The sequence below is a fragment of the Stenotrophomonas sp. STEN038 genome (genome assembly GCF_056759895.1).
In genome coordinates, this window is sequence record NZ_JBRRDW010000032.1 from 1 (window position 1) to 55,192 (window position 55,192).

General features: G+C 63.6%; 43 protein-coding genes. 29 read left to right on the forward strand and 14 right to left on the reverse strand.

All coding sequences use genetic code 11. The features are described 5' to 3' along the window. Positions 1-193: 193 nt before the first annotated feature. The 6 genes from ACVOLS_RS13725 (at position 194) to ACVOLS_RS13750 (ending at position 6,331) form a co-directional block, all read left to right on the forward strand. Positions 194-1,390, forward strand: coding sequence for a DUF418 domain-containing protein (locus ACVOLS_RS13725; protein ID WP_481546051.1), 1,197 nt, complete (start codon positions 194-196; stop codon positions 1,388-1,390). 26 nt (positions 1,391-1,416) lie between these two features. Then, the gene (locus tag ACVOLS_RS13730) at positions 1,417-2,667 is read left to right on the forward strand and encodes an NAD(P)/FAD-dependent oxidoreductase (RefSeq protein ID WP_481546052.1); all 1,251 of its coding nucleotides are present in this window, start codon (positions 1,417-1,419) and stop codon (positions 2,665-2,667) included. After that, positions 2,664-4,016: a glutathione-disulfide reductase gene (gene gorA / locus ACVOLS_RS13735; RefSeq protein WP_481546053.1), complete on the forward strand. Its 1,353-nt coding sequence runs from the start codon at positions 2,664-2,666 to the stop codon at positions 4,014-4,016. The genes ACVOLS_RS13730 and gorA overlap by 4 nt, the downstream gene beginning before the upstream one ends. Positions 4,017-4,347: 331 nt before the next feature. Further along, positions 4,348-5,304, forward strand: coding sequence for a DMT family transporter (locus tag ACVOLS_RS13740; RefSeq protein WP_481546054.1), 957 nt, complete (start codon positions 4,348-4,350; stop codon positions 5,302-5,304). Next, positions 5,199-5,645, forward strand: coding sequence for an MGMT family protein (locus tag ACVOLS_RS13745; RefSeq protein ID WP_481546055.1), 447 nt, complete (start codon positions 5,199-5,201; stop codon positions 5,643-5,645). Before ACVOLS_RS13740 ends, ACVOLS_RS13745 begins: the two co-directional genes overlap by 106 nt. A 41-nt stretch (positions 5,646-5,686) precedes the next feature. Next, positions 5,687-6,331, forward strand: a complete 645-nt coding sequence (locus tag ACVOLS_RS13750) for a rhomboid family intramembrane serine protease (RefSeq protein WP_282272667.1) — start codon at positions 5,687-5,689, stop codon at positions 6,329-6,331. Positions 6,332-6,601: 270 nt separating this feature from the next. Here the strand turns inward: ACVOLS_RS13750 and ACVOLS_RS13755 are convergent, their stop codons facing one another. Continuing rightward, positions 6,602-8,611, reverse strand: a complete 2,010-nt coding sequence (locus ACVOLS_RS13755; protein ID WP_481546056.1) for a M13 family metallopeptidase — start codon at positions 8,609-8,611, stop codon at positions 6,602-6,604. A 282-nt stretch (positions 8,612-8,893) separates the two neighbouring features. Next, positions 8,894-10,993: a M13 family metallopeptidase gene (locus ACVOLS_RS13760; protein WP_481546085.1), complete on the reverse strand. Its 2,100-nt coding sequence runs from the start codon at positions 10,991-10,993 to the stop codon at positions 8,894-8,896. 169 nt (positions 10,994-11,162) lie between these two features. Between ACVOLS_RS13760 and ACVOLS_RS13765 the strand changes: the two genes are divergently transcribed. After that, positions 11,163-12,770, forward strand: a complete 1,608-nt coding sequence (locus ACVOLS_RS13765) for a phytoene desaturase family protein (protein WP_481546057.1) — start codon at positions 11,163-11,165, stop codon at positions 12,768-12,770. Positions 12,771-12,797: 27 nt separating this feature from the next. On the opposite strand, the gene ACVOLS_RS13770 is transcribed toward ACVOLS_RS13765, so the two are convergent. The 3 genes from ACVOLS_RS13770 to ACVOLS_RS13780 form a co-directional block, all read right to left on the reverse strand. Continuing rightward, positions 12,798-13,619 (reverse strand): sel1 repeat family protein, encoded by an 822-nt coding sequence (locus ACVOLS_RS13770; protein ID WP_481546058.1) that lies wholly within the window; start codon positions 13,617-13,619, stop codon positions 12,798-12,800. Between the two features lie 153 nt (positions 13,620-13,772). Beyond that, a complete protein-coding gene (locus ACVOLS_RS13775) occupies positions 13,773-15,776 on the reverse strand; it encodes an alpha/beta hydrolase family protein (protein WP_481546059.1) in 2,004 nt (667 codons plus the stop codon). A gap of 91 nt (positions 15,777-15,867) precedes the next feature. Beyond that, positions 15,868-18,690: a TonB-dependent receptor plug domain-containing protein gene (locus ACVOLS_RS13780; RefSeq protein ID WP_481546060.1), complete on the reverse strand. Its 2,823-nt coding sequence runs from the start codon at positions 18,688-18,690 to the stop codon at positions 15,868-15,870. A 259-nt stretch (positions 18,691-18,949) separates the two neighbouring features. On the opposite strand from ACVOLS_RS13780, the gene apbC reads away from it, so the two are divergent. Then, positions 18,950-19,801: an iron-sulfur cluster carrier protein ApbC gene (gene apbC / locus ACVOLS_RS13785; RefSeq protein WP_481546086.1), complete on the forward strand. Its 852-nt coding sequence runs from the start codon at positions 18,950-18,952 to the stop codon at positions 19,799-19,801. A 175-nt stretch (positions 19,802-19,976) separates the two neighbouring features. Next, on the forward strand, positions 19,977-20,549 hold the full coding sequence (gene dcd / locus ACVOLS_RS13790) for a dCTP deaminase (protein WP_481531679.1): 573 nt from the start codon (positions 19,977-19,979) through the stop codon (positions 20,547-20,549). A 71-nt stretch (positions 20,550-20,620) separates the two neighbouring features. Here the strand turns inward: dcd and ACVOLS_RS13795 are convergent, their stop codons facing one another. Genes ACVOLS_RS13795 through ACVOLS_RS13805 form a run of 3 tightly spaced genes read right to left on the reverse strand, consistent with a single transcriptional unit; the run spans position 20,621 to position 21,898 of the window. After that, a complete protein-coding gene (locus ACVOLS_RS13795; RefSeq protein ID WP_170183049.1) occupies positions 20,621-20,788 on the reverse strand; it encodes a LiaI-LiaF-like domain-containing protein in 168 nt (55 codons plus the stop codon). Between the two features lie 31 nt (positions 20,789-20,819). After that, complete coding sequence (locus ACVOLS_RS13800) at positions 20,820-21,242, reverse strand: HIT family protein (protein ID WP_481537628.1); 423 nt, start codon at positions 21,240-21,242, stop codon at positions 20,820-20,822. Continuing rightward, a complete protein-coding gene (locus tag ACVOLS_RS13805; protein WP_481546061.1) occupies positions 21,239-21,898 on the reverse strand; it encodes a dienelactone hydrolase family protein in 660 nt (219 codons plus the stop codon). Before ACVOLS_RS13805 ends, ACVOLS_RS13800 begins: the two co-directional genes overlap by 4 nt. A 320-nt stretch (positions 21,899-22,218) precedes the next feature. Here ACVOLS_RS13805 and rimO point away from each other — a divergent pair, with 320 nt between their 5' ends. Together rimO and ACVOLS_RS13815 are read left to right on the forward strand one after the other, a co-directional pair. Beyond that, positions 22,219-23,580 (forward strand): 30S ribosomal protein S12 methylthiotransferase RimO, encoded by a 1,362-nt coding sequence (gene rimO, locus ACVOLS_RS13810; protein ID WP_481546062.1) that lies wholly within the window; start codon positions 22,219-22,221, stop codon positions 23,578-23,580. Further along, complete coding sequence (locus ACVOLS_RS13815) at positions 23,577-24,416, forward strand: DUF3025 domain-containing protein (RefSeq protein ID WP_481546063.1); 840 nt, start codon at positions 23,577-23,579, stop codon at positions 24,414-24,416. The genes rimO and ACVOLS_RS13815 overlap by 4 nt, the downstream gene beginning before the upstream one ends. Here the strand turns inward: ACVOLS_RS13815 and greB are convergent. Then, the gene (gene greB / locus ACVOLS_RS13820; protein WP_282266597.1) at positions 24,403-24,903 is read right to left on the reverse strand and encodes a transcription elongation factor GreB; all 501 of its coding nucleotides are present in this window, start codon (positions 24,901-24,903) and stop codon (positions 24,403-24,405) included. The genes ACVOLS_RS13815 and greB overlap by 14 nt on opposite strands. A 103-nt stretch (positions 24,904-25,006) precedes the next feature. Between greB and ACVOLS_RS13825 the strand changes: the two genes are divergently transcribed. Then, complete coding sequence (locus tag ACVOLS_RS13825; protein WP_481546064.1) at positions 25,007-26,455, forward strand: rhomboid family intramembrane serine protease; 1,449 nt, start codon at positions 25,007-25,009, stop codon at positions 26,453-26,455. Between the two features lie 20 nt (positions 26,456-26,475). Here the strand turns inward: ACVOLS_RS13825 and ACVOLS_RS13830 are convergent, their stop codons facing one another. Continuing rightward, on the reverse strand, positions 26,476-27,741 hold the full coding sequence (locus ACVOLS_RS13830; RefSeq protein ID WP_481546065.1) for a tetratricopeptide repeat protein: 1,266 nt from the start codon (positions 27,739-27,741) through the stop codon (positions 26,476-26,478). Between the two features lie 78 nt (positions 27,742-27,819). After that, a complete protein-coding gene (locus ACVOLS_RS13835; RefSeq protein ID WP_481546066.1) occupies positions 27,820-29,325 on the reverse strand; it encodes a helicase HerA-like domain-containing protein in 1,506 nt (501 codons plus the stop codon). 123 nt (positions 29,326-29,448) lie between these two features. Between ACVOLS_RS13835 and ACVOLS_RS13840 the strand changes: the two genes are divergently transcribed. After that, positions 29,449-31,026: a transglycosylase SLT domain-containing protein gene (locus ACVOLS_RS13840; RefSeq protein ID WP_481546067.1), complete on the forward strand. Its 1,578-nt coding sequence runs from the start codon at positions 29,449-29,451 to the stop codon at positions 31,024-31,026. Positions 31,027-31,174: 148 nt separating this feature from the next. On the opposite strand, the gene asd is transcribed toward ACVOLS_RS13840, so the two are convergent. Together asd and ACVOLS_RS13850 are read right to left on the reverse strand one after the other, a co-directional pair. Next, positions 31,175-32,017, reverse strand: a complete 843-nt coding sequence (asd, locus tag ACVOLS_RS13845; RefSeq protein ID WP_481546068.1) for an archaetidylserine decarboxylase — start codon at positions 32,015-32,017, stop codon at positions 31,175-31,177. Beyond that, positions 32,014-32,661, reverse strand: coding sequence for an SCO family protein (locus tag ACVOLS_RS13850; protein ID WP_481537440.1), 648 nt, complete (start codon positions 32,659-32,661; stop codon positions 32,014-32,016). The genes asd and ACVOLS_RS13850 overlap by 4 nt, the downstream gene beginning before the upstream one ends. Positions 32,662-32,876: 215 nt before the next feature. Between ACVOLS_RS13850 and prmB the strand changes: the two genes are divergently transcribed. The 13 genes from prmB to ACVOLS_RS13915 all read left to right on the forward strand — a co-directional run bounded on the left by prmB (position 32,877) and on the right by ACVOLS_RS13915 (position 51,230). Beyond that, entirely contained in the window at positions 32,877-33,806 is a 930-nt protein-coding gene (gene prmB / locus ACVOLS_RS13855) for a 50S ribosomal protein L3 N(5)-glutamine methyltransferase (RefSeq protein WP_481546069.1), read from the forward strand. A 74-nt stretch (positions 33,807-33,880) separates the two neighbouring features. After that, positions 33,881-34,978: a chorismate synthase gene (aroC, locus tag ACVOLS_RS13860; protein WP_481546070.1), complete on the forward strand. Its 1,098-nt coding sequence runs from the start codon at positions 33,881-33,883 to the stop codon at positions 34,976-34,978. Next, positions 34,971-36,023, forward strand: a complete 1,053-nt coding sequence (locus ACVOLS_RS13865; protein ID WP_481546071.1) for a 2-hydroxyacid dehydrogenase — start codon at positions 34,971-34,973, stop codon at positions 36,021-36,023. The genes aroC and ACVOLS_RS13865 overlap by 8 nt, the downstream gene beginning before the upstream one ends. A gap of 82 nt (positions 36,024-36,105) precedes the next feature. Further along, positions 36,106-37,131: an aspartate-semialdehyde dehydrogenase gene (locus ACVOLS_RS13870; protein ID WP_481546072.1), complete on the forward strand. Its 1,026-nt coding sequence runs from the start codon at positions 36,106-36,108 to the stop codon at positions 37,129-37,131. A gap of 116 nt (positions 37,132-37,247) precedes the next feature. After that, positions 37,248-39,107, forward strand: a complete 1,860-nt coding sequence (locus tag ACVOLS_RS13875) for a type IV pilus assembly protein FimV (protein WP_481546073.1) — start codon at positions 37,248-37,250, stop codon at positions 39,105-39,107. Positions 39,108-39,119: 12 nt separating this feature from the next. Further along, positions 39,120-39,479, forward strand: a complete 360-nt coding sequence (locus ACVOLS_RS13880; RefSeq protein WP_481546074.1) for a VOC family protein — start codon at positions 39,120-39,122, stop codon at positions 39,477-39,479. 45 nt (positions 39,480-39,524) lie between these two features. Further along, complete coding sequence (gene truA, locus ACVOLS_RS13885; RefSeq protein ID WP_481546087.1) at positions 39,525-40,298, forward strand: tRNA pseudouridine(38-40) synthase TruA; 774 nt, start codon at positions 39,525-39,527, stop codon at positions 40,296-40,298. Next, positions 40,295-40,954: a phosphoribosylanthranilate isomerase gene (locus ACVOLS_RS13890; RefSeq protein ID WP_481546075.1), complete on the forward strand. Its 660-nt coding sequence runs from the start codon at positions 40,295-40,297 to the stop codon at positions 40,952-40,954. Before truA ends, ACVOLS_RS13890 begins: the two co-directional genes overlap by 4 nt. Before the next feature lie 212 nt (positions 40,955-41,166). Then, on the forward strand, positions 41,167-41,856 hold the full coding sequence (locus tag ACVOLS_RS13895; RefSeq protein ID WP_481546076.1) for a hypothetical protein: 690 nt from the start codon (positions 41,167-41,169) through the stop codon (positions 41,854-41,856). Next, on the forward strand, positions 41,856-43,856 hold the full coding sequence (locus tag ACVOLS_RS13900; protein ID WP_481546077.1) for a flotillin family protein: 2,001 nt from the start codon (positions 41,856-41,858) through the stop codon (positions 43,854-43,856). The genes ACVOLS_RS13895 and ACVOLS_RS13900 overlap by 1 nt, the downstream gene beginning before the upstream one ends. 140 nt (positions 43,857-43,996) lie before the next feature. Further along, positions 43,997-49,354, forward strand: a complete 5,358-nt coding sequence (locus ACVOLS_RS13905; protein WP_481546078.1) for a DNA repair ATPase — start codon at positions 43,997-43,999, stop codon at positions 49,352-49,354. Continuing rightward, positions 49,347-50,069, forward strand: coding sequence for a hypothetical protein (locus ACVOLS_RS13910; protein ID WP_481546079.1), 723 nt, complete (start codon positions 49,347-49,349; stop codon positions 50,067-50,069). Before ACVOLS_RS13905 ends, ACVOLS_RS13910 begins: the two co-directional genes overlap by 8 nt. A 63-nt stretch (positions 50,070-50,132) precedes the next feature. After that, positions 50,133-51,230: a toxic anion resistance protein gene (locus ACVOLS_RS13915; RefSeq protein ID WP_481546080.1), complete on the forward strand. Its 1,098-nt coding sequence runs from the start codon at positions 50,133-50,135 to the stop codon at positions 51,228-51,230. A 172-nt stretch (positions 51,231-51,402) separates the two neighbouring features. Here the strand turns inward: ACVOLS_RS13915 and ACVOLS_RS13920 are convergent, their stop codons facing one another. Next, positions 51,403-52,293, reverse strand: coding sequence for a LysR family transcriptional regulator (locus tag ACVOLS_RS13920; protein ID WP_481546081.1), 891 nt, complete (start codon positions 52,291-52,293; stop codon positions 51,403-51,405). A 94-nt stretch (positions 52,294-52,387) separates the two neighbouring features. Here ACVOLS_RS13920 and trpB point away from each other — a divergent pair, with 94 nt between their 5' ends. Genes trpB through trpA form a run of 3 tightly spaced genes read left to right on the forward strand, consistent with a single transcriptional unit; the run spans position 52,388 to position 55,075 of the window. After that, on the forward strand, positions 52,388-53,605 hold the full coding sequence (gene trpB / locus ACVOLS_RS13925; protein ID WP_481546082.1) for a tryptophan synthase subunit beta: 1,218 nt from the start codon (positions 52,388-52,390) through the stop codon (positions 53,603-53,605). A 23-nt stretch (positions 53,606-53,628) separates the two neighbouring features. Further along, the gene (locus tag ACVOLS_RS13930) at positions 53,629-54,273 is read left to right on the forward strand and encodes a hypothetical protein (RefSeq protein WP_481546083.1); all 645 of its coding nucleotides are present in this window, start codon (positions 53,629-53,631) and stop codon (positions 54,271-54,273) included. Between the two features lies 1 nt (position 54,274). Further along, positions 54,275-55,075 (forward strand): tryptophan synthase subunit alpha, encoded by an 801-nt coding sequence (trpA, locus tag ACVOLS_RS13935; protein ID WP_481546084.1) that lies wholly within the window; start codon positions 54,275-54,277, stop codon positions 55,073-55,075. Positions 55,076-55,192: the final 117 nt, after the last annotated feature.

The window sequence follows — 55,192 nt, forward strand, 5'->3', positions numbered from 1 at the left end:
TGTCGCTGTTCCCCTTCCCCCCGCCGCCCCCCCCCCCGGCCCCCGCCGCCACCACAGTCGCCGGCCTTGCCCCCCCCGCGGCGGGCGCGCGGCCCCCCACTACAGGTCGCTGGGCAAGCCCTGCCGAGCATGGCTCGGCACTACATTGGTTTGCGTGCTCTAATCGCGCACTTGTCGCCGAGGGACGTCGCCGTTGTCTACTTCTGCTTTCCAGCCTGTGGCAGTGAATGAACGCATTGCCAGCTTGGATGTGCTGCGCGGTTTTGCCCTGTTCGGCATTCTGCTGATGAACATGGAGGCCTTCAGCGGGCCGATGGACCTGTCGTTCACCGGTATCGATCCGCATTGGCTGGGCCGGGATTACTGGGCCGATGCTTTTGTCTACATCTTCGTGCAAGGCAAGTTCTTCACCTTGTTCTCGTTGCTGTTCGGTGCCGGCTTCGCAGTGATGGCGCAGCGGGCTGCCATTGCGGGCCGTGACTTCACCCGTTTCTACCTGCGCCGCAGCCTGGGCTTGCTGATCATCGGCGTGCTGCATGCGCTGCTGTTGTGGTCCGGTGACATTCTGGTCGCCTACGCGCTGCTGTCTTTGGTATTGCTGGCCTTCCGAGAGGCGCCGCGCAGCTGGTTGCCCGCGCTGGGGACGATGGCCTATCTGGGCGCAGCTGTACTGATGTTGATGCTGGGCGCCTTGATGCAGTTCGTACCGGCCGATGCTGCCAGCGCGCAGGCCTCAGCCGCTGCAAACGCAATCGAAGCACAGCGGCAGGCGTACGGGCATGGCAGCTACCTGCAGGCGGTCGCGCAACGTCTGCGTGACGTCTTCGCTTCCCTGGGGGCGTTGCTGGTTGTCGGCCCGCAGGTGCTCGGTATGTTCCTGATCGGCGCATGGTTCGCGCGCAGTGGCGCCATCGCCGAGCCAGGCCGTTATCCGCGGTTGTGGGCCGGCTTGCGCTGGTTGCTGCTGCCGATTGGCCTGGCGGTGATGTTGCTGGGCGTTTGGGTGCTGCCGTACAACGCTCCGGGGCAATTCACCATGCGCAGCGTGGGCGCCTACGCGTTGACTGCAGTCGCCGGTTTGCTGATGTGCCTGGGCTACCTCGCGTGGGGCGTGCGCTGGAGTCGGCATCTGCAATGGCTGGCGCCGGCTGGCCGCATGGCCTTGAGTAACTACCTGGGGCAGTCGCTGGTCTGCACCCTGGTTTTCTACGGCTATGGTTTGGGTTGGTTCGAACAGATGGGGCGTGCGTCGCAGCTGCTGTTTGCCGTGGGCCTGTTCGCGGTGCAGGTACTGCTCAGCCAGCTATGGCTGCGGCGTTTCCAGTACGGCCCGGTGGAGTGGCTGTGGCGGGCGTTCACATACTTGCAATTGCCACCACTGCGGCGCTGATGCATTCGCGGCACTAACATAGCCGGGTGAATTGCCCCGAAGACGATGTTCTTGTTGTTGGCGCCGGTGCCACCGGCCTGGCCACCGCGTTGGCGCTTTCCGAAGCGGGACGGCAGGTGCGGGTGATTGACGCCGGCAAACTCGGCGGCGCGACGTCACACGGCAACTGCGGCACCGTCACCCCCAGTCACGCACCGCCGCTGGCGGCGCCGGGTGTGCCGATGCGCGCATTGCGTTGGATGCTGTCGCCGCAGGCGCCGCTGTACATTCCGCCGCGTTTTGATCCTGCTCTTTGGCATTGGCTGCTGAAGTTCGCTGCGCGTTGCAATCGACAGGACTGCCTGCGCAGCGCGCAAGGGCGTGCCGCATTGTTGAACGACTCTCGTCAACGTCTGGCCGATTGGGTGCAGCGCTACCAGCTGGATTGCGAGTTCGCCGAAAAGGGCTTGGATAATGTGTTCCGTGAGCAACGCAACTTCGACACCCACGCGGCCGAATGCGGCGCTTTGGCAGACCTTGGTATCGCCACCGAGATCATCGATGGCAGCGATTATGTTCGTGCTGAGCCCGCCTTCAATGATGGCGTGGTCGGTGCGATCCGTTTCCCGGGCGATGCCAGTCTGCGCCCGGACCGCTACACCGCCGAGCTGGGGCGGGTGCTGCGTGCGCGCGGCGTGCTGATCGAAGAATACTGTGCGGTGGAATCATTCGAACCGCACGGGCAGGGCGTGCGCGTGCAGACCAATCGGGGTACCCGCAATGCCGCTGAACTGGTATTGGCGACCGGTGCGTGGTCACCACGGCTGGCCGCCAAGTTGGGGCTGCGCATCCCGATCCAGGCAGGCAAGGGCTACTCCCTCACTGGCAGCTGCCCGATGCAGGTGCCGAGTCGGCCGGTGGTGCTGAAGGATCGCTCGGTATTTGTCATCGCCTGGGCGGAGCAGATGCGTCTGGGTGGCACGATGGAATTTTCCGGACAGGACCGGCGTTTGAATGCAACCCGTCTGCAGGCACTGGAGCAGGCGGCGCGGCAGTATCTGCGCCAGCCAATCGGCGAGGTCATCCATGAGCGCTGGTATGGCTGGCGGCCGATGACCTGGGATGACATGCCGATACTGGGGCGCTCACCCTTGCATGCTCACGTCTGGCTAGCGGCGGGTCATGGCATGCTCGGCATCAGTATGAGCAGTGGGAGCGGACAACTGATGGCTGATTTGATAACCGGGCAAGCGCCTGCAATCGATCCTGCGCCGTATCGCGTGGAGCGTTTCCAATGAGTGCGCGCAACTACGACGTGGTGGTGCTGGGTGGCGGTTCGGGCGGTTTGGCTGCCGCTTTCCGCGCCGCATCGTATGGGGCCAAGGTGGCAATGCTGGAACCAGCGCCGTTGGGGGGCACCTGCGTCAACGTGGGTTGCGTGCCGAAGAAGGCGATGTGGCTGGCCGCGGATCTGGCCGAGCGCATCGGGCTGGCACGGCGTATCGGTTTCGATGTGCCTGCTGAGCCGGTGTTGGCATGGTCGACCCTGTTGGATCGGCGCCAGCAGTACATCGCCAATATCCACGCCAGCTATCAGAAGCGGTTGGATGAAACCGGCGTTGTGCGGATCAGCAATCGCGGGCATCTGATCGATGCGCATACGGTGCAGTGCGAGGACGGCACCCAGTTCCACGCCGAGCACATCGTCATCGCCACTGGCGCGCATCCGCTCAAACCCGAGTTGCCGGGGGCAGAGTTGGGTGGTGTATCGGATGATTTCTTTGCGCTGCAGGCACGGCCGGATCGGGTCGCCTTGATAGGCGGCGGTTATATCGCGGTGGAACTTGCCGGCGTACTGCGCGCCCTGGGGAGCGAGGTTGCCTTGCTGGTACGCGGCCAGCGCCTGCTGGATAAGTTCGATGCGGAAGTGTCGGACCAGCTGGCAGAAAACCTGCGCCTGCAGGGCGTGGAGCTGCACTTCGGCTGCAAGGTGGAGGCACTGCAGCGGCAGCAGCAACAGATCCTCGCGCAGCTGCACAACGGCCCGGAACAGGCCGTGTTCGATACGGTGCTTTTTGCCACCGGGCGCGGCCCGAATACACGCGGGCTGGGCTTGGAGCAGGCTGGCGTGAAGCTGGGTGAGAAGGGGCAGATCGAAGTTGATGATTACCAGAACACCTCGGTGCCGGGCATCTATGCGGTTGGCGACGTTACTGGCCGGGTGACCCTGACGCCGGTCGCGATTGCCGCCGCGCGCAGGCTGATGGATCGCGTGCTGGGCGGGCATCAGGAGGCCAGGCTCGATTACGAGAACGTCCCCAGTGTTGTGTTCGCGCATCCGCCGCTGGGCAGTGTCGGCCTGAGCGAGGAAGTGGCCTGCAAGCGGTTTGGCAAGGTGAGCACGTATTACAGCCGCTTCCGGCCGATGCTGCAGGCGCTGGGGCAGGGTGAGGTACGCAGCCTGTTCAAGATGGTTTGTGCTGGTGAGGATGAAAAGGTGGTTGGCATCCATCTGCTGGGCGAGGGCGCCGACGAAATCCTGCAGGGATTTGCTGTGGCGGTGAAGGCTGGTGTGACGCGCAGGCAGATGGAGGAGACGGTGGCCATCCATCCAACCTCGGCTGAGGAAGTGGTTCTGATGCGTTGAGGTTGGTGGGCAGCAACAACAGCGCAAAGGCACCCCTCCTCGATCCTCCCCTGCGCTGCGCGCAAGGGAGGAGGCTGGTCCTGTAGTTGCGGGCAATGCGTTTGCTCCCTCCCTTTGCCGTAGGCAAGGGGGTGAAGAAGGCCTGCTTGCGCGCCACTGGCGCGCGGCCTGATGAACGACCGAAGGCCAGGCCTTCGGGCCGGGCGGGTTGGGGAGGGGTGAAGTTGATCTTGCTTCTACTCCGGTGAAAACCCTGGTCCTACCCAGCAGCCACGCCCAGATCCCGCAGCGCCCATAATAGAAAGCCATCTCCCCCGGATGCCGTAATACCGTGACTGCTTCAAGCGCGCGCGAGCCCACCGTGGCTGCGCCAACATTGCCCACCAACTCGCGCCGCCTGTTGATCAGCGGTCTACTACTGGCGGCCACCGGTGCGATCGCAGCATCGGGCAAGGCGGTGATCGTCAAGCTCGCCTACCGGCATGGCGCCGATGCCACCGCCTTGCTTGCACTGCGGATGATGATCGCGTTTCCGTTCTTCATCGCCATGGGCATGTGGGCGGCACGGCACGCGCAGCCGCTGTCGGTCGGTGATCGTTGGCGGGTGTTGCTGCTCGGCTTCAGTGGCTACTACCTGTCGAGCTATCTGGATTTCCTCGGTCTGCAGTACATCAGCGCTACGCTGGAGCGATTGATCCTGTATCTCAGCCCCACGCTGTTGGTGCTGATCGCGCTGGTGGTGCTCAAGCAACGGCCCACGCGCATCCAGGTGGCGGCTTTGCTGGTCAGTTATCTCGGCGTGTTGCTGGCCTTCGGCCATGACATCCAGCTTGAAGGCCGGCGTACCCTGATCGGCTCGGCCCTGGTGTTCGCCAGTGCGCTGAGCTATGCGGTGTACCTGTTCGGCAGTGGCCAGGCCGTGGCGCGGATTGGCGCGGTGCGCCTGACTGCCTACGCCAGCATGGTGGCCTGCGTGCTGTGCATCGGTCAGTACCTGCTGTTCCAGCCTTGGGATGCGTTGTGGAAGTACGCGCCGCCGGTGTATTGGCTGTCGCTGCTCAACGGCACGGTGTGCACCGTCCTGCCGGTGTTGGCGATCATGATCGGGGTCAAGCGGATTGGTTCCTCGCTGGCCGCGCAGGTGAGTATGCTGGGGCCGGTTTCCACGATTGTGCTCAGCGTATGGCTGCTCGACGAACCGATGGGCATTTGGCAAAGCGCCGGGACGGTGCTGGTGCTGTTCGGCGTGCTGCTGGTGGGCAGCGGCGTGGCGAAGAAGAAGCGATGAGTGCTGAGGCCAGTGCCGCCGCCGGCCATGCGCGCATCCTTGAGGCGATTCGCACCATCCCACGCGGACAGGTGATGGGCTATGGCGAAGTGGCGGCCAAGGCCGGATTGCCCGGTCGTGCACGGCTGGTCGCACGTCTGCTGGGCAACAATGAGGACCCGGAGCTGCCTTGGTACCGGGTGCTGCGCTCTGACGGACGCATCGCCATGCCCGAGGGTTCACGCGGTTGGCGCGAGCAGAGCCAGCGGTTGCGGGCCGAAGGCGTGGTGGTGGAGAACGGCAGGGTGAAGCGGCCCAAACCGCCGCGCAGCCTGGACGAGGCGATCTGGGGCCCGGGCTAGCCGCTGCGGCTATGATGTAGCCAGTTTCCCCGGATGCCACCATGTTCCCGCGCCTACCCAAGATCACCCAGACGTTGCTGATCGCCAACGTCGTCCTGTTCCTGCTGCAGCAGCTTCCGCAGACGGCGGGTATCTTCACCCAGTTGATGCTGTGGCCTTTGGGTTCGCAGCAGGTCTTCAGCGATTCGCCGGGTTTCGAGCCGTGGCAGCTGCTGAGCTACGGCTTCCTGCATGGCAGCTTCGGTCATCTGTTCTTCAACATGCTGGCGCTTTTCATGTTTGGTGCGCCGTTGGAGGCGACCTGGGGCGAGAAGCGCTTCCTGACCTATTACATGGTCTGTGTGGTCGGTGCCGGCCTCTGCCAGCTGCTGGTGGCTGCCTTTGCAGGTGAGTACAACCCGGTGCTGGGTGCCTCTGGCGGCGTGTTCGGCCTGCTGCTGGCCTACGGCATGTTGTTCCCGAACCAGCGGGTGGTGCTGTTGTTCCCGCCGATCCCGATGAAGGCGCGTACCTTTGTCATCGTGTTCGGTGCGATTGAACTGCTGCTGGGTTTCACCGGCTGGCAGCCGGGCGTGGCTCACTTCGCCCATCTCGGCGGCATGTTGTTTGGCTGGTTGCTGATCCGCTACTGGCGCGGGCAGCCGCCGTTCAACAAGCGTGGCCCGCATCTGCGCCGCGTCAAATAACAAGACCGTAGTGCCGAGCAGTGCTCGTCAGAGGCTTTACCTGCGCAAAGCAGCCCTCACCCCAACCCCTCTCCCGCGAGCGGGAGAGGGGCTCAAGCAGTAGTGCCGAGCCATGCTCGGCAGAGGCACTACCGATAAAGCCCAAAGATGTAGTGCCGAGCCATGCTCGGCAACGGTGCATCACCGGTAAAGCCTCAGCCGAGCGTGGCTCGGCTCTACAAAAACAAAAAAAAAGCCGCGGAATCCGCGGCTTTCTTCTTCAGCAAGGCATCAACGCCAGATCCTGATCTGCTCGGCGTCGGTGCGCTGCATCGGCTGGCCCGGCTTGCAGCTGAAGCTGGCACCAAATGCCGGCAGGTTGGACAGCGGTGCATTGCTGCGCCAGCGACCCGGTGCGCGCACGTCGGTACGCAGGCGCTGGACGGCTTCGTTCGGCGAGAGCTGCTGTGCCCACAGGCTGGTCCAGCCCTTGAAGAAGTCCTGCTTGTCGGCCGGCTTGGCGTCGGCCTGGGCGGCAGTGAAAGCCTCCAGTGCGATTTCCATGCCCGACAGGTCCGCCATGTTCTCGTCGCGGGTCAGCTCGCCGTTGACCTTGGCATCCTTGACGCCCGGGAACGGGTAAGCGCTGTACTGCGCGGCGACACGGTTGCCGAGCAGGGTCCAGACGCTCTTGTCGGCAGGCGTCCACCAGCTGCGCAGCTCGCCCTTGGCGTCGATCATGGCGCCCTTGACGTCGATGGCACGGCTGACTTCATGCGCGACCAGGCCACCGAAGGCGCCGAACTTCTCGGCATTGCTGGCGTTGCCGGCAAAGATCGGGCCCTGCAGCGCTGCAGCAGTCACGATCAGGCGGTTCTGGGCGATGTCATAGGCGATCGACGGCTGCTGCGGCAGCACGTCCCAGCGACGGTCGGCGTTGCCCTTGCCGATGCGCTTCATTTCCTGGGCGTGGCGCCAGGTGGAAGCGATCAGGATGTTGCCGCCGAAGCTGCCGCGACCCATCGGCTGCACGGTGTAGTCCAGATCGCGCAGCGGGGTGCCGATCTCGATCTTCATCGCGGCCAGCTTGGCTTCGGCTTCGGTCTTGGCCTCGGCACTGAGCCAGCTGCTGCGCTTGACCGCTGCGATCTGTGCTTCGCGGATCTGGTCGACCATCACACCGGCCTGGCGGCGGGTGTCGCGGTTGAGATAGGTGTTGGCGTATTCGTGGCCCAGCATCGGGCCGGCGGCCACGTTGATGGCATCGAGCACGGCGTCCGGGCGCGATGGCGCGATGATCTGGCCACGCAGCACGCGGCCGCGGAATTCGAACTCGGCGTCGCGGTAGGCCTTGGACAGGTACGGCGCCATCGAATCACCCACGCGCCAACGCAGGTACGCCTTCCACTGGTTGGCTGGCAGGCGGCTGACCATGCCATTGAGCTGCTGGAACAGCGCCGGGTCGGCCAGCGACACCAGATCGTCGTTCACGCCCTGCGCCTTCAAGAAGGCATCCAGCTGCAGGTTGCGGTAGCGGCTGTTGAGGTCCTTGGTGGAGACCGGCGCGTAGTTGTTGAACGGGTTGTTGATGTCGGCGACCGAGTGCGCGCTGCGTGCCAGTTCGGTTTCCAGCTGGATGACCAGCGCCGATTCGGCATCAAGCTGCGCCGCCGGGGTGCCGGTCAGCGCCAGGATCTGCTTCACATAGCCGCGGTAGCGGCCCATCAGTGCGACGGTGTCGGCATCGGTGCGGGTGTAGAACGCCGGGTCCGGCAGGCCGGTGCCGCCCTGCATGAAGTAACCGATGTGGCGGTCCAGCGCCTTCAGGTCCACGTCCGGGGCGAAGTTGAAGGCCACCGGGATGCCGACCTGATGCAGTGCGGCGATCGAGGCCGGGATGTCCTTGGCCTTCTTGATGGCGTTGATGCGGGTCAGTAGCGGTGCGATCGGCTTGGAGCCGTCGGCTTCGACCGCGGCTTCATCCAGGCCGCTGGCCCAGAAGTCGCCGAGCAGCTTCTGCACATTGCCCTGCGGTGCGGTCATCGCGCCATCCAGCAATTGGCGCTGCTGGGTGCGGGTGTTGTCCGCCAAGGTGCCGAGGGCGCTGATCGCGCCGGTCTGCGGCACCGGGTTGGCCTTGAGCCAGTTGCCGTTGGTGGTTTCGTAGAAGTCCGTACAGGCCGCGCTCACTGCCGGTGCCCGAGCCGCAGGTTTTTTGCGGGCGGCCTGCGCATCGTTGGCGGACAGCATGGTCACCAGGGAGAAGGTCAGGGCCAGGGTAAGTGGGCGAACGTTGGGCATGTGGTGCATATCCGCAGAAGGACAAAGTGGGCGGAGTTTAACAAGCTGGCGGCGGATTGGTGCCGGGGCAGGGCACGGAATTGGGTACTGCATCAAAGCTGGTGCTTGTAGGAGCGGCGTTAGCCGCGAAGCCACGGCAGATGATGCGGCTGGCATTGACTGGATTGCGTTGACTCGTGGCGCTTTGGGTTTGGTCGGCTTCGCGGCTTACGCCGCTCCGACAAAAAAAGAAGAAGGCCCGGCAATGCCGGGCCTTCTTCGGGTCTCACTGCAGGGCAGCGATTACCAGATCACAACCTGCTTGTCGCCAGCACGGACCATCGGCGAACCGGCCTTGCACTGGAACGCCGCGGCGAAGGTCGGCAGGTTCGACGGCGCACCCATGGCACGGAACTGTGCCGGGGCGTGCGAGTCGGTGGCCAGGCGGACCTTGGCGTTCTCGGCGGTGTACTTGGTGCGCCACACGGTGGCCCAGTTGAAGAAGAAGCGCTGGTCGCGGCTGAAGCCATCAACCTTTGCGTCTTCCTTGCCGGCCGAAGCCTTCTGCAGGGCGTCGTATGCCGTGGCCAGGCCGCCCAGGTCGGCGATGTTCTCGCCCAGGGTCAGCGTGCCATTGACCTGCTGGTCGCCCACCTTGTACTCATTGAACTGCTTGACCAGCTTGCCGGTCAGGCCTTCAAAGCCCTTGGCGTCAGCCGGCGTCCACCAGTTCTCGAAGTTGCCGGTCGGGCCGAAGCGGCTGCCTTGGTCGTCGTAACCGTGGGTCATTTCGTGGCCGATCACGGCACCGATACCACCGTAGTTCAGCGCGTCGTCGGCGTTCACGTCGAAGAACGGCGGCTGCAGGATGGCGGCCGGGAACACGATCTCGTTCTGCAGCGGGTTGTAGTAGGCGTTGACGGTCTGCGGGGTCATGCCCCACTCGGTCTTGTCCACCGGCTGGCCGATCTTGGCCAATGCCCACTTGTAATTGAAGGCATTGGCAGCGCGGACGTTGCCCAGATAGTCATCGTGGGTGGTGCTCAGGCCGCTCCAGTCACGCCACTTGTCCGGGTATCCGATCTTCGGGGTGAAGGTCTCCCACTTGGCGATGGCCTTGGCCTTGGTTTCGTCGCTCATCCAGGTCAGGTTCTGGATGCGGTCCTTCAGCGCGCTGGCCAGGTTCTTGACCAATTCTTCCATCTTGGCCTTGGACTCAGGCGAGAAGGCGACCTTGACGTACATCTGGCCGAAAGCATCGCCGGCATCGTTTTCAATGGTGCCCAGGACCTGCTTCCAGCGCGGCTTGATTTCCTTCTGGCCGTTCAGTTCCTTGCCGTAGAACGCGTAGTTCTCCTGCACGAACTCGTTGCTCAGGTACGGTGCTGCGCCGTCCACGGTGTGGAAGCGCAGGTAGGCACGCCAGGCTGCCGGATCGGTGTCGGCCAGCATCTTGCTCACTTCCGCGTGGAAGGCGGGCATCGCCAGCGAGAATTTCTCCGGTGCGGCAACACCCTGCGCCTGGAAGAACGCGGTCCAGCTGAAGTTCGGGGTCAGCTTGTCGGCATCGGCCACGCTGACCGGGTTGTAATACAGCGAGACGTCGCGCGACAGTTCGACGCTGGACTTGGAGGCCTTGGCCAGGCGGGTTTCAAACTTGACCACTTCCTCGGCCTGCTTGGCGGCGTCGGCTGCGGCCACGCCGCTCAGCTCCAGCACCTTGGCCACGTGGGCCTTGTAGGCGTTGAGCTTGTCGGCCTTGCTGGCGTCGGTGTAATAGGTGGTGTCCGGCAGGCCCAGGCCGCCCTGGCTGGCGTAGGCCATGTTCATGGACGAATTCTTGAAGTCCGCTTCCGGGCCGAAGCCGAACAGGAAGTTCTCGCCCTTGGCAGCGGTGCTGCGCAGGTAGTTGGCCAGTGCGGCGGTGTCCTGCAGGCCGTCAATCGCAGCCAGGTCGGCCTTCAGCGGGGTGATGCCCAGGCTGTTGATCTTGGCTTCGTCCATGCCGGCGGCCCAGAAGTCGCCAACAATTTTCTCGATGCCGGTGGCGTTCTTCATCGCCGCGGCCTGCTCGGCCAGCTGGTGCTGCACGGCCACCGAACGCTCGTCGAGGATGGTGAAGGCGCCCCAGCTGGTGCGGTCAGCCGGAATTTCGTTGGCGTTGAGCCATTTTTCGTTCACGTAGCCGTTGAAATCGGTACAAGCGTCCTTGCTGGCATCGAGGTCGGCAGCGGTGAAGGCGTTGTAAGCCGGCAGCTTGGACTCGTCCAGCTTCAGCTCATTGGCGGCGGCCGGGGCAGCGGCGGTGGCTGCTGGCGGGGACTGCTCTTCCTGCTTGGGGCAACCGGTCAGCACGGCGGCGACGGCCAGCGACAGCAGGAGAATCTGGGGTTTGCGAACGATCACGGGAAAGGCCTCCGGGCCGGTTTCAAAGCATGAGTGGGGCCACGGAGTCCGGGGCCGAAGCAGGAAGATACGCCTGAAACCGATGAGGAAGGGGTGTAGAAGGTAATGGGTCGTCGCAGGCGTATTCCTATGGGCGGCGGCTACTAGCCGATGCTATACAGCAGCAATGACCAAGAACTTGAGCAAGCACTGGGACGCGATCCTGATCGGCGGCGGCCATAACGGACTGGTATGCGCAACCTATCTGGCCAAGGCCGGCAAGCGCGTCTTGGTACTGGAACGGCGTGCGGTGGTGGGAGGTGCCGCGGTCACCGAGGAGTTCCATCCCGGGTTCCGCAACTCGGTGGCCTCTTATACGGTGTCGCTGTTGCAACCCAAGGTGATCGCCGAGCTTGAGCTGGAGCGACACGGCCTGCGGGTGGTCTCGCGCAAGCTCAACAACTTCCTGCCGCTGGGCGACGGTGAGTATCTGTTGGCCGGGGCTGGGCGCACCGCCGGGCAGGTGGCGCGCTTTTCCACGCGCGATGCGGCACGCTTGCCCGAGTACGAACAGCGGCTGGAGATTTTCGCCGACGTGCTGCGTGCGCAGGCACTGCAGGCACCGCCCAATATCAGCGGTACCAGTTGGCTGCGTGCGCTGCCCGAGCTGTGGAAGGCCGGTCAATTGGGCAGACAGCTGCAGCGCTTGGATCCCGGGTTACAACAGGAATTGATGGATCTATTCACCATCTCCGCTGCCGAATACCTGGATCGTTGGTTTGAGAGCGCACCGATCAAAGCCTTGTTTGGCTTTGATGGCATCGTCGGCAACTACGCCAGCCCCTATGCGCCGGGCACTGCCTACGTGTTGTTGCATCACGTGTTTGGTGAGAGCAACGGCGTCAAAGGTGCCTGGGGGCATGCGATTGGTGGCATGGGTGCGATCACACAGGCAATGGCGCGCGCGGCGGTCGAAGCCGGCGTTGAAATTCGTACCGATGCAGCAGTAAACAAAGTACTGGTCGAGCAGGGACGCGCGATAGGTGTGGTGCTGGCGAATAGCGAGGTGCTACGTGGCAAGGCCATCGTTGCCAACGTCAATCCGAAGCTGCTCTACGAGCGTCTACTCGATCCTGCCGATGTACCGGCGGCGACGTTGGAGCGCATGGCCAACTGGCGCTGCGGCTCCGGAACGTTCCGCATGAATGTGGCGTTGTCGCAGCTGCCTGAGTTCAGCGTGCTGCCGGGGCAGGGTGATCACCTGACCGCCGGCATCATCATCGCGCCGAGCCTGGACTACATGGACCGCGCCTATCTGGATGCACGCCAATATGGTTGGTCGCGCGAACCGATAGTCGAGATGCTGATACCCAGTACGCTGGATGACTCGCTGGCGCCGCCCGGACAGCATGTGGCCAGCCTGTTCTGCCAGCACGTTGCCCCACAATTACCAGATGGGCGCAGCTGGGACGATCATCGCGAAGAAGTCGCGGATCTGATGATCGCCACCGTCGATAAGCACGCGCCGGGTTTCGCTGCTTCAGTACTTGGCCGACAGATCATGAGCCCGCTGGATCTGGAGCGGACCTTCGGCTTGATCGGTGGCGATATTTTCCACGGCGCGTTGAGCTTGAACCAGTTGTTCAGTGCGCGGCCGATGCTGGGGCAGGCGGGTTACAAGGGAGCGCTGCCGGGGCTCTATCTGTGCGGCTCGGGGACCCATCCGGGCGGCGGGGTTACCGGGGCACCTGGGCATAATGCAGCGAAGGTGATCATGGGGGACCTTGAACACTGAAACGGTCGAGGTCCCCGTTATCTCAAGTCAGGGCTTGGTGCTGCTGCCTTCAACCTGCGGCATCTCGTCACCAGCGATGGGCTCCGGTACATCCCGGAGTGGTTCGACGGCTGATATGCGCGTGGATTGCGGAGCTTCTGAAGCCTGCTCGACAGTGCCCACGTTTACCGTCGCAATGCGGGGTTTCATCCACACCGAATCCTGCCATGCCTGGTACTTGCTCGGGTCCCAGTAGCGTTCGTCATAGAACTTCGATCCATCTATCTCGGTGCTGCCGGTGGCGGTGGGGATGATGATGCGCACGTTGCCGGTAAAGCCGGTCCTGCTGCCGGTCAGGCTCCTGCGCTCCCTTCGGAGCTTGCTGGCAATACGCGGCAGAGCTGCGGCATCACCGTAGCGGGCATAGACGTCCTGGCCCAGGTTCAACGCGCGCGCGCGTTCCTCCTCTGGAAGCTCTGCCCAGTACCGTTCTCGCAGACCGGCGAAGCCCTCGTAGCCGCGTTCAGCTGCAAGGTCCATCCAGGCATATGCCAAGGCGCGGTCGCGGACAGTGCCCATGCCGGTCCACAGCATTTCGGCGACCATGCCTTGTGATGGCTTGTCACCGTAAAAGGCAGCGTTCTGGAAGAAACGGAAAGCTTTCTCGAGGTCACCTGCCTTGTGCTTCTCAAGGCCAAGCAGGCGGAAGCGAAGATCGGGATGTCCGTTGAGGAACCCCGCGGTGATCATCAGTTGATCTTTTGTTGGATCGTCTGGTTGCGTGTCCACTACCTGGTTGGCTGCAATCACGGGCCAAGTGCTGGATAGCGCCAGCAAAAGCAAGGTCCGGGCGAAGGTATGTTGGCGCATCATGTGTGTCCTTGTGCTGTCCGTGCCATGGCGACATGGTCAACGAAGAAGGGTTTGCCTAGAAATGGTCGAAAGTCATTGGCATAGCAGCGGGGGAGATCCCCCGCTGCTCCCTTGCAAAGACGAGCTTCGGATGAGGATGTGACTTCGAGGTTACTTTGCGCTGGTTGGCTCGCCGACGTTGACCTTCCCGTCCCCGATATGGCGTTGGAAGAAGCCAAGCATTTCCGTATAGAGATTCACGCGGGCATCCTCGCCGTAGAAGCCATGCATTTCGCCTGACTGGATGATCATGCCTTCGGGCTTGTTGCCTGCCGCGATCAGGGCTCTGTTCATCAACTCTGTCTGTTCCGGAGGAGTGCGCACGTCACGTGCGCCGGCAGCGAGATAAACGGGAATCTTCACCTCGCCGGCCCGACGAGCAGGCGAGCTTTCGGCCCAGAGCTTCGAGTCAGTGCCATGCGTGCGTCGCAGGAAGCGCTGGCCGGATTCACGCTCAGGGATGTCGCCTTTCTTGAACATCATGTCGATGTCGTAGACACCCACGTAGCCGAACGTGCACTTGAAGAGGCCCGGCTCCCTGATTGGTGCCATCAGTGAGGAATAGCCACCGAAACTGCCACCGTAGATGCAGATGCGGTCCTTGTTGGCGTATCCGTTGTTGATGACCCAGTGTGTAGCGTCGAGGATGTCGTTCTGGATCCCCTGGCTCCATTGCTGGTGGCCTGCATCCTGGAATGCCCTGCCGTAGCCGCCGGAGCCGCGGTAGTTGATCTGCAAAGTGGCGTAGCCACGACTTGCAAACAGCTGCGCTTCCGGATTGAAGCCCCAATTGTCGCGTGGCCCGATTGGACCGCCATGCGGATTGACGATCAAAGGCAGGTTTTTTCCATCGCTGCCATGCGGGAGCGTCAAGTACGCATGGATGAGCTTTCCGTCGCGGGAGGTGAACGAGAATGGCTTGACCGAGGCAAGCTGGGCAGACGCCAGCTGTGGTCGCTGTTTCATGAGAAAACGTGCCTTACCGGAGTCGCGATCGAACAGGTAGAGCTCTGAGGGATTTGTGTCACTGTAGACATTGACAATGATCTTCTTGCCATCGGCGGTGGCATTGGAAAAATCCACCATCTGCCCCTCGAAAGCGTTGGCCAGAGATGCGTAGAGCTCGGCATCCGGGTGCTCCTCATTGAGGAGGGAGACTTTGGGTGCACCAGCCTCGGTGACTACGCCGATGAGTGTCGTATCGTCCGTTGACCAGATCATGTCGGAGACTTCCGCAACCGGATCCTGATGAAGAACCGTGAAGTCTCCCGTAGTGGGGTTCAGTGTTCCCACTGCCGCCGGTAAACGCCCATCATCCCGGCTTGCATAGATCGTGCCATCCGGGGTGGAACGCAGGATGTCCAGGTGGTTACCATCCGATTTGGATGCATTGACCAAGGTCCAGTTGCCCGCATCACGGCGGTAGAGCTCGGTGCGCTCGTCGTACTCGCCGTCTTCACCCTTGCTGGTGGAACAGATCGCGAACTGTGGTTCTTTGGCGGCATCCAGCGTGATGTTGCAGTTCTCTTTCGGTGCGCGCGCCATGCTGGTGCGGCGCCCGCTCAGTGTGTCCATGCGCACGACTTCTGTGCCGACGCCTTCGGAGGAACGCGGGCTTGTCACCTGCATGATGACGTTCTGGTCGTCATTTTTCAGCGTGTCGAGCAGGCTGAAACGCTCCGAACCAACGGTCTTTCCGCGTTGCGTGGCATCACGGGTGCCGTAGAAGATAAGCGGTCTGGGCTGCGAACCGTCTGCATTCACGGCAAACCATTCGCCGGTTGAGAAGGGGGCTGCGTAGCCGCCCATCTTCTTCACGGCGTTGAACATCAGGCGTTCGGGGCTGGTCCAATAGAAACTGCCAACGCTTTTCTGGTCGGGGAGCTGATTTACCTTCACGATCTTGAGGTCGGAAGTTCTCAATACGGTGAGCACGTCCTGTTCACCACGATCCACGGTTATGGCGATGTAACGGCCATCCGGGGAAATCTTGGCCGTGCCGTAGGCGGAGTGCGAGACGAAGTCGCGTATGGACGGGACGGCGGCCGTTGGCGCCGCGGAGGCTGCCGGAACGGAAAGCGCAAGCAGGATGGCTGCTGCCAGGCATGATTTCATCGGGGATTTCCTTGTCAGATATCGAAACACTGGGTCATCAACAGAATGGCCCGGGAGTACCCGGGCCATTCTGCTTGGATCACACGCTCAATCAACGGAACCGGTACTGGAACTCAACAGCGATCTCGCGTCCCACTGCGTCATAGGCGCGCCAGAAGTACGGATAGGTGTTGAAGCCATCGTCCTTCGGGTGGTGGTTGTCAAAGATGTTGTTGACGTACAGGTTGACCTGCGCCTTCTCGGTGATCTTCTTGCCGATGCTGCCGTTCCAGATGAAGTACGGAGCGATGCGGCCGGTTTCCTGCCAGTTCGGCAAGCTGCCGTAGCGGACCATGAAGAGTGCGGCCTGCCAGTCGTCCCGCTGCCACGTACCGGTTGCGCGGATGCGGCTGCGGAAGTCGAAGTTGCCCAGGTCGTCGCGGTAGTCCAGCACCGGGTCGTTCTTGAACTGGGCGGACGTCTGGCCGAGGGTGTGCGACCAGCCAAGCTGGACACGGAAGTCGCCCAGGCGGTCGGTATCCAGCCTGTAGTCCAGGGTGGCGTCGATGCCCTTGGTGCCGAGGACCGCGCGGTTGATTGGACCGCGACGGATCTCCGTGATCTGGCCGTCGTTCGGGGTGCCCGGGGCGCTGAGGCGGGAAACGCGCGAGAGCATGTCGTTGCAGAAGGCCGAGCCTGGTGCGCCCAGCGTGAACGGCTGGCCGTTGCGGGTCTTGCCGGTGATGCAGCCGGCTTCACCTTCCAGAATGTACGCGGAGGTGATGTCCGAGACCACGTCTTCCAGTTCGATGTGGTAGTAGTCAGCGCTGACCGAAAGGCCGTCGATGATGTCCCACACGAAACCGGCCGTCCAGGACTTGCCTGTTTCTTCGCTCAGGTCCTTGGTGCCTTGGCGCACGCCGAAGGCGGTGTAGTTGGTAGTGATGTCCGAGCTGGTGCACTGCGCTGCGACGCGGCCGCTTTCAAGGCAACGACGCACGTCGAGGACTGAGCTGAATGAACCGCTGCGCTCGGCGAATACATAGTGCATGTCCGGGGCGCGGAAGCTGGTGGCGTAGGAACCGCGCACGAGCAGGTTCGAGAACGGACGCCATTCGAGGCCGGCGTTCCAGGTGCGGGCGTCATCCACCGAAGTCACGTCGTCGTACTTGTCGAGGCGGCCTGCGAGGCTGGCCTTGAGGCTGTCGAAGATCGGGATGGACAGTTCAACGCCGGTCGCATAACGGTCACGCTTGCCACCGCCACCGGTGCCGGTGCGGTTGTAGGGGCGGTCAGCACCAGTGTAGTCCGGCAGGATGCGCTTATCTTCGTTCAGCTTGTACTCCTGCTGGGATGCTTCCACGATGGCCGCGAAGCCAAGCGGGCCGGCTGGTAGCTCGAACAGGTCGCCCGAGACCACGAAGTTGCCTTGGTTCACATAGGACTTGGCGTCGGTCTTCAGGGTCGTGCTCATCGACGCGAACTGTTCCGGCGTCAACGCGCTGTAGTAATGAGCTTCATTCAGATCGTAGACCGCGTAGCCGCTACGTGTGCCTAGGCGTGGGCCGAGGAACCAGTCATTGACCTTCGAGGCGACCAAACGCGGAGATTCGACCTTGATGCGGTACTCGGCACGGGACACGGTCGCATCCCAGTCGAAGCGGTCGGCAAAGCTGCCCTTGAAGCCAACTGCAAGATCATAGGACTTTTCGTCATTCTTGCTCATCAGGTTGTTCAGGCCGCCGGCTTCCATCGGCGTGAAAATGCGCTGCGCGTCGACGATGGTGCCAAGACCTTGGTCGTACCAGAGGCCGCCGACGGTGGGACCGCCCCAGAACTGGGTGCCGCCAGTGTACTTGGCGCGCGACCAGTAGGTCTGGAGGCTTGCCCATGCTTGCACGCCGCTATCGAAGTCGAACGTGCCATACAGGTACGCCGAGATGTCGTTGTTGCCATTGCTGATCGTCTGGTAGCCAACATCCTTGTAGCTGCCGCAAGCCTGGCCAAGGTTGGTGATCGTGCCGGCTGCGTTGGCTGAGCGATAGTTGTGGCGCACCCACTCATCGCCCATCTGCTCGCAGGCGCCAGGCGGCGGTGCGATGTAGCTGTTCGCGCTCTTTGTGCGGTCACGAACACGCATGGTCCCGGTGGGCTGGATGCCGACGAAGTCCGGCGGCAACGGGTTGTCCAGCAGCGAGTCCATGAAGTCACGCTGATACGCGTGCAGTGGCTCGGAATTAAAATATTCAACTGCGTAGGTGAGGCTCCACTTGTCGCCGGTCTTGCCGCCGATCCACTGCAAGTCGGCGCGATCACGGCCGCCGTCGGTGGTTGTGGAACCCTTGACCTTAAACAGATCGCCTTCGAAATTGGTCTTCAGGACGATATTGACCACACCTGCGACAGCGTCGGAACCATAGATGGCAGATGCGCCGCCGGCCAACAGTTCAATACGTTCGACGGCTGCAGCTGGGATATTGCCGAAATTGGCGAAGTTGCTCTGGCCGTTGTACGGCAATGGATAGTCAGCAGCACGACGACCATTGATCAGCAGCAAGGTGCGGCCCGGGCCGAGGCCACGGAGATTGATGACGCTGGCGTTCGGTGTGAAGCCACCCTGGAAGATTTCGTTCTGGGTGGAGCCGCTGGCCTGGGTCAGTGTGTTCAAAGCGTCGAAAACGGTGGTGAAGCCTTCGCGCTCGATCTGGGCGGAAGTGATGACAGTTACGGGTGCCGGACCCTCGACTTCAGCGCGCTTGATGCGCGAGCCGGTGACGGTGACCTTGTCCAGGTTGGTCGCGTTCTTGTTGGTCACCTCGTGACCAGGCTGAGGCTCGGCTTCCTGAGCATGAGCCTGCGCGGTAATGGTCAGTGCCATCGCGGACACCAGTGCGAAGCTCAACGGATGACGGATGAGCGGACTACGAATCGCCATGCATTTCCCCTAAAACGAATGAGGTATCCCTTTCACAACCATGCTGACGAAAGGGCTATTTGTTCCGGTGCTAAAAGTTTCATTTGCCGGTAACTCCAAGTTAACACAAGGTTAACCTTAAAGGTCAAGTGTTCAGCCTATGCTCATGAGTACATAAATCAGCAAAGTTTGTTGTTGGAGTCGGCAAATGCCGGACAGATGGTGGCTCTGCGCATCGCGCTATAGTTCGCGCCGAACCAATGAAGTAGAGGCTGTAGTGATCCGGTCGATTCCGCTGGGCAGTGCCCACAAGGTGCAAAAGGGGCTTTCCCCCCATCCGCGCATCCGCAATGTCATTGCGGTCGGTTCGGGCAAGGGCGGGGTGGGTAAATCCACCACGGCGGTCAACCTGGCGCTGGCGCTGAAAGCGCTGGGCGCCAAGGTCGGCGTACTCGACGCCGATATCTACGGCCCCAGCGTGCCGGCCATGCTTGGCCTGAGCGGGCGGCCGGAGAGCCCGGACAACAAGTCCATCGAGCCGCTGCGGGCTTTCGGGGTCGAGGCGATGTCGATCGGTTTCCTGATCGAGCCGGACTCCCCGATGATCTGGCGCGGTCCGATGGCCACTTCCGCGCTGACCCAGCTGTTCAACGACACGCTGTGGGGCGACCTGGATTTCCTGCTGATCGATCTGCCGCCGGGCACCGGCGACATCCAGTTGACGCTGTCGCAGAAGATCCCGGTGGCCGGCGCGGTGATCGTCACCACGCCGCAGGACATCGCCACGCTGGATGCGCGCAAGGCATTGAATATGTTCGAAAAGGTCGAGGTTCCTGTGCTCGGCATCGTCGAGAACATGGCTGTCCATACCTGCAGCAACTGTGGCCACGTCGAGCATCTGTTCGGCGAGGGCGGCGGCCAGCGCATGGCCGAGCAGTACGGAGTGCCGTTGCTGGGCTCGCTGCCGTTGGACATCGGCATTCGTGAGCAGGGCGATGTGGGTGCGCCGATCGTGGTTGCGCAGCCCGATTCGGCCGCGGCCAATGCCTATATGGCCGCGGCGCAGCGGATGGCGGTGGAATTGGCCAAGCGCCCGCGCGCCAGCATTCCTATCCTGTCCTCTTTGATCTGAGGCCGCTGCCTGGTCGGCAGCAGAGAAGGCCCGTTATGCGGGCCTTTCTCATATAGATTGAATGTACAGAAGTTGCTGGCAGGCGATTGCTTGCCGGCCCTTGGCCGGCTCTAGGCTAGAATCGACCACCCCCGGCCGCAGGCATGCTGCGGCACAACGTGAACAGGATCACTGAATGAGCATCAAGAGCGACCGTTGGATCCGCCAAATGTCCGAACAGCACGGCATGATCGCGCCGTACGAAGCCGGCCAGGTCAAGCAGGTGGATGGACAGCGCATCGTCAGCTACGGCACCTCGAGCTATGGCTACGACGTACGTTGCTCGCGTGAGTTCAAGGTGTTCACCAACATCAACTCGACCATCGTCGACCCCAAGCACTTTGACCCGAAGAGCTTTGTCGACATCGAGGCCGATGAGTGCATCATCCCGCCGAATTCGTTCGCGCTGGCACGCACGGTGGAGTTCTTCCGCATCCCGCGCGACACCCTGGTGGTGTGCCTGGGCAAGAGCACCTATGCGCGCTGCGGCATCATCGTCAACGTCACCCCCTTGGAGCCGGAGTGGGAAGGCCATGTGACGCTGGAGTTCTCCAACACCACGCCGTTGCCGGCACGCATCTATGCCAACGAAGGTGTGGCACAGATGCTGTTCTTCCAGGCCGACAAGGACGACGTCTGCGAGACCTCGTACAAGGATCGCGGCGGAAAGTACCAAGGCCAGACCGGCGTTACCCTGCCGCGCACCTGAGTGCGGCCTGGGCTGAAATGAAAAAGGCGCCGTCAGGCGCCTTTTTGTTTATGCAGGATCCGGCGGGCGGCTTATTTGCCGCGCCCAAACAACATGCCGATGCCGACGGCCACCAGGATGGCTGGCCACCAGGTGGCGAGCATGGTGCCGATGTTGCCGTTGATCCAGCCGAGGTTCTTGGCCAGGAAGAACAGGCCAACGATGATCAGGATCAGGGCGGCGATCAGATTGGAGCGCATCGGCTTGCGGAGTCCGTAAGGGGGAAGGTGCTTATCGTAGCCGCTGGCGCCAGATTTCGACACGTTGGGCCAGTACCTCCGGGTCAAAGCGCTGTGCCTTGCCGCTGCCCCAGACCGGGCCAGGCCAGGCAGCGTCGTTCTCGTTGCGGCCAATCAGGTGTACATGCAGCTGGCGCACGATGTTGCCCAGCGCGCCGATGTTGATCTTGCTGACATTGGGCTTGTGCTTCAGGTGCTGGGATATCTGGTTGATCTCGGCAAGTAACAGGCGCTGCTGGGCACCGTCCAGATCGATCCACTCGCTGGCGTTCGGTACGCGCGGGACCAGTACGACCCAGGGGAAGCGGTCGTCGTTCATCAGGCGGATCTGCGACAGGGGGCCATCGGCAATCAATACACTGTCGGCGGCAAGGCGGGTATCAAGTACGAAATCGGACGTCACAACTTCGGTCATCGCAGGTTCTCGCTGAAGAAGGCCAAGGTGCGTTCGCGCGCCAGGTCGGCGCTGGCTGGGTGGTAGTGCATGCCGACCTCGCGGTTGAAGGCGTGATCGGCTGGATAGACATATACAGGCAAGTCGGGTTGCTTTTCACGGTGCGCTGCAACGGCGGCGGCCGGGATCGAGGCGTCCTGGTCGCCAAAGTGGAAGATCGCCGGGGCTTTGAACGCTGTATCCAGGAACGGCACGTTGCGTGCGCCGTAGTAGCTGGCCGACGGCAAGCGCAGCCGTTGCGCAGCCAACATGGCGATGGTGCCGCCCCAGCAATAGCCGACCGTGCCGACCTTGCCATAGGGCGCCAGCACAGCAGCGGCGGCTTCAACCACGGTTACCGCGCGGTCCACGCCCAATTCGTCGACCAAAGCCTTGCCGCGGCTGACGCCTGCGGCGTCATAGTCCAGCTGCAGGTCCGGTTCGATCAGGTCGAAGAAGGAGGGCGCCAGCACCGCATAGCCCTCGGCGGCGTACTGCTCGGCGACATGGCGGATGTGCGCATTGGCGCCGAAGATTTCCTGAATTACCACCAGGCCGGCGCGCGGAGTGCCCGGGGGCAGGGCCTGCCAGGCGCGGACGGGGCCGAGTGGGGTGGGGAGGGTGATCCAGTTGGGCATGGGGGAGGCTCCGGATTGATACGTCGAAAGGCGGTGTTCCTTCTCCCGCCTGCGGGAGAAGGTGCCCCGCAGGGGCGGATGAGGGGAGCTTTAATAGCCTTTAGGTTTCCTTGCCAAGAGCTTCCCCTCACCCCAACCCCTCTCCCGCAAGCGGGAGAGGGGCTCAAGCGGGTTTGTCGGCTAGGAATTCCCGCGATGAGACTGATTATCAGCTCTCTCACGTATTAAGCCAGCCGCAGGGCGAGGCCGCACAGGCCCGGTATACTGCCCGGCTTTCCGGCCTCGCTGCCATTCCGGCCCGGCCCCAGGATTTCCAGATCATGTCCCAGCTGAACCCCAAAGTCGGCTTCGTCAGCCTTGGCTGCCCGAAAGCCCTAGTCGATTCCGAGCGCATCCTCACCCAGCTGCGGGTGGAGGGCTACAGCATCGTGCCGTCCTACGACTCGGCCGATGTGGTGGTGGTCAATACCTGCGGCTTCATCGACTCGGCCGTGGCCGAATCGCTGGATGCGATCGGCGAGGCGATGAACGAGAACGGCAAGGTCATCGTCACCGGTTGCCTGGGCAAGAAGGGCGACATGATCCGCGAGCATTACCCGGACGTGCTGTCGGTGTCCGGTCCGCAGGACTACACCACGGTGATGGAAGCGGTGCATGCCGCACTGCCGCCCAAGCACGATCCGTTCGTCGACCTGGTGCCGGACTACGGCATCAAGCTGACTCCGCGTCACTACGCTTACCTGAAGATTTCCGAAGGCTGCAACCACCGTTGCAGCTTCTGCATCATCCCCTCGATGCGTGGCGACCTGGTGTCGCGCCCGGTCGATGAGGTGCTGCGCGAGGCCGAGCGCCTGGTCAAGGGCGGCGTGCGCGAGTTGCTGGTGGTGTCCCAGGACACCTCGGCATACGGCGTGGACCGCAAGTACGCGCCGGGTACCTGGCGCGGCAAGGAATACGCCACGCGCATGAAGGCGCTGTGCGAAGGCCTGTCCGAGCTCGATGCCTGGACCCGCCTGCACTACGTCTATCCGTACCCGCACGTCGACGACGTGGTGCCGTTGATGGCCGAGGGCAAGATCCTGCCGTACCTGGACATCCCGTTCCAGCACGCCAGCCCGCGCATCCTCAAGTTGATGAAGCGCCCGGGTGCGGTAGACAAAACCCTGGAGCGGGTGTTGCGCTGGCGCGAGATCGCGCCGGACATCACCGTGCGTTCCACTTTCATCGTCGGCTTCCCGGGCGAGACCGATGCCGAGTTCGAGCAGTTGCTCGATTTCCTTGATACCGCCCAGCTCGATCGCGTCGGCGCCTTCGCCTACTCGCCGGTGGATGGTGCAACCGCGAACGCATTGCCGGACCAGGTGCCGGAAGAAGTGAAGCAGGAGCGTCTGGCCCGTTTCATGGAAAAGCAGGCCGCCATTTCCGCCGCCCGGCTTGAAAGCAAGATCGGCAGCGTGCAGCAGTGCCTGGTTGATGGCATTGAAGACGGGATCGCCGTCGCCCGCTCCAAGGCCGATGCGCCGGAGATCGACGGTCTGGTGCATATCCAGAATGCTGTTGAGGCCAAGCTGCGCGTCGGTGACTTCGTCAACGTCGAGATCACCGACAGCGACGAGCATGATCTGTTCGGCGACGCCCTGATCGAAACCAGGGCGGCACCGTTCGACCTCAAGGTGCTGTGACCACCAAAGCGGCCGCAAACGATGCCGGCGTGAGCCGGCGTCGTTTTGTAGCGCCATTGCGCGGGCAGGTTGAATCGCAGTGCTTTGATCATCCGCTGTTCGCGGACTTCCGTGATTTCGAGGCGTTGATGCGAGCTGCCGATTGGCCGGGCATCGATGCACTCACTGTGCAGTTGCCCGTGCAAGACAAGCGCTTTGTCGCCCAAGACGAGGCGTTGCTGGCTGATGGCCTGCACTACGAGCAGCGTATTGCACAGGGCCGTATCGCCACCCGCGAGCAGAACTGGCATGACCTGTTCAACGCGATGGTGTGGGCACGTCACTTCGCTATCAAACGCGCGCTCAACGCGCAGCAGTGCCGGCATATCGCAGTGATGGGGGCAAGCCAGCGCAATCGCGCGCAGGCTGCATTGACCCAGTTCGATGAAGCCGGGCTGATCGTGCGTGTTCGCGATGCGGGCGTGCTGGCGGCATGGGATCGGCATGACTGGTCAACGCTGTTCAATCCGGATGGATGGCGCGCAGGCGATATCGCGGTCTGCGCGGTGATTGGCCATGCGCTGATGGAGCAGGCGTTGCTGCCCGAACGCCTTCTCGTCGGAAAGTGCCTGGTGGTCGTTGGCAATGACGACGTGGCCTGCGTGGCCGCAGTGGCTGCAGCAATCGAAGACGCCAGCTTGCTTGCGGACCCCGCCGAGCTGCGTCCACTACCGCTGGCCGGCATCCCCGGTTGGCATGCGTCCCAAGATGCGGCTTTTTACCAATTGACCGATTACTTCCGTCCGTTACGCGAAGGTCGCGCCTATCCGGTGCCGCTCAGGCTCAGCCGTAGTTGACGTCGATGATCGCGAATCGGGTCAGGCCGCTCGGCAGCTCCACGGCAAACTCATCGTCGATACGCTTTTTCAGCAATGCCCGCGCCAACGGCGAATCGATGCTGATCCAACCAGCCGGTGCATCGGTCTCATCGGGGCCGACGATCCGGTAGATGACGGTCTGCCCGGAATCGACATTCTCCAGCTCCACCGTCGCGCCGAAGAACACGGCCTCCGGATCGCTGGGCGTGGTGTCGACCACACGCAGGGCTTCCAGCCGCTTGCTGAGGTAGCGCACGCGGCGGTCGATCTCGCCCAGCTGCTTCTTGCGGTAGGTGTACTCGGCGTTCTCCGAGCGATCACCTTCGGCGGCGGCGGCCGCCAGCGCCTTGACCACTTCCGGCCGACGTTGCCGCCACAATTCATCCAGCTCGGCCTTGAGCCGGGCATGGCCCTGGGCGGTGATCAGGGCGGTGCTTTTTTCTGCAGGAGGACGCCAGCGGCTCATTGCGGTCATGCGTTGCGTGGATGCCGGCATGGTAGCCGGGCTTGCTTGCGCAAGGCCAATCCATGGCTGAAGCTCTGCGTTCTCTGACAAGGAAGTCCGGCCGATGTTGATCCTGCCGCTGCACAAACCGCTCAACCTGAGCACGCTGCCCTTGGTAACCGTGCTGCTGGTGCTGATCAATGTCTACGTATTCTTCGCCTGGCAGGCTGGTGATGAGCAGAAGGTGCAGGCGGCGCAGGACTGGTACCAGCAGTCCGGGCTGGCCGAGTACGAGCTGCCCGCCTACGAGAAGCATCTGCGTTTGACTGCGCACGGTGATGCCTTGGCCGAACTGGAATCAATTCCTGCAGAGCAGCGGGGGCGCTACGTTGGCATGGCGACCTTGAGTGATGTCGCGTTCCAGCAGGCGCTGGAGGATGGTGGCCTCTTCGAGTCGGAAGACCAGCGGGCCACCTGGGCACCGCTGCGGCGCGAGTACCAGACGCAGCTGGATCAGGTATTCACCCTGCGCCATATCCTGCGCAGCTCGGAATGGTCGCCGCGGCGATTGCTGTCGGCTGCGTTCCTGCACGGCAGCGTGATGCACCTGCTGGGTAATATGCTGTTCCTGGTGGTGTTGGGCTTGCTGCTGGAAGGTGCGCTCGGCGGCTGGCGCTTTCTGGGCCTGTATCTGTTGGGGGCGGTGGGCTCCAGCGTCGCCAGCGTGTTATGGCGCTGGGGCGAAGTCGGCGGTGGGCTCGGCGCATCCGGTGCGATCGCAGCGGTGATGGGGGCGTTCTGCGTGGTTTGGGGGATGCGTCCAGTGCGCTTCTTCTACTGGTTCGGGGTGATCTTCGACTACGTGCGTGCGCCGGCCATCTGGCTGTTGCCGCTGTGGTTGGGATGGGAAGTGTTCAACCTGCTGACCAATGATGAAGCTGGCATTGGTTTCGACGCGCACGCCGGTGGTCTGATCTGCGGTGCGCTGCTGGGTGGCGTGCTGGTGTTGACCCGGCAGACCCGCGAAGACTATATGGCTGACGACACCGAAGTGTCGGTCAGCGATCAGCGCTGGGAGCAGGCCCAGCACTACATGGGTCGTCTTGAAAATGCGGCTGCCGAGCGCGTACTGAGTGCGTTGGCGGCCGAACAACCACACCGACTGGATATTGCACTGGCGCGCTATCGGGTGGCTGCCAATGCCGGCAAGATCGCCGAGATGCGGGCGCGCGCTGCCGACGTATTGCGGCTGGATGCGGATGATGCGTCCGCTCTCGCTGCACAGCGCGGCATCGTGAAGCAGCTGCTGGCCGATGGCGGGGTTGCCGAGCTTGCGCAGCCTGCGTTCGAGCGCTGCCTCAAGGCCGGCTGGCTGCTGGAGGCTGAAGCCGTGTGGGAGCAGGCCATCCAATTGTCCGGTGAGATGCAGGCGCAGGGCTGGCTGCGGCTGGCGTTGCGGCATGGCGAGGCCCATGCGCATGCACAGCGCCGACGCTTGCTGGAGCTGCTGCAGCAGCGCTTTTCGGCCACGCCACAAGCTGGCAAGGCTCGGTTCCTGTTGGAGAACGACTAAGCGTCCTGCCGCAGTCGCTTTCAGGCCGGGCTGACCTGCAATGCGGTCTTGGCGGCCTCGAGCTTGCGGCGTTGCTCATCGTCTTCGCAGCGTTGCAGCGCCTCTTCGATCAGTTGCAGTGCTTCAGCGTCGCGGTTGTAGCGTTCGCCCAGCAACAAGGCGGCCTGCAAGGCCCACTGTGGTGCTTCAGGTGCGCGCGGCCATGCCTTGAACATCGCGCGCAAGGTATCCATCTGCAGTTGCAGCTGGCCGCTGAGGCGGGCGCGTTCGGCCAGATGCGCTGCCTGCTGCGGTTCGGCCGGGATGAAATCCGGATCGACCTCAAGCATGTCGCGCAGCACGTTCATCGCCTCGCGCTCCTGCTTCTCGATCAGCAGGCGGCTGATGTACTGGCGGGCATGTTCGCGCAAAGCATCCGATGCGCCTTTGCGGCGAAGCAGGCGCTGGTACAGCTCGTGTACCGGCAGGCTGACTGCGCGCGAGCGTACCGAGCCACGTAGCACATCCAGCGCGGCATCCGGTTGCCCTTCGCGGATGAAGTGTTCGGCTTCATCGAGCAGTTTCTGGTCCGGGTCATGCCGTGTAAAGGCGTCATGCGTACCCTCCGGCTCGAAGCCCAGCGCATCGTGGTATTGGTAGACCAGATAGCCGAGCAGATGGAAGGCGCTGAACAAGCCCCAGATGCTGAAGAAACTGAGTACGAGTTCGCCAATGATGGGCGGCATGAAGCCGTGCAGCCATTGACCAGCGGTCAATGCGCTGGCCTGGATGACGAACAGCAGCAGGAAGGCCGCTAGGTAGGGCCAGCCGATGCGGAGGGCGATGGTGATCGAAGTGACTGGATTGGCAGCGTGGCGCAGGCTGCCATCCATGGCCAGCGAGATCACGCAGCCGGGTTGCAGCAAGACGACCGCGCCGAGTGTCAGCAGGCCGATCACGGGCCCGGTGAAGATCGCCACCGTCACCACGAAGATACCCATCAATATCATCAACCCCAATAGCCGGATGACGGTGCCATCGCTGCTATTGAGGGTGTTCTCCGGCGAGGCCATGCGTCCGTTTGCGGTTTCGCGCAGGATCTCGAAGGCATAGCGGTAGATCGCCACCCAGGTGACGATGCCAAGCAGCCAAACAATGGCTGGCAGCCAGGTCAGCAAGGTGCATAGGGTGAGTGCGATCAGCGAGTACAGTGCCGGGCCACGCACAGGATAGAGCGTGATCGCAGGCAGTCGTTGCCAGAACGGTTGTAGGCGTTGCGCATTCGCGCCACGCTTGCGGTCTTCCATGACATTCCCCCGTGAGTCAGGGGCTGATTGTGGCTGCTGCGACAGCGGGCCGGCAATGGGCCGGCCCGGTTGAGACACTCAGCGCTTGCCGCCGAAGATGCTGCCCAGGATGCCGCGTACGATCTGGTTGCCCAGCTTGGTGCCGACGGTACGGGTGGTCTGCTTGGCCATGGTTTCGATCATGCCCTGGCGGCGCTTGGTGCCGAAGATGGCGTCCTTGATGCTCTGGCCGAATCCACCTTCCTGTTCTTCGTCCTGTTGGCGGGTGCGCGCGGCCGGGGCCTGCGCCTGCTCGACGGCTTTCTCCGCGCGCTGCGCCAGCAGCTCGGCAGCGGATTCGCGGTTGACGGCGGTGTCATAACGGGTGCCGACCGGGCTGCCGGCACGCACCTGTGTACGCTCGGCATCGGTGATCGAGCCCATCCGGCAGCGTGGTGGCGCGATCAGGGTCTTCTGCACTGGCGAGGGAATGCCCTTGTCCTGCAGGGTGGAGACCAGTGCTTCACCGGTGCCCAGTTGCGACAAGGTGGCGACCACGTCGAGCTTGGGGTTCTGCACGAAGGTCTCGGCCGCGGTCTTGACTGCCTTCTGGTCGCGCGGGGTGAAGGCGCGCAGCGCGTGCTGTACGCGGTTGCCGAGCTGGCCGAGGATGTTGCCAGGCACGTCATCCGGGAACTGCGAACAGAAATACACGCCCACGCCCTTGGAGCGGATCAATCGCACCACTTGCTCGATGCGCTGCACCAGTGCCGGCGGTGCATCGTCGAACAACAGGTGGGCTTCGTCGAAGATGAAGACCAGCTTGGGTTTCTCCAGGTCGCCCACTTCCGGCAGCTGCTCGAACAGCTCGGACAGCAGCCACAGCAGGAAGGTGGAGTACAGGCGCGGCTTGAGGATCAGCTGCGCGGCGGCAAGAATGCCGACCACGCCGCGGCCATCGTGGTTGACCCGCATGATGTCGGCCAGCTCCAGCGCCGGCTCGCCGAAAAAGGCTTCGCCGCCGTCCTGCGACAGGCGTAGCAGCGAGCGTTGGATCGCGGCTACCGACTGCGCGCTGACCAGGCCGTATTCAGTGGAGATGTCCTTGCGTTCCTCGGCGACCAGGCCGAGCAGGGCGCGCAGGTCGTCCAGATCCAGTAGCAGCAGACCACGGTCATCAGCCAGCTTGAACACGATGTCGAGCACGCCGGACTGGGTGTCGTTGAGCTCCAGGATCCGCGAGAGCAGGGTAGGGCCCATTTCGCTGACCGTGGTGCGCACTGGATGGCCGAGCTTGCCGTAGAGGTCCCAGAACACCACCGGGCTGGCAGCCGGGGCAAAGCCATCGACGCCGATCTCGGCGGCGCGCTGGGCCAGCTTTTCGCTGCCTTCGCCAGCAACCGCAAGGCCGGCCACATCGCCCTTCACATCGGCCATGAATACCGGCACGCCCAACCGCGAGAACCCCTCGGCCAGCGTCATCAAGGTCACCGTCTTGCCGGTACCGGTGGCACCAGCCACAAGGCCGTGACGGTTGCCGAAGCGCGGGAGCAGGGTGACGGCGATGTCGTCGGTGACGCCTTTGCCGAGCAGGATCGGGTCCATGGAGGCACTCATTGGTGAATGAAGGAAGGATTCTAACGGCCGACTGTATCGCCGCGGTGGCAATGTTGCCCCCGGGTCTGTCTGCCAGCTACCCTGCCTCACCTTTGTCATGCAGTGCTGCTGATGCCCGTATCCCTGTTTTCTGCTCGTGCCTGGTCGATGTTGGTTGCGACTTCGCTGTTGACCGTGGTTCCGGCCGCCCAGGCGATCTCCGCCCGTGACAAGGTCAAGGTTGATGCCATCGAGGCGCGGATGACGGCGGCCGAGAAGCGCTACAGCGATGCCTTGGTGCTGGTTGCCAATGCCGACCCCAAGGGCACCACCGAGGGTGACGCCGCACTGGAAGACATGGAGGACGTGATCAGTGCCTGCATCGCGCAGAAGGGCTGCCAGGTCAGCAATCTGTTGGCCACCTACAAACGCCTGCTCAAGCAGCGGGCCGATGCCAGCGGCGAGGCGCAGGAGGAGGACGGTGGCCCGCTGGAGGCCGATCCGGACCATATCGCGCCGCTGGTGGCCGATGTGCCTGAAGCTGCCCGCGCGGCGGCCCTGCTCAACGATCACCGGCATGCCTTCGACGACATGGTCGAGTACAACCCGGCGATCCACGCCGGCATCCGTCGCTGGCTTACCGATATGCGGCCCTCGCTGCTGACCAGCTACGAGAACTACATGAACCTGCGTGGTGTCATGTGGCCGGAGTGGGAGAAGGATGGCCTGCCCGAGGCATTGCTGTTCGGCATCATGGCCAAGGAATCCAATGGTCGCGTGCATGCCTCCTCGCGCGTCGGCGCGGCTGGGCTGATGCAGTTCATGCCGGCAACCGGCCGCCGTTTCGGGCTGGGCCCGGATGGCACCGGCTTCGACACCCGCTTTGATCCGCGCAGCGCTGCCAGTGCCAGTGCCGATTACATGAACGAGCGCATGCGTGGGCTTAACAAGAACATCGAGTACGCCTTGGCGGCCTATAACGGCGGCGAAGGCCGTGCTGCGCGCATTTACCGCGAAACCGGCGGGCAGAGCTTCTGGACCGATACCTCGTACAACCAGTTTCCGGGTGAGACCAAGGACTACGTGCCGATGGTGATCGCGGCGGCGTGGATCTTCCTGCACCCGCAGCAGTACGGCGTCGAGTTCCCCAAACTCAACGCACAGCCGGCGACGATCCGCCTGGCCAAGTCGACCACCATTTACGAGCTGACGATCTGCCTGGGCAGCACCGGCACGCGTGACGGTTACATGCGCGCGCTGCGCAACCTCAATCCGCGCTACGAGGCGGATGGCTGGATTCCGGGCGGAACCACCATCAACGTCACCACTCGCATTGCCGGTTTGTACAACCGCTATTGCGTCAGTGGCCCGCGTGCAGATCTGGCGCGTGCCTTGATCACTGCCGATTTGAACGCGGCGATCAAGCGCCCATCGGCAGCAACGGTTACCGGCAGTGTGGCGGTAGGTGATGTACAGGCGATGCAGGCAGCGCAGGCTGCTGCACCTGTCGTGGCACCGGCGCCGCGCCCGGCCGCACCGGCACGGCGGGTAGCACGCAGCTACAAGGTTGCCCGCGGTGACACCTTGGGTGCCATCGCCAACCGCTTCCAGTGCGAAGTGCCAGCGTTGGCTCGCGCCAATGGCCTGCGCGCACCGGCCTATGCCCTCAAGCCAGGGCAAACCTTGAAGCTGGAAGGCTGCGGTCGTTGAACCAACAAGGGCGCCGAAAGGCGCCCTTGTTGTATGTGCTGGCTCTGCTTTTGTGGGAGCGGCGTGAGCCGCGAAGCAGATGGATCACCAGATTGCGGGAGCGCCGCTCCTACAAAATGACGCCGCTTCCGCCGCGACTGCGAGGTTGTCAGCGCAGCTTCGCCAGCGCCTGGCCCAGCTGCACCGGGCTCTCGGCGGTCAGCGATGGATCAAAATCCGCCACGCCCGGCGGCAACAGCACGATCACGGTTGAGCCGTAATTGAAGCGCGCCATCTCGGCGAAGCGTTCCAGGGTGATGCCCTTGCCACGCCAGTCCTTGCGGGTGATGCGGTCGCCGTAGGCGGGGATCTCCTCGCCACTCCACACGGTCTCGACACCGCTGACCAGCAGCGCGCCGACCATCACTTGCACCATCGGCCCGAAATCGGTGTCGAAATGGCAGACCAGGCGTTCGTTGCGGGCAAACAGACGCGGTACATTGGCCACCGCATCGGTGCCGACGCTGAACAGTCGGCCGGGCACGTGCACGGTCTCGCGCAGGGTGCCGGTCCACGGCATGTGCACGCGGTGGTAGTCGCGCGGCGACAGGTAGACGGTGGCATACAGGCCGTTGTTGAACGGCACCGCGTCGGCGGCGTCGCCCAGCAGCTCGGCGGCGGTGAATGATTGGCCCTTGGCCTGGAAGATGCGGCCATCTTCGATCGGGCCAAGTTGGCTGATGCGGCCGTCGGCCGGCATGATCAGGGTGCGCGGATCGGCCGCGGCCACGCGTGCGCCGGGCTTCAGCGCACGGGTGAAGAAGGCGTTGAAGCTGGGGTAGCTGCGCGGGTCGGGATTGGCCGCTTCGCCCAGATTGACGTTGAACTTGCTCGACACCGTGTCGATCAGCCAGCGCGAGATGCGCGGGTTCTGCGAATAGGCCAGCGAACGGGCCATCGAAGACAGCAGGCGGTGCGGCAATACGTAGGTGAGGCTTGTAACCAGACTCATGGTGCGGTTTTCTCGGTGAGCTTCTTCAGGTCGCTGGCAATCGCCTGCGGGTTGAACGGGGGGCGCATCAGGCCGGCCAGCCGGCCCTGCGGATCGAGCACGGCGATGCTGGCGGAGTGGTCCATGCTGTAGTCGTCCGGGTTCTGCTCGAAATGCTTGCCCGGTGCTTTCTGGAACACCATGCCCAGCGAGGTCGCAAAACGTTCCAGCGAGGGCACGTCGGCGGTGGCGGCAATGGTGTCCTTGTGGAAGGCGTGGGCGTACTCGCCCAGACGGTTCGGGGTATCACGCTCGGGGTCCACCGAGACCAGCACCACCCGCGGGCGCAGGCTGTCCGGAATGGTTTCCCACTGCTTCTGGGCCTGGGCCAGCTCGGTCAGGGTGGTCGGGCAGACGTCCGGGCAGGAGGTGAAGCCCAGGAATACCAGGGTCCAATGGCCGCGTAGCTCGCCCGGGATCAGGCGGGTGCCGTCGGACTGGGCCAGGTCGAAGTCGGGCAGGGTGCGCGGGGTGCCATAGAAAATGATGCTGCTGGTGCCGTCCGTGCCCTTGTTCGAGGGTCCGAAGACCTTCTGCGCCAACAGCAGGCCGAGGCCGGCGGCCAGGGCGATGGCCAGGATGATGCCGGTATTTCGATTGAACATGCGCGCGGGCTTCCGTTCGGATACGGCGGCGGGACGGGAGGTCCGCCGAGGGCGGGATACGGGAGTGTAGGGGATTGCAGGCGTACACCCCGGCCGTTGGGCGGGCGTTTGCGCCCCTTTGGAGGGCCATTGCCGAAGTTTCGGCTGCAACTTGGCAATCAATATACCGGCCAGGTGCCTATAATCGCAGACCTTTCAAGTATTTCCGTATTGCCATGACTGCCGAAGCGGCCGCTGAACTCCAAACGATCGTCGATCTGATCCGCTACGGCGCAAGCCGTTTCAATGCTGCTGGCCTGACCTTTGGCCATAGCTATGACAATGCCCTGGACGAGGCGACCCAGCTGACCCTGCACAGCCTGCACCTGCCACCGGACCTCGGCCCGGCCTATGGCACGGCGCGGGTACTGCTGGAAGAGCGGCAGCAGGTGCTGGCGCTGTTCCAGCGTCGCATCGACGAGCGGCAGCCGGCAGCCTACCTGACCGGAGAGGCCTGGTTCGCGGGTTTGAGCTTCAAGAGCGACTCGCGCGCACTGGTGCCGCGCTCGCCGATCGCCGAGTTGATCCTCAGCGGCTTCGAGCCGTGGCTGGCCGGGCGTGACGTCAGCCGTGCGCTGGACCTGTGCACTGGCTCGGGCTGCATCGCCATTGCGATGGGACATTACTACCCGAACTGGCAGGTGGACGGCAGCGACGTCAATGATGCCGCGCTGTCGCTGGCGGTGGAGAACAAGGAACGCCTGCTCGCCCACAATGTGGAGCTGGTCAAGAGCGACCTGTTCGCTGGCCTGCAGGGCCGCGTCTACGACCTGATCGTCACCAATCCGCCCTACGTCACCAATGACGAGACCGACGCGCTGCCGAAGGAATACCAGCACGAGCCAGACCTGGCCCTGCGCGCCGGCGATGACGGCCTGGACCTGGTGCTGAAGATCCTGCGCGATGCCCCGGACCATCTGACCGAAGACGGCTTGCTGATCTGCGAAGTAGGCGATTCCGAGCAGCACCTGATCAAGCTGCTGCCGGAGGTCTACATGTCTTGGATCGAGTTCAAGGTCGGGCAGATGGGCATCTTTGCTGTCGAAGCGGCTGAGCTGCGTGCGCACCACGCACGCATCGCCGAGTTGGCAGCTGCACGTTCCTGAGTCACGCTTTTGCCGTCATTCCGCGTTGGCGGAATGACGGCAACGGCAGGCGTAACCGCAAGAGCACAACGGCATTGAATACATTCGGACAACTCCTCCGCGTCACTACCTTCGGTGAATCCCACGGGCCGGCCATCGGCTGCGTGATCGATGGTTGTCCGCCCGGTCTGGAAATCAGCCCCGAAGAATTCGCCCACGATCTGCAGCGCCGCGCCACCGGCAAGAGCCGTCACACGTCCGCGCGGCGAGAGGCCGACGAAGTCGAGATCCTGTCCGGGGTCTATGAAGGCCGCACCACTGGTACGCCTATCGCGCTGCTGATCCGCAACACCGATCAGCGCAGCAAGGATTACAGCAACATCGCCCAGCAGTTCCGCCCGGGCCATGCCGATTACAGCTACTGGCAGAAGTACGGCATCCGTGACCCGCGCGGTGGCGGCCGTTCCTCGGCGCGTGAAACCACCATGCGCGTGGCCGCCGGCGTGGTCGCCAAGAAGTGGCTGCTGCAGCGTTTCGGCGTCAGCGTGCGCGGCTACCTGTCGCAGCTTGGCGAGATCACCCCGGCCGGTTTTGACTGGAATGTGGTCGAAGACAACCCCTTCTTCTGGCCCGATGCCAACCAGGTACTCGAGCTGGAAACCTATATGGATGCGCTGCGCAAGTCCGGTGATTCGGTCGGTGCGCGCGTGACCGTGGTTGCCGATGGCGTGCCGCCGGGTTGGGGTGAGCCGATCTACGGCAAGCTCGATGGCGATATCGCTGCCGCGCTGATGAGCATCAACGCGGTCAAGGGCGTGGAGATCGGCGATGGCTTCGCCAGCGCTGCGCAGAAGGGCACCGAACACCGTGACCTGATCACCCCGCAGGGCTTCCAGTCCAATCATGCCGGCGGCATCTTGGGTGGCATCTCCACCGGCCAGCAGATCGTCGCCTCGATGGTGCTCAAGCCCACCTCCAGCCTGCGCCTGCCCGGCGCCACCGTGGATACGGCAGGCAACGCGGTGGAAGTCATCACCACCGGTCGCCACGACCCCTGCGTCGGCATCCGTGCCACCCCCATCGCCGAGGCGATGCTGGCGCTGGTGTTGATGGACCAGGCCATGCGCCACCGCGCCCAATGTGGCGATGTCGGCGAGATGAGCCCGCGTATCCCGGGCCAGCTCGATGGCTGATCAACGGCCCCGCGTCTGGGTGTCGCAGCCCCTGTTCGACGACACCGTCGCGCAGTTGGCGGTGCACTGTGATGTGGTTTCCACGTCCACGGTCACCAAACACGACAGTGCCAGCCTCAGTGCGAATCTGGCCGGCATGGATGGCGTCCTGATCACGCTCAACGAACGCATCGGTGCGGCCGAAATCGCCAATGCGCCCGCATTGAAGATGATTGCCAACGTTGGCGTCGGCTATAACAATCTTGATGTTCCTGCGTTGAATGCATCCGGCATCGTTGCCAGCAACACGCCGGATGTACTCACAGAAACCACTGCCGACCTCGGCTTCTCGCTGCTGATGGCGGCCGCCCGCCGCATCGTCGAATCCGACCGCTGGCTGCGCGACGGCAAGTGGGGGCAGTGGTCGTTCACCACCATGCTCGGCGCCGATCTGCATGGCAGCACCCTGGGCATCCTCGGCATGGGTCGGATCGGCCAGGCCATTGCCCGCCGTGGTCATCATGGCTTCGGTATGAAGGTGCTGTACCACAATCGTTCGCAGCTGCCTGCCGAGCAGGAGCAGGCAGTCGGTGCCAGCTATGTCGGTTTCGATGAACTGCTGGCCAGCGTCGATCACCTGGTGCTGGTGCTGCCGTACACCGCGCAGAACCACCACATCATCAATGCCGCCGCGCTGGCGAAGATGAAGCCGACGGCCACACTGGTGAACATCGCCCGTGGCGGCATTGTCGATGAGCTGGCCTTGGTTGACGCGCTGGCCAATGGTCGCTTGGCCTCGGCCGCGCTCGACGTCTACGAGAACGAGCCGAACGTGCGCCCGGAGCTGCTGGCGCTGCACAACATCGTGCTCACCCCGCATATCGGCAGCGCATCGCTGGCCACGCGCCGGGCAATGGTGCAGGTGGCGGTGGACAACCTGCTGGCTGGCCTTGGCATTGGCCCGGATGCGGGCAAGCCGGCCAATGCCATCAATACCGAACTGCTGAACAACGGCACCGCGCGCCTTGCCGTGGCCGGCAAAAAAGTCGACGACAAAAAACGATAGGGAGCCTCGGCAGCCGTGCGCTGGAGGTTCCCCGAACCTGGCTCGATGTGTGTCTACCCCCTCCAATATCTCGAGTATCCCCATGAGCAATGAAGCCCGTCGTTTCCACGTAGCCGTTGTTGGCGCCACCGGCGCTGTCGGCCAGACCATGCTGTCCATCCTCGCCGAGCGCAATTTCCCGATCAGCAAGCTGACCCTGCTCGCCTCCGAGCGCTCGGCCGGCCAGCAGGTCGATTTTGAAGGCGACAAGATCACCATCCAGGACCTGGCCACCTTCGACCCGGCCGGCGTCGAGATCGCCCTGTTCTCGGCCGGTGGTGGCATTTCCAAGGAATTCGCGCCCAAGTTCGCCGCTGCAGGCGCGGTAGTGATCGATAACTCGTCGACCTTCCGTTACGACGATGATGTGCCGTTGGTGGTGTCCGAGGTCAACCCGGAAGCGGCGAAGAACCGTCCGCGCGGCATCATCGCCAACCCGAACTGCTCGACCATGCAGCTGATGCCGGTGCTGGCGCCGATCCACCGCGAGTACGGCATCGAGCGCATCAATATCGCCACCTACCAGTCGGTGTCGGGCGCGGGCCAGACCGGCATGGAAGAGCTGGGCAAGCAGACCGCGCAGCTGCTCGGCTTCCAGGAGATCGAGCCGAAGAAGTTCCCGATGCAGATCGCCTTCAACCTGATCCCGCACATCGACGAGTTCCTCGACAACGGCTTCACCAAGGAAGAAATGAAGCTGGTCTGGGAGACCCGCAAGATCCTCGGCGACGACAGCATCCTGGTGAACCCCACCGCAGTGCGTGTGCCGGTGTTCTACGGCCACTCCGAGGCGGTCAACATCGAGACGAAGAAGAAGATCAGCACCGAGCAGGCCCGCGAACTGCTGGCCGCCGCGCCGGGCGTGAAGGTGGTGGACGAGCGCAAGGCTGGCGGCTATCCGACCCCGGTTACGCATGCCTCGGGCACCGATCCGGTCTATGTCGGCCGCATCCGCGAGGACATCTCGCACCCGCGTGGTTTGAACATGTGGGTGGTGGCGGACAACATCCGCAAGGGCGCCGCACTGAACGCAGTGCAGCTCGCCGAGCTGGTCGCCAACGGCGGCTGATCCCCCCAACGACGCCGGCGTGATGCCGGCGTCGTTGCATATGGGCGGTACAGCGGTGTTCGAAAGGCGGGTCAGCCGTTATATTGGCCGCCATGAAACCAAGGGGCGGGGGCGCGATGCGCTCATTACAAGGTGTGCTGGTTCTCGGCCTGGCGCTGTTCAGTAGCACAGCAATGGCGTTGGGGCTGGGCAATATCCGCGTCCTGTCCAAGCCGGGACAGCCTTTGCTGGCCGAGATTCCGGTCATTACCAGTGATGCGAGCGAGCTCGACAACGCCAAGGCGGGGCTGGCATCAGCGGCCACCTTCGAGCGTGTAGGGCTGGCTGCGCCGACCGGGCTGGTAGGAGAACTGCAATTCCAGTTTGCGCAGGACCGTGATGGCCGCGCGGTGATCCGTGTGACCAGTGCCGCGCCGGTGCAGGTGGCGTCGGTAGGTTTCCTGATCGAGGTCGATTGGGGCCAGGGCCGGCTGGTGCGTGAATACTCGGCGCTGGTGGCCGCACCCGAAGCCGCAACCGCAGTGGCCGAACCGGTGATCGAAGCGCCGGCTGCGGCGCAATCCAATCTGATCGTGCGTGAGCCCGAGCCGCTGCCTGGGTTGCCGGCACCTGCCGCGCCGGTAGCAGCGCCTGCGTCGGCTCAACCGGTTGCCGCGGCACCCGCAGCGCGCCCTGCAGCGATGCCGTTGGCCAGCAGCGAAGGCCAGCTGGCTCCGGTGCAGCGCGGTCAGAGCCTGTCGCAGATCGCCCGCGAGCTGTCGCGTGATAGCGGTGCTTCCTTGAATCAGACCATGGTCGCGCTGATGCGGGCCAATCCGGAAGCCTTCATCCGCGGCAACATCAACCTGCTCAAGCAGGGCGCGGTGCTGCGTACCCCTGCGCAGGAAGAGCTGGCGCGGGTGGATGCATCCGAAGCACGCGCCATCGTCCGTGACCAGGCCGCACAGTGGCGACAGGCGCGCGCGCCTATCCCGCAGCCGGCAGTGGCCGATGCAGCGGTGGTGCCGGCCAAGGCCGCTGCACCGGCAGCAGCAAGTGCGGGCCCCAGCGGTGCACGCCTGGAAATCGCCCCGGCTGTGGCCGGCGCACAACAGACTGCGGGAATGACGACCGGACTCGATGCCGGTGGCGAGGGTGACATGTTGGCCAACGAACAGCTGCAGCAAGCCAAAGAAGATCTGGCGGCGCGTGACGCGGAATTGCAGGAACTGCGGGATCGTGTCGGCGAACTCGAAAAACTGCAGAAGCAGCAGCAATCGCTGATCGCGATGAAGGACTCGGATCTGGCCGCAGCCCAGCAGCAGTTGGGCGAGGCGGCCAAACGCGATGGCGCCGGTTCGTTTGGTTGGATCTGGTTGGGGCTGGCGCTGCTGGTGCTGGGTGCGTTCGGTTGGGTGCTGAGCCGTCGGCGCAAGCCGCTGCCGGCCGCCCCGCGCGCTGATTTCGAGGCGGGAGACCTGGCCGCAGCGATGCCGGTGATGGGCGCCCCAGCTGTACAGCAATCGTTGCATGCAGCGGAAGTGGACGAGCTCGGCCCGCAGGACGAGCTGGCCGCCCAGCCGCTGCCCGCCGCTGCGGAAGTGCAGCCCGAAGCCTATGAAGAACCGATGCCGGCATGGCTGAAGTCCAGCCCGCCGGCCCGCGTGGAGCCGGTGCTTCCGGTGGCTGCGCCGGCGGTTGCACACAAGCCGGTGCTGCTGTTTGAGGCCTCGCGGCAGTTCGATGCTGTGGTCGAACCTGTGCCTGCGCAGCCCGAGCCGGCTGCGGCCGATGAGGCGGGTTGGCTGGCCGGTGACGTGGCTGCGGTTGCGCCGCTGGCACCGGCGCCTGCTGGCCGTGAACGGCTGGAGTTGGCCATTGCCTATCTGGACCTCGGTGATGCCGAGACTGCGCGTACCCTGCTCAACGAGGTCGCTGCCAGCGCTGACCCGCAGGCACGCAGTGAAGCGCTGGAATTACTTGGCCGCATGGCCTGACGGAGAGTTGCAATGAAGCGCGAGCGGCGGATTGACTACGTGGAATTCGCCTCGCGCGACCCTGCGGCGAGTCGTGTTTTTTTCGAGCAGGTATTCGGCTGGACGTTTGAAGACTACGGCCCGGATTACACGGCTTTTGATGACGGTGAGCTGCAGGGTGGCTTCTTTCGTGGCGAGCCGGCGACCACGAGCGCGGGCGCGCCGCTGCTGGTGCTGTACGCGGCGCAGCTGGGCCCGCTGCTCGAGGTAATCGCAGCGCAGGGCGGTGAAGTGGTCAAGCCGATCTTCACTTTTCCCGGTGGTCGGCGGTTCCAGTTCCTGGAACCTGGTGGCAACGAACTGGCTGTGTGGTCAGAAAGCGACAACGACTGAGTTGGAAGTAGTTCCATCGGTTCCAACAAGATCAGAGGTTCAATGATGCGCTATGCGCTGGGCGTGGAATACGACGGCAGCGAATTCAAGGGCTGGCAGCAGCTCGGGGAGACCGGCTGTGCCAGTGTGCAGGCGACCTTGCAGGACGCATTGTCCTCGGTCGCCAATGCGCCGATCAGTGTTGTTTGCGCGGGCCGCACCGATGCCGGCGTCCACGGTGAATGCCAGGTCGTGCACTTTGACAGTGACGTCGAGCGCACACCTCGCGGCTGGGTGCTGGGCACCACCACGCGGCTGCCGCCATCGATCTGCGTGCGCTGGTGCGTGCCGGTGGTGGATGAATTCCATGCGCGGTTTTCGGCCAAGGCACGACGCTACCGTTACCGTATCCTCAATCGCCAGGTACGGCCGGCACTGTACCGGCAGATCCTGAGCTGGGATAGACGCCCGCTGGATGCCGATGCGATGCATCGGGCGGCGCAGGCGTTGCTGGGTGAGAACGACTTCGGTGCGTTCCGTAGCGCGCAGTGCCAGGCCTTGCATGCACGCCGTGAGATGCAATCGATCGCGGTTCGTCGTCAGGGCGAAGTGGTGGAAGTCGAAGTCCAGGCCAATGCCTTCCTGCATCACATGGTCCGCAATATTGTCGGCTCGCTGATGATGGTGGGCGCTGGAGAAAAGCCTGAAAGCTGGATCGGGGAGTTGCTGGCAGGCCGTGATCGCAATCTGGCAGGGCCAACCGCACCGCCGCAGGGCCTGGTATTCGTCGGTCCGCTGTATCCTGAGCTCTGGAAGCTGCCGGACGAGGTGACACTGTGAGCCGTACGCTGTTTCGTACCCGCATCAAATTCTGCGGCATGACCCGCGCAGGCGACATCCGACTGGCCACCGAGTTGGGTGTGGATGCTATCGGGTTCATCTTCGCCAAGGGCAGTGCCCGCCGGGTGGCGCCGTCCGAAGCGCGTGCCATGCGCCAGGCGATCACACCGATGGTCGAAGTGGTGGCTTTGTTCCAGCAGAACAACCGCGAGGAAGTGCGCGAGGTGCTGCGCGCAGTGCGACCGACCCTGTTGCAGTTCCATGGCGACGAGGACGATGCGTTCTGCCGCAGCTTCAACATGCCGTACCTGAAGGCGATTGCGATGGGCGGACGCAGCGACGTCACCGCGCGCGGCCTGCAGCAGATGTATCCGCATGCCGCGGGGTTCCTGTTCGACAGCCACGTGGCTGGTGGCAGTGGCGGCACCGGCGTCGCCTTTGACTGGTCGCAGATTCCGCCCGGCGTGCACCGGCCTTACCTGCTGGCTGGGGGCATTCGCCCGGAGAACGTGCACGACGCAATTCTCGCGACCCAGCCTTGGGGCGTGGATGTGTCCAGCGGCATCGAGGTATCGCCCGGGATCAAGGACGGCTACAAGATGCGTCAGTTCGTCGAAGAAGTACGCAGGGCCGACCTGCATGTCGAGCAGGACTGAATACGCGCGCTGAGCGTGGCGATGTATTGCACTGGTGATGCCCGGGCTGCCGCACTTTTGGGATCCGGTCGCAGGGCATGTCCGGGCTGATTCCCTTATGATGGTGTCCACGGCGACAAGCACGGATGCCTGTGGGAAACGGATGTTACTGTCACAGCTTGCAGGCTGAGGCAGTTCCCGCTGAGCAGCTGGGCGCCACAAGGAAAGTGTGCATGGCGGAGTTTCTGGAAGTAGCGCTGTCCTACCCGACGTTGCCTTACAGCGTCGTGTTCGCGTTTGCTGTCATCTACTGGTTGCTGGCTGCGACCGGTATCGTCGATGAGGGTGGCATTGGTAGCGGGGACGGCGCCGACTTTCATTCCCACGGCGGCGAGCATGGCGCGACCGGCATTGCCGCGATGTTCGCGCGGCTCGGCCTCGGTGGTGCGCCGACCATGCTGGTGGTGTTGCTGCTGGCCTTTTTCGGCTGGACCATCACCTATCTGGTTCAACTTTTCTTTCTGCAGTCAATGCCGGCGCCCCTGCGCTGGGGTGTCGGCACGGTGGTGGCCATTGCCGCCTTGATTCCCGGTGCGGTGGTGTCGGCCTGGGTGCTGCGGCCAATACGCCGACTGCTGCTCAAGCTTCGGCCGGTTGCCCAGGAGTCCATCCTCGGCCGGTTTGCCCAGGTCACCTCACCGGAAGTCACCACCACGCAGGGCTATGCCAGCATGGATGACGGCGGCGCCGGCCTGATCCTGCATGTGCGTACCCGCGAAGGCAGCCGTTTGCCGCGTGGCCAACGTGTAAGGCTGGTGGAATACCTGCCCGACAAGAATCACTACCTGGTGGTCGCCGATACCGACCTGCCAGGCTTGGACGTTTTCCCTTCTGATGTATCAGGCGACAAGGAGATCCGCTGATGAGTACTGCTTCGCTGGCCACTTTCATTGTGGGGGTTGCTGCCCTGCTGGTGTTTTTCCTTGGTTTGGCGGGTTTGTTCAAAGCCTTCTACAAGAAGGTTGACCAAGGCACCGCGCTGATCGTCAACGACATGAGCTCGCAGCCGAAGGTGCATTTCACCGGCGCCTTGATCATTCCGGTGCTGTACCGCGCTGAGCACATGAAGATCAGCCTGATCACCCTGCAGGTTGATCGCCGTGGCAAGGAAGGCCTGATCTGCCGCGACAACATGCGCGCCGACATCACCGTGGCGTTTTACCTGCGCGTCAACGAAACCCAGGCTGACGTGCTGCGCGTGGCCAAGGCGATTGGCGCTGATCGCGCCTCGGACAAGAACGCGGTGGATGATCTGTTCAACGCCAAGTTCTCCGAAGCCTTGAAGACCGTGGGCAAGAAGTTCGACTTCACCCAGCTGTTCGAGAAGCGCCAGGAATTCCGCGACGAAATCATCGCGGTGATCGGCAATGACTTGAATGGCTACGCGCTGGAAGACGTGGCCATCGATTACCTGGAGCAGACCCCGAAGTCGCTGCTTGATCCGAGCAACATCCTCGACGCCGAAGGCATCCGCAAGATCACCGAGCTGACCGCCGCGCAGAACGTGATCACCAACGAGTTGGCGCAGAACGAGCGCCTGGCCATCACCAAGAAGAATGTCGAAGCCAAGGAAGCCACGCTGGCGCTTGAGCGGCAGCAGGCAGAGGCCGAGGCGCGCCAGCGCCGCGAGGTGGAAACCATCCGCGCCCGCGAGGAAGCCGAGACCCTGAAGGTGCAGGAAGAACAGCGCCAGCTGTCCGAGAATGCCCGCATTGAAGCGCAGCAGCTGATCGACATCCGCGACCAGAACCGCCTGCGCGAAGTGGAAGTGGCCGAGCAGAACCGTCAACGCGCCGTTGCCATCGAAGTCGAGCGCGTCGCCCGTGCCCGCCAGCTCGAGCAGGTCACCACCGATCGTGAAGTGCAGCTGCAGGGCGTGGAGCGCGACAAGGTAGTCGAGCAGGGCAAGATGGATGTTGCCAACATCACCCGTGAGCGCATCTCCATTGACAAGACCGTGGCGCAGGAAGAAGAGCGCATCAAGGAAGTGCGCCAGGTGTCCGAGGCCGACCGCCTGAAGCAGGTCGCGATCCTCGAAGCCGAGGCGCAGGCGCAGGAAGCGATGCTCAAGCAGGTCAAGGAAGCCGAGGCCAGCGAAGCGGCGGCCAAGCACCGCGCGGTGGAAATCACCACGCTGGCGCAAGCCGAGTTCGACGCCGCAGGCAAGCAGGCCGAAGCCAAGAAGGCCTTGGCCGATGGTGTGCGCGCCGAGCGCGCTGCGCCGGGTCTGGCCGATGCCCAGGTCAAGGAAGCCGGTGCGCTGGCCATCGAGAAGGTCGGTATCGCCGAGGCCCGCGTGGTCGATGCAATGGCCGATGCCAACCTCAAGCAAGGCACGGCCGAAGCCAAGGTGCTGGCCGAACAGCTGGCCGCACGTGCACAGGGCGAGGAGCAGATGGGCCGCGCCAAGGCAACCGCAACCGAAACGTTGGGCTTGGCGGAAGCAACGGTCATCGAGAAGAAGCTGCTCGCCGAGGCGGATGGTTTGACCCGCAAGTTCCAGGCCATCGATTCGCTGGGAGATACCGCACGCGGCCACGAAGAGTTCCGCATGACCCTGGAAACCGGTCTGCGTCAGGCCCTGGCGGCGATCGACGCCGGCAAGGAAGTGACCAAGGAGAATGCCGAGGTCATCGCCAGTGCGCTGCGCAACGCCAAGATCGACATGGTCGGCGGCGACGGCGGCATGTTCGAGAACCTGGTCAAGGCGGTGTCGCTGGGCAAGTCGATCGAAGGCCTGACCGACAAGAGCCCGATCGTGCAGGACCTGATGCAGCGCTACCTCGGCGTCGACATGTCCGCGCGTGGCTTGCCGGCGCGCCGTATCGCCGACACGTCCGCAGCGGATTCGGACGCAGGCTGAGTGAAGGCATGCCCCGCGCGGTTGTACCGCGTGGGGCGTTGATGCGCTGCATGGCTGGAGCCAGTAGCACACGAGGATGAGGGCGTCAGGGATTCCGTCCCGAGGGCGGAATCTGCCGATGTCAGAGCAGGGAACAACCGATGGCCGATATAAATCTGGACGCCGCCACCACGCCCGAAGGCGGTTCCATCGCTGACCAGGCGGTGGCGCAGGGCGGTGCCTATGAAGTGCTGCGCAAACGTCTGAGCGATCAGGGTGCACGCCTGCGGCAGGTGGTGGAAGCGCTGAACCAGCGTCGCTTGCAGGAGTTCGGCGATAGCCGGATGGAAGTGATCGGGCGTTTCCGTATCCGCAGCGAGAACAACTGCGTTGGCCGCGATGTGGTGCAGGTCGGCGATGACCTGCTGTTGTTCGGCTACAACGTCTTCATCGGCTTGAAGACCCAGACCCGCATCGAAGACGTGTTTGGGCTCTATCGCCTGGTCGAAGGTACCGAGGGCTACGACGTTACCCCGGTTGACCTGAAAAGCAGCTTCCTGTCGCAGGCCGGCTTCGTCCATGACTTCGGCGAGCTCTACGCGTACTACAAGAATGCGCGTCTGCTGCAGCTGATCGTGCGCGACGGCAAGTTGCTGGCCGCGTTCCAGATCGGTGAGCGCAGCACCGACGTGCGTGTATTCCGTTGGGCGATGGCGCCCAGCGGCGAACTGACCTATATCGATGCACGTGGCGAGCGCGATATCGCGCTGCCGCCGCCATTCGACTTCGAGTGGGTGCGTGCCGGTCGCGATATGTTGATCAGTGGCCGCTTCCCGCACCTGAACATCCTCGACACCATCTTCGTCGAGACCACCGGCGGTGATCTGACCATCAAGGTCGAGAACAACACCGAGACCGGCCAAGGCGTCTACAGCGAGCCGGTCGAGGACAGCACCCAGTCGGTAGACGACGCCACCATTGATTTCGCCAAGGTCGGCTCGCTGATCCTGCTGAAGATCCAGCCTTACCGCGAAGATACCTGGCGCGGCCTGATCTACAACACGCTGACCGGCAAGGTGGTGCGCAACGACGCCATCGTGCAGGCCTGCGTGCAGCTGCCTGATGACCATGGCGTCATCTTTCCCGGCGGCTATTACCTGCAAAGCGGCGAACACAAAGCCTTCGACGCCTCGATGCAGGGCATGCGCTACAAGCGCTCGATCCGCTCGCCCAATGGCGAGGACATGCTGTACATCTTCTACGAGCGTGAAGCCGGCAAATCGGCGCTGTTCGTCTACAACAGTATCCAGCGCGTGCTGCAGAACCCAGTGTTCGGCATGGGCTATGCCTTCATGCGCGATGGCCGCATGGTGCTGTTCAACGCCGAGAACGAAGAGCCCACACGCGTCCACCCGATGCAGGTGTGGCAGACCCCCTTCAGCAGTGATGAGTTTGCTGCCCACACGCCTACAGGCACCAGTTTCATGGCCCGCATCGGCAATGCCGAACTGGTGCGCGGCATCTCCAATCTGCTTGATCTTGGTCGTGAGATCGACAGCCGTGAAGTGTCGCTGCCGCGCTACGAGCTGCTGACCCACAATGCGCGTCGCCTGTTCGATACCCACCATTGGCTGGATGACGCCAATTGCGACGGTGCGGCAACGCTGCTGCGTGAGATCAGCGCGACCGGCGAATCGATGCTCGACGAGTACGAAAAGGTCGAGAGCATACGCAAGCAATCAGCGCAGGCAATGGCCGAGGTCACCGCTGCACACAAGACACTGCTGGGGCGCCTGCAGCCGCAGAATTGGCTGAAGATCGGCGAGTTCGTCGAATCGCTGGGCGACATCGGCAAGCTGCGTGGGCGCCTGCTGACCGTGCGCGACTTCCGCTACGTCGACGTTGCATCCATCGATGCGATGAACGTTTCGCTGCAGGACGCGCATGATCGGGTTGGCACGGCAGCCGGTGAGTTCCTTGGCAGTGACAAGGCGCTGCAGCCGTTCGCCGACCGACTGCAGGAGCTGGACGCCGCCGCGCAGGTGGCGCAGACCGCCAAGCAGCTGTCCGAGCAGATCGCGCAGATGCAGGTGATGTCGGGTGACCTGGACATGCTGTCCGAGCTGATGGCCAGCCTGAAGGTGGACGATGCCGCGCAGCGTACGCGCGTGGTCGAAGCCATCTCCGCCATCTACGCCAAGCTCAACCAGGCCCGCGCGCGTGCCGACCAGCGCCGCCGCTCGCTGGGCTCGGCCGAAGCCGTGGCTCAGTTCGGCGCACAGTTCTCCTTGTTCAGCCAGGCCATCACCAGCGCCTTGGGGCTGGCGACCGATCCGGAGCGTGCCGACGAGCAGCTGTCGCGCCTGATGGTGCAGCTGGAGGAACTGGAGAGTCAGTTCGGCGAGCACGAACAATTCCTTGGCGACATCCTCAACAAACGCGAGGAGCTGCTCGATACCTTCGAGTCGCACAAGCAGACGCTGCTGGATGCACGCCAGCGCAAGGCGCAGTCGGTACTGGATGCAGCCAACCGCATCCTTGATGGCCTGGCCAAGCGCACCGAGCGCTTCACCACCGTTGATGAGCTGAATGCTTTCTTCGCCGGTGACCCGCTGATCCTGAAACTGCGCGAGCTGGCCGAGCGTCTGCGCGACTACAAGGACAGCGTCAAGGCTGACGACGTCGAGGCGCGGCTCAAGGGCGTGCGCGATCAGGCGGTGCGGGCGCTGCGTGACCGCAGTGATCTATTCGAAGGCGGTGGCAACATCATCCGCCTGGGTCGGCACCGGTTCAGCGTCAACACCCAGCCGCTGGACTTGACCATCCTGCCGCGCGGCGATGGACTGGCCGTGCATCTGACCGGCACCGATTACTACGAAGCGATTGTTGATGCGGAGTTGGAAGAACTGCGCGACTACTGGCCGGTGACGCTGGATTCGGAATCGGCGACGCTGTGCCGTGGCGAGTATCTGGCAGGTTTGCTGCTGGATGCGGCCATCAATGGACGCGACGGCTTGAGCATCGACTTGTTGTTGCGCGAAGCCGCACAGGCCGACGCGTTGGCCAAACGGGTGCGCGACTTCGCTGCGCCGCGTTACCGCGAAGGTTACGAGAAGGGCATCCACGATCACGATGCCACGATGATATTGCAGGCGGTGCTGCCGCTGTACCAGGCTGCAGGTTCGCTGGTGCATGCAGCCGGTCCGCGTGCACTTGCCTTGCTGTTCTGGGCGCGCGAGGGCAAGCGTGAAGAAGTGAGTCAGTGGCTGGAACGTGCAGCCGGTGCGTTCGCCATCGCCAAGCTGTTCAATGTGCGAGACGGGCTCGAAGCCTTGCGCGCGGAGATCGCGTTGGCATTGGCGGCCTTCCAGGAAGAGCACGGCTTGCCGTTCGATAGCGGTGTCCCGGTGTTGGCCGCCGAGTATCTGTTGGCAGAACTGGCGAACGGCGAGCCGAACTTCGCCTTCAGTGGTTACGCACGCCAGCTGCTTACCGGCCTGCGCGAGCAGCTGCAGGCCGCTGGCCAGGCTGATGCATTCGATCGCAGCCTGCAGCGCTTGAATACGCGTCTTGCCCTGCAATGGGCACAGGCGGTGCAATGGTTGCAGGCCATGTGCGGACAGCCGAAGTTTGCCGCCATGGCGGGTTACGTGCCGGAAGCGGCAGCGATGCTGCTGGGTGAGCGTGCCCTGCGCAGCCAGGTGCGCGAGGTGACCTTGATCGCTGATGTCGGCGGCCTGCTCGGTGAGCATGCGCGCATTGCGCAGGGCCATCTGCAGTTGGCGGTGGATGATTTCCTGCAGCGCTGGCAGTCGCATCGCCGCCAGTTCCAACCCGGCTTCGAGCGCTACCAAGCCTTGCGTCACCGCATCAGTGCGCGCGAGCGCGACTCCCTGCGCTTGAGCGAGTTCCAGGCGCGGCCGCTGAGCTCATTCGTCCGCAACAAGCTGATCAACGATGTCTACCTGCCCATCATCGGCGACAACCTCGCCAAGCAGATGGGCACGGTGGGCGAGAACAAACGCAGCGACCTGATGGGCCTGCTGATGATGATCAGTCCGCCCGGCTACGGCAAAACCACGCTGATGGAGTACGTGGCCAACCGGCTTGGTCTGGTCTTCATGAAGATCAACGGCCCGGCATTGGGTCATGAGGTGCGCTCGCTGGACCCGGAGCAGGCACCGGATGCCACCTCGCGACAGGAGCTGCACAAGCTCAATCTGGCTCTGGAAATGGGCAACAACACCATGCTGTATGTCGACGACATCCAGCACACCCATCCGGAATTCCTGCAGAAATTCATCTCACTGTGCGATGGCACCCGGCGTATCGAAGGTGTCTGGAAGGGCCGCACCAAGACCTATGATTTGCGCGGCAAGAAGTTCTGCGTGGTGATGGCTGGCAACCCGTACACCGAGTCCGGCGAAGTATTCAAGGTGCCGGACATGCTGGCCAACCGTGCCGACATCTACAACCTCGGTGATGTGCTCGGTGGCATGGAAGACGCCTTCAAGCTCAGCTACATCGAGAACAGCCTGACTTCCAGCCAGGTGCTGGCGCCGATGGCGACCCGCGACCTGGCCGACCTCTACCTGCTGGTCGACAAGGCCGGCGGCAAGGAGGTGTCCACCAATACGCTCAGCCATGCGTATAGCGGCGCGGAGATCAATGAGATCGTCGCCACCCTGCAGCGGCTGATGCAGGTGCGCGAGGTGGTCTACCGGGTCAACCAGCAGTACATCGCCAGTGCCGCGCAGGCCGACAAATACCGTGTCGAGCCGCCGTTCCGGCTGCAGGGCAGCTACCGCAACATGAACAAGCTGTCGGAGAAGATCTCGCCGGTGATGAATGCCGCCGAGCTGCAGCAGCTGGTCACCGATCATTACCTGGGTGAATCGCAGCTGCTGACCAGCGGTTCCGAGGAAAACCTGCTCAAGCTGGGTGAGCTGCGCGAGGTGTTGGATGCGACGCAGCTGGCGCGCTGGGAGCAGATCAAGCGTGACTTCATGCGTGACAAGGCGATGGGTGGCGACGATGCCGATACCGGCGCGCGCATGGTGGCGCAGCTTGCCGATATCGCCAGTGGCTTGCAGGGTTTGCGTGCCGAAGAGCCCACACCGGTTGCACCGGTCGCGCCGCAGGTCGAGGCCCCGTGGGAGCAGATCGTGGCCTTGTTGCAGTCGGTTGCAGAGCGCCCCGCAGCGGTGGTCGCACCGCAGCCCGCAACAGCGGCGCCGGTTGCACCAGTGCAGGATCTGACCCCGCTGTTGCAGGTGCTGGCCGCCGCACAGCAGCGGCAGGGCGAAGTCGGCGAAGCCCTGGCCGGGCTGGCTGCACAGTTGCAGGAGTGGTTGTCGAAGGAAGCCGGCAGCAGCAAGCCGACGCCACGCGTGCGGCGTGCACGCACACCGGAGGAAAAGGCGCTGGATGAAGCACTGATGCGGCATTTCTACGGTGGCAACGTGGTGGTGCCGGGGCAGCAGGGCAGTCGCGGCAATGAAGCAGCGGACGATGCCTGATCCAGCGCCGTCGCTGTTGCCGCTTCCGCCGCAGCCAGCATTGCTGGCCGATGACGGGCTGGCCGTGGCCAGCTACGGAGCGGAACTGCTGACTGCAGTCGAGCAGTTGCTTGGCCCCGCAGCGGCCGGCACCGCCGCCGCACGGCTGGTCGCGGAGATGAACAACATCCGTGAAGCAATGTCGGCGGCCGATGGTCGCCATATCCGCCGTTCGGTGGGTTTGCTCGGTCGGTTGCTGGGGCGTGATGTCGAGGCGCAGGCACGGGCCGAGCAGCTGGCGTCCCAGCTCGACGTCTGCCTGCTGCGTGCCGATGCCTGTGTACAGGCCTTGCAGCAGGAGCTGGGCCAGCATCTGCAGCTGGCGACCCGGGTGCAGATGGCGGTGGTTGCCATCGATGACTGGGCGGCTGCCGGCGAGGCAGTTCGTCCGCCGGACGAGCCACTGGCGCAGGCTGCGCTGCAGCGACGGCTGCAGCATCTGCGCGGGCTGGCCCGCCTGCGCGACAGCGAGGCCGGGCAGTTGCGCCTGCTGCATGCGCAGGGCGTGGAGCTGATCGAGCGCTACCTGCGTATCCGTGATGTGCTGCTGCCGCTATGGCGGCAGCAAGGCCTGGCCGGTCGTGCCGCTAACAAGCAGGCCCAGCTGGCGCAGGCCAATGAGGTGCAGGCCCGGATTCTCGACGAGGTGACAGCCATGCAGGCTAGACTGCGCTGAGAACCATCCTGCACATGATTGCTCGCGCGCCGCTTCGTCCCACTTGCTCAAGGAGAACTGCTGATGACCCAGGACACGCTGCCACTGCCGGCCGGCCCTTCCGCCGATGTTGATGGCACCACGCTGGTCGCCTTGGGGCTGAGCGAAGCCGACCGCCCGCAGATCGCGCAGATCGTGCGCACGCTGGACGACATCAGCCCGGGCAATCTGCATGTATTCGGTCGTGATGCGGCGGGCAAAAGTGCGGCCTTCTCCAGTCAGCTGTTGGACCACGTGCGCAACCGCGACCTGGATGCCTCGGGCGAGAAGCTCGGTGAGGTCGTGCGTATCGCCCGCTCGCTGAAGTTGGATGGCTTGAACGAGCGTTCCAAAGTGCCGGTGATCGGTGGCCTGATCGACCGCATGCGCGCTTCCAAAGGCGAGCTGGTGCAGAAGTTCAGCGACACCAACCAGCAGATCGAGAGCCTGCTGCGTGATGTTGGCGCGCAGCAGGCGCAGATGGGGCAGCGTGTCGGTGAGTTCGACCGCATGCATGCCATTGTCCGCGACGAGCGCCAGAGTCTCGGCCTGCACATCGCCGCCGGCAAGCAGCGGTTGGCTGAGCTCAACAACGAATTGCACGCGCTGGTTGGGATTGAGGATCCGCAGTCGCGTATTCGTCGAGGTGAGATCGACAACGCGATCCGCCTGCTCGACAAGCGCGTGGGCGACCTGACCGTCATGCAGCATGCGGCCGATCAGTCGCTGCCGATGATCCGTCTGATCCAGGCCAATGCGATCCAGCTGATCGAGAAGTTCAACGCTGTCCGCGACATCACCATTCCGTCGTGGAAGCGCCAGTTCGCCATCCAGCTGTCGCTGGGCGAGCAGAAGAATGCGGTGGATCTGTCCAATGCCATCGACGATGCCACCAATGAGCTGATGCGCCGCAACGCCGATCTGATGCGCCAGACCTCGGTGGAAACGGCCAAGGCCAACCAGCGTGCAGTGATCGATGTGGCGACCCTGCGCCATGTGCACGAGCAGTTGATCGCCACGGTGGAAGAGGTGCGCAATATCCACCGCGAGGGCATGCAGCAGCGGCAGCAGGCGGAAGTGGAGTTGGCGCGCCTGCGCGAAGATGTGCAGCAGCGGCTGGCGCAGCCGACGCAAGGAAGTTGATTGTAGGAGCGGCACAGTTGGCAGTTGTGGGAGCGGCGTAAGCCGCGAAGCCACAGGTGCATCGGATGCCAGCGCCGTTGCTCCCTCCCTTTTGCGCAGCAAAGGGGAGGGTTGGGGAGGGGTAAGCCCTCAGGCCTTTCAAGCACCGCCAGCTTCGCGGCTTACGCCGCTCCTACAACAGCTGCTTGCGCAGCCATTCCGCCAATGCAGCCACACGCGGGTCCTGCTGATCGCCGGCAGTGCACAAGGCCCAGCAGCCATCCGTTTCAACAAATCCCCACGGCGCAATCAGGCGCCCGTTGACCAGGTCGTCAGCCACCAGGGGCTCCGGCGCAATCGCTATGCCCAATCCGGCGACCGCCGCCTCAAGCATGTAATACAGGTGCTCCAGGCCGGTCCCATAAGTCAGCGCATCTGCATCAATGCCATTGCGTGCAGCCCAGGCCGGCCAGGCCTGGGGTCGCGAGCGCGTATGCAGCAGCGAGTGGTCACGCACCGCTTCGACAGGCTGCCGGGCTAATACATGCGCACCATGCATCGAAGGGCTGAACACCGGGCCGATCCGTTCGGCTGCCAGCGTGTGTACCTGCCAACCAGTAGGCCAAGGCGCCTGGCCCAGCATCAGCGCGGCATCCAGCCCATCCAGGCGCGGGGCGAAATCGCCATCCTGTGCTGCCAGGTGCAGGGTCAGGCCGGGCAGGTCACGTTGCAGGTCCTGCAGGCGCGGGATCATCCAGCGTGCCAACAGGCTGCCAGGGCAGCCCAGCACGAAGGCATCAGTGCGCTGCGGTCGTCGCAGCGAGGAAATGCAGTCACGCAGCTGCGAGAACGCGCCGGAGGTCGCTTCCAGCAAGCGATGACCGGCGGCGCTGGGGCGGATGCCGCGGCCGTCGCGTTCAAACAGGACCAATCCCAGTTCTTCCTCCAATGCACGCAACTGGCGGCTCACCGCGCCGTGGGTGACATGCAGCTCGGCGGCGGCTTGGCTGACACTGCGCAGGCGTGCCGCAGCCTCGAAGGCGCGCAAGGCATTGAGCGAGGGCAGGGATTGGTTGGTCTTCATGTGAGTTTTTCTAACATGTGGTCGCCGAATTATCCATTTTTATGTCATCGGCGCTGCGTTAGAGTGCTTGCCTGTTCCTTGTAGCCGTGACGTCATGACTGATTCGTCGATCTCCGATTTCCACGCTTTCCCCGATGCGCGTGGTCACTTTGGCCGCTTTGGTGGCAGCTTTGTCGCCGAAACCCTCGTGGGGCCGCTGCAGGAACTGGCAGCCGCCTACGACCAGGCGCGGATTGATCCGTCCTTCATTGCCGCCTACGACAAGGACCTGAAGCATTACGTGGGTCGCCCCAGCCCCATCTACCACGCCGAGCGCCTGAGCAAGGACGTCGGCGGCGCGCAGATCCTGCTCAAACGTGAGGACCTGAACCACACCGGCGCGCACAAGGTGAACAACACCATTGGCCAGGCCTTGCTGGCCGCGCGCATGGGCAAGACCCGCATCATTGCCGAGACCGGTGCCGGCCAGCATGGCGTGGCCTCGGCCACGGTTGCCGCGCGCCTGGGCCTGGAATGCGTGGTCTACATGGGTGCCACCGATATCGAGCGGCAGAAGATCAACGTCTACCGGATGAAACTGCTCGGTGCCACCGTGGTGCCAGTCACCAGTGGCTCGGCCACGCTCAAGGACGCGCTCAATGAAGCGATGCGCGATTGGGTCACCAATGTGCGTGACACTTTCTACATCATCGGTACCGTCGCCGGCCCGGACCCGTACCCGCGGATGGTGCGTGACTTCAATGCCATTGTCGGTCGTGAAGCGCGCGCGCAGATGCTGGAGGACTATGGTCGCCTGCCCGATGCGATCACTGCCTGCGTTGGTGGCGGCTCCAATGCCATCGGCCTGTTCCATGCCTTCCTCAATGATCGCGAGGTCAAGATCTACGGTGCCGAGGCTGCGGGCGATGGCATCCATACCGGCCGCCACGCCGCATCCATCTCGGCCGGTCGCCCGGGCGTGCTGCACGGCAACCGCACCTATGTACTGTGCGATGACGATGGCCAGATCACCGAAACCCATTCGATCTCCGCTGGCCTGGATTACCCGGGCGTCGGCCCCGAGCATTCCTTCCTGTCCGATACCGGCCGCGCGCAGTACGTGGGCATCACCGATGAGGAAGCGCTGGCCGCCTTCCATCGCCTGACCCGCATCGAAGGCATTCTGCCGGCGCTGGAATCCAGCCATGCGGTTGCCCATGCGATCAAGCTGGCGCGCGAGCTGCCGAAGGACGCCTTGGTGCTGTGCAATCTGTCCGGTCGCGGTGACAAGGACGTACACACCATCGCCGCGCGCGAAGGGCTGGTGCTGTGACGGCCGCTTCCCCGGGTACGCGTATGTTGCGCACGCCATTGCTGCTGGGCCTGGTTGCGGTCTTGGCAGCATGCGCGCCCAGCGCCCCTGCGCCGCCGGAGCCGGTTGCTCCTGCGCCGCCACCGGCCGCACCCGTTGCCCCCGCCGCGGCAAAGCCGTCCCCGGCACCGGCGGCGACGCCTGCTGCCAGCGCATCGGCTGGGCTGGCGCAGCTGGGTGAGCTGCGCATCGGCGCGCCGTTCGGCAAGGCGCCGGGCGACAAGGCCTTCGTCTCGCAAGGCATGCGTGAAGCGTTGGAGGGGGACTGCGAGTACTACGACAAGGGCTCGCTGCCCGACAACATCTCGATGATGGTGATCGCCGATCGCATCGTGCGTTTCGAAGTGAATGCCCCCTTCGAGCCGGGCCAGCAGGTTACCGACCCCGCGCCGGGCGCCGTGGTGACACCGTTCTATCTGTGGGTGGGCATGACAGTCCCCAATGCAAAAAAGCGTCTGCCGGGCGTAGTGACCAGTCCGCATGCGTACAACTCGCCAAACGGCGATTACCTGACCTGGACCGACAAGGCCGCCAACCTGGCGCTGCGTCTGGAAACACTTGATGGCCTGATCACCGCCATTTACTGGGGTCAGCCTGATGCGGTCGAACTGATTGAAGGATGTGCCTGAGATGGCTGTTACCCGAATTGACGAATGCTTCGCGCGCCTGCGCGCCTCCGGCCGCAAGGCGCTGATTCCCTTCATCACTGCCGGCGATCCATCGCTGGAGGCAACCGTGCCGGTGATGCATGCGCTGGTTGAGGCTGGCGCTGATGTGATCGAGCTGGGTGTGCCGTTCTCGGACCCGATGGCTGATGGCCCGACCATCCAGCGTAGCTCCGAGCGCGCCCTGGCGCGTGGGGCAGGGCGGCAATACGTACTCGATACCGTGGCGCAGTTCCGCCAGACCGACGCGACCACCCCGGTGGTGTTGATGGGCTATCTCAACCCGGTCGAGATCCGTGGTTATGCGCCCTATGCCGAAGAGGCTGTGGCGGCAGGCGTGGACGGCATTCTGCTGGTTGACCTGCCACCGGAAGAGGCCGATGAGCCACGTGCGGCATTCGCCGAAGCCGGGTTGGCCTTGATTCTGTTGGCTTCGCCGACCAGTAGCGACGCCCGTCTGGACAGTCTGTGCCACGCGGCGCAGGGCTATCTGTACTACGTCAGTTTTGCCGGCGTGACCGGTGCCTCCGAGCGCCTGGACAGTTCCGCCGCAGGCGAGCGCCTGCGCTTGTTGCGCAGCCGTTCCAGCGCGCCGGTGGTGGCTGGTTTCGGCATCAAGGATGCGGCCAGCGCAGCGGCGATGGCGGTGGATGCCGATGGCGTGGTGGTTGGTAGTGCGTTGGTCTCGGCAATAAGTGAGACGGCGGACCCGGTGACTGCCGCCGCAACGTTCCTCAAGCCGCTGCGCGAAGCCCTGGATCGCTGAGCAGCGCGACCTGTAGTGGCGGGGCCAGGGGGGACGGGGCGGTGGCCCGCGCGGGCCCGGGCCGCGCCCGGGGGCGGGCGGCCCGCCCCCCGCCCGGCGGCCCACAAACCGACCACG

Excerpts from the sequence above, each read along its gene's own strand:
- gorA (WP_481546053.1), top strand. The coding sequence starts at position 2,664 with ATGAGTGCGCGCAACTACGACGTGGTGGTGCTGGGTGGCGGTTCGGGC.
- ACVOLS_RS13745 (WP_481546055.1), top strand. The coding sequence starts at position 5,199 with ATGGCTGCTCGACGAACCGATGGGCATTTGGCAAAGCGCCGGGACGGT.
- ACVOLS_RS13750 (WP_282272667.1), top strand. The coding sequence starts at position 5,687 with ATGTTCCCGCGCCTACCCAAGATCACCCAGACGTTGCTGATCGCCAAC.
- ACVOLS_RS13755 (WP_481546056.1), bottom strand. The coding sequence starts at position 8,611 with ATGCCCAACGTTCGCCCACTTACCCTGGCCCTGACCTTCTCCCTGGTG.
- ACVOLS_RS13765 (WP_481546057.1), top strand. The coding sequence starts at position 11,163 with ATGACCAAGAACTTGAGCAAGCACTGGGACGCGATCCTGATCGGCGGC.
- ACVOLS_RS13770 (WP_481546058.1), bottom strand. The coding sequence starts at position 13,619 with ATGCGCCAACATACCTTCGCCCGGACCTTGCTTTTGCTGGCGCTATCC.
- ACVOLS_RS13775 (WP_481546059.1), bottom strand. The coding sequence starts at position 15,776 with ATGAAATCATGCCTGGCAGCAGCCATCCTGCTTGCGCTTTCCGTTCCG.
- ACVOLS_RS13780 (WP_481546060.1), bottom strand. The coding sequence starts at position 18,690 with ATGGCGATTCGTAGTCCGCTCATCCGTCATCCGTTGAGCTTCGCACTG.
- dcd (WP_481531679.1), top strand. The coding sequence starts at position 19,977 with ATGAGCATCAAGAGCGACCGTTGGATCCGCCAAATGTCCGAACAGCAC.
- ACVOLS_RS13795 (WP_170183049.1), bottom strand. The coding sequence starts at position 20,788 with ATGCGCTCCAATCTGATCGCCGCCCTGATCCTGATCATCGTTGGCCTG.
- ACVOLS_RS13800 (WP_481537628.1), bottom strand. The coding sequence starts at position 21,242 with ATGACCGAAGTTGTGACGTCCGATTTCGTACTTGATACCCGCCTTGCC.
- ACVOLS_RS13805 (WP_481546061.1), bottom strand. The coding sequence starts at position 21,898 with ATGCCCAACTGGATCACCCTCCCCACCCCACTCGGCCCCGTCCGCGCC.
- rimO (WP_481546062.1), top strand. The coding sequence starts at position 22,219 with ATGTCCCAGCTGAACCCCAAAGTCGGCTTCGTCAGCCTTGGCTGCCCG.
- greB (WP_282266597.1), bottom strand. The coding sequence starts at position 24,903 with ATGAGCCGCTGGCGTCCTCCTGCAGAAAAAAGCACCGCCCTGATCACC.
- ACVOLS_RS13825 (WP_481546064.1), top strand. The coding sequence starts at position 25,007 with ATGTTGATCCTGCCGCTGCACAAACCGCTCAACCTGAGCACGCTGCCC.
- ACVOLS_RS13830 (WP_481546065.1), bottom strand. The coding sequence starts at position 27,741 with ATGGAAGACCGCAAGCGTGGCGCGAATGCGCAACGCCTACAACCGTTC.
- ACVOLS_RS13835 (WP_481546066.1), bottom strand. The coding sequence starts at position 29,325 with ATGGACCCGATCCTGCTCGGCAAAGGCGTCACCGACGACATCGCCGTC.
- ACVOLS_RS13840 (WP_481546067.1), top strand. The coding sequence starts at position 29,449 with ATGCCCGTATCCCTGTTTTCTGCTCGTGCCTGGTCGATGTTGGTTGCG.
- asd (WP_481546068.1), bottom strand. The coding sequence starts at position 32,017 with ATGAGTCTGGTTACAAGCCTCACCTACGTATTGCCGCACCGCCTGCTG.
- ACVOLS_RS13850 (WP_481537440.1), bottom strand. The coding sequence starts at position 32,661 with ATGTTCAATCGAAATACCGGCATCATCCTGGCCATCGCCCTGGCCGCC.
- prmB (WP_481546069.1), top strand. The coding sequence starts at position 32,877 with ATGACTGCCGAAGCGGCCGCTGAACTCCAAACGATCGTCGATCTGATC.
- ACVOLS_RS13865 (WP_481546071.1), top strand. The coding sequence starts at position 34,971 with ATGGCTGATCAACGGCCCCGCGTCTGGGTGTCGCAGCCCCTGTTCGAC.
- ACVOLS_RS13870 (WP_481546072.1), top strand. The coding sequence starts at position 36,106 with ATGAGCAATGAAGCCCGTCGTTTCCACGTAGCCGTTGTTGGCGCCACC.
- ACVOLS_RS13875 (WP_481546073.1), top strand. The coding sequence starts at position 37,248 with ATGCGCTCATTACAAGGTGTGCTGGTTCTCGGCCTGGCGCTGTTCAGT.
- ACVOLS_RS13880 (WP_481546074.1), top strand. The coding sequence starts at position 39,120 with ATGAAGCGCGAGCGGCGGATTGACTACGTGGAATTCGCCTCGCGCGAC.
- truA (WP_481546087.1), top strand. The coding sequence starts at position 39,525 with ATGCGCTATGCGCTGGGCGTGGAATACGACGGCAGCGAATTCAAGGGC.
- ACVOLS_RS13895 (WP_481546076.1), top strand. The coding sequence starts at position 41,167 with ATGGCGGAGTTTCTGGAAGTAGCGCTGTCCTACCCGACGTTGCCTTAC.
- ACVOLS_RS13900 (WP_481546077.1), top strand. The coding sequence starts at position 41,856 with ATGAGTACTGCTTCGCTGGCCACTTTCATTGTGGGGGTTGCTGCCCTG.
- ACVOLS_RS13905 (WP_481546078.1), top strand. The coding sequence starts at position 43,997 with ATGGCCGATATAAATCTGGACGCCGCCACCACGCCCGAAGGCGGTTCC.
- ACVOLS_RS13910 (WP_481546079.1), top strand. The coding sequence starts at position 49,347 with ATGCCTGATCCAGCGCCGTCGCTGTTGCCGCTTCCGCCGCAGCCAGCA.
- ACVOLS_RS13915 (WP_481546080.1), top strand. The coding sequence starts at position 50,133 with ATGACCCAGGACACGCTGCCACTGCCGGCCGGCCCTTCCGCCGATGTT.
- ACVOLS_RS13920 (WP_481546081.1), bottom strand. The coding sequence starts at position 52,293 with ATGAAGACCAACCAATCCCTGCCCTCGCTCAATGCCTTGCGCGCCTTC.
- trpB (WP_481546082.1), top strand. The coding sequence starts at position 52,388 with ATGACTGATTCGTCGATCTCCGATTTCCACGCTTTCCCCGATGCGCGT.
- ACVOLS_RS13930 (WP_481546083.1), top strand. The coding sequence starts at position 53,629 with ATGTTGCGCACGCCATTGCTGCTGGGCCTGGTTGCGGTCTTGGCAGCA.
- trpA (WP_481546084.1), top strand. The coding sequence starts at position 54,275 with ATGGCTGTTACCCGAATTGACGAATGCTTCGCGCGCCTGCGCGCCTCC.